We start from the raw sequence: 53,351 nt of genomic DNA, 5'->3' as shown, positions 1-53,351 counted from the left end.
CTTCGCTCCTTGCTCCCCCTGGGATAACGAAGACCCACTAGTCCGGGAAAAAGAACACCGGCTCCTCGCATCGGTGGACCCGGCATTGACCGTCAAGCGTCCGGACATAGGCGGCGACAGGCACTTCGGGCCAGTCGCATTCATTGCCGAACCGGCGGACATAGCGGTCATAGGTGTTGCGGCCGGTGGTCAGCACCACCGCGCGCCGGCTCTGGATCAGAAGCTGCGTCTGTTCGCATGTCATGGCGCGCGTATCCGGCCGGGCGTGAGCCATGCCTGTGGCGGCGATCAGGATCGCTGCGGCTGTCGCGACGATTGGGCGAGCTGGCATGATAGATCCTCTCAAGGGTCGTGCCCAACGCGCACCTTCGCCCGTGGTTCCGCAACCTTCGGCTTTTAGCGCATCGGCCCACCTTGGTGGTCGGGGCGAAGAGACGTCGCGGGAAAAGACCTTGGATCAGGCGCCGGCTGCTTCTAGCACCAATCTCCAACGCTGGCGATTAGCCATACGCTACTACACCTTCGTCATCCTAGGGCGAAGCAAGGAGCGAAGCGACGCGGCGCAGACCCCTAGGTGTTTGATCCCGGACTTTAATGGCGCATCATCGCAATCCGAGAACCGGTTCCTCGCATCGATGGACCCGACATTGACCGTCAAGCGTCCTGATGTAGGAGGTGACGGGCGCTTCGGGCCAGTCGCACTCATTGCCGTATTGGCGGACATATCGATCATAGGTGTTGCGGCCGGTGGACAGGACGACGGCGCGCCGGCTCTGGATCAGCTGCTGCGTCTGTTCGCATGTCATGGTGCGCGCATCCGGCCGGCCGTAAGCCATGCTTGTGGCGGCGATCAGGATCGCTGCGGCTGTCGGGACGATTGAGCGAGCTGGCATGCTGCATCCTCGCAAAGGTCGTGCCTAACGCGCAGCTTCGCCCGTGGTTCCGCACCCTGCGCAACGGCACGAGGGCGCAACAACACAACCCGCGATCTCACTCCTCCTTCTCGGGCTTAAACCGCCTGACCACCACTTCGAAGACGATGTCCGAGATCCACATCGCCGAGACGCCGATGAGGAACGCCGCGGCCAGCGTCGTGGTGTCGTCGTTGGCCGGAGTCGCCAGGCCGGTGGCGCGGAAATAATGCACCACCGGCAAGGTCAGGTAGGCCGCCGCCAGCGCGCCGCAGATCGGCGACGCCACCATCTCGCGAACCTTGTAGCGGTGGCGCGACAGGGCTCGCAAAATCCCGCCGGAAAGGCCGGCGACCACCACCGGCGCCTTGATGCCGAGCGCGTCGAGAAGTTCCTGTATCATGGCTTCCACCCGCACCATCTGGCGCCCTTGCCGTTGTAAGCATTGATTTCGTCGAGCTCCGGCCGCGTCATGGCGGCGACGACGGCGGCGGACGCACGGCGCGGCTGGTTGTGGTCGCACCAAACCTGGCGCGCCGGCGAAACCGGCGTTGCGCACCCAGCGAGCAGCAGGCCGCCAAACAGCAGGCACTTGGGCAACAGGCACCCGAGCAGCAGCATCAGCGCTTTGACCATCGCATCGCCTCCCGCCGTGCGGCTTCGTCCGGCAGGTCGCGCGCCACGCGTTCGGCATCGGTCGCCTCGCGGTCCATTTCGAGGCGCTCCTCGACGGCAACGAGTTTTTCTGCCGCTCGCCTGGCCGCATCCTTGTTGGCCCGACCGCCGGCGACAAACAGGCCGATGCCGCCGACGAGCGCGGCAAAAATCGCCAAGATCGTCGTGTTGCCGGCGAGCGCTCCCAGCATGGAAAGCACCCACATCTCAATTGCCCTCCACGGCAGGCTGGTTTCTGACGAGCCGGCGACGCCGTCGCGCACGACATTGATCAGGATCTTGAGCAGGGCCAGCACCCCGGTGATTTTTAGCGCCAGGGCGGCGTCGATGCCGAACAGCGTCCAGTCGAAGCCCACCAGGCCGGTGAGCAGCAGGATCAGCACATTGATCAGATTGTGCGCGGCGTTGGTATTGAACCAGTTCATGGCTTTACCTTTCGAAACAAGGAGGGGGCCTTTCGAAACAGGGAGAGGATTGCGGCGACCAACGGAGCCAGCACTGCGGCCCGCAATCCGGACAACGGTCCGGAAAACGGTCCGCGCCGCACTCCGGCTTTGCCCGGCTCTGCCTTGGCGGGCGTGAAGCCCTTCGGTTGCGGCGGCTGCGGGATCGGAACCGGCGTCGGAGGGGGCGGCGTGTCCCTGATCCCGGACCATTTGCGGAATGCCTCGGCAAGCCGGATATCGTAGGCGTTCTTCCCATAGGATGCGCCATTGTAGCCCTTGGCGAAGCCGGCCCAGTCATGCTTGCGCAATTTGCCGTCGAGCCGGTTGGCGGCGATGAAATTGACCGCCGCCGCCAGCTGCGGCGCCTCGTCCGCCATCATGGCTTCGACCATGGCCTGCACGGTCAGAAAGCCGGCCGCCCTGAAATTCTCGCCAAGCACCTGGCCGAGCCCCCATGACGCCGATCTGAGCGCCGCCGTCTCGTCGATGGCGCAGGCGGCTTTCAGGCGCGGATAGCTGTCGCGGGGATAAGGCTTTTCGCCCCATTTGGCATAGGCAAGGCCGGCCGCTACCGCCTTTGCCCGAGCCGCGCCCGCCAGATTGCGATAAAACACATGCGGCTCGAACAGGATTGACCGGCCGGCCCTGGGCGTCGAAGCCATGCCCGCTGGTTTCGACATCGAGAAAGGCGTGGATCTCGTCTTCGCCGACGCCGATGCTGGCGCCGAGTCTTGGCAGATCGAGATCGTCGAGGCGCCTGGCGGCGCCCTTGAACGTCATGTCCATGGTCTTGTCCTTTCCCAGGTTGATGTTTGCAGGCGCCAGCTTGATGTTTGCAGGCGCCCGGTTGATGTTTGCAGGCGCCCGGTTGATGTTTGCAGGCGATTGTGTGAAATGGCCCCAGGCTGAGGGGATTTGCCGATGTCGCAACACGAAGGAACGGCGCGCTGGACGGTGAAGGCCGAGCTCTGCGCGGTCGGCCGCGACAAGCCGCTGCTTGTCGCGCTGGCGGGGATCCTGTGCCTCTATTGCGGGCTGATAGCCGGGCCGATCGTCTATGCGTTCCTGGCCTTCCAGGGCATGGCGAATTTCTTCAACTGACAGCATTGACCAGTTGAGAACAGCTCGATCCGTATTGCCATCGGGATGGAAACCGCTTAGCCGGAATAAACTGCTCCCATGAACCGTTCATACCCCATGGGAACAGGTGCGGGAGGGCGCGTGACAATCAGGATCAGGCTTCCGGGCGGGACACTGAAGATCAAGAAAAAGGACGAGCTGCGCCGCCGCGAGCAGAAGCGCCAAGTCCCGGTCTGGCGGCTTGGAGACTATTTCATCGTCTGGTGGCCGAGCAGCATTTCGGATCGTCCGTCCGGACGCCCGCCAAATTGATGATCCCGAGCCTGCACCCGGACCGTGATGGAACCGGTCCCGGAAAACAGCCGCAGAAAGAATCAACGATCAGCCCTTGACTCTTCCGCCACGGAAGCTTCTCTAAGTCGCTGCATTGCACAACGGGGGTGTTGCGCGAGCGTGAGCGCGCCCGCCGCATCCCGGTTCTGAAGCTGGGCTCGCTGTATTTCAGCTGGTGGTCGAACCAGCCGCGTCCGTTGAACGACCAGCCCGACGACGATCCAAACCGATCTCAGGCAGCGCCTTGACGGCCCGAAAAAAGCCGTCCTCGGGCGGCTGCGCTTGAACCCTTCCGGTCAAGCCAGCAAACGCGCGCATCGGCGGTTGACTCTTCGGCTGGGGAAGTTCTCTAATTGCTGCATCGCACATCATTATTGAATTGCACAGCGGAGTTGAACCGATGGCCGTGCGCATCAAACTGCCGGGCGGCACCTTGAAGGTAAAAGTCTATCGCGAATTGCGGGGGCGCGAACGCGAGCGCCGCGTACCAGTCATGAAGGTGGGTTCGCTGTATTTTGTCTGGTGGTCGAACAGCCAGCCTCACAACAAGCCGCAAGACAGCCGTCATTAGCCCGTTGCCATTCGCCCGCGCCTTGGCGCAAGCGAATGGTTGGCGCTCTATGATGGGACGACGCTCATTGATGAGCGAAGGCATCATTTCATTTCACCAGGTCGCGGTCCGGCCGCACCAAAGCGTCGGCCGGAACGTCCGACCGTACGATTGAGCCGGCTGAAATTATCGCCCGGTCGCCGATCGTGACACCCTTCATTATCATGGCACTGTTGCCGATCCAGACATCATCTCCGATTGTGATCGGTGCTGAGCGGATGCCTGGGTCGACGCGCGGGTGGCCTTCGCGAAAGATGGCCTGCATCTGCGCAAAACGCTTCTGCGGGTCCATGGGATGCGAGTTGGTATCGTGGATCGCCACCCCCCACGAGACGTGGACATGTTTGCCGATCTTGATCCCCACCGGATCCGATGACCAAATCGTCGAGCCTGGACCAAAATAGAACCAGTCATCGATATTGATCCGACCCTCATGGGCAAAGACCTGCAGATGTCCGTCCAGATGGCTGTCCGCGCCGATTGAGACCCGGGACCTGTCGCCATGAATATTGAAGATCTCCGCCCCGGCACCGAACTTCGTGCGCGGCCCGATGACGGCATTCTCCCTTGCGGCGCCTGTGGCGATCCAAGACGAAAAGCGGCGGCGACCAGCGAGAATAGTGGAGAAGATACGCATCAGCGAACATCTGCCACACGCCACCATTTCAGTCTAGGCATCGAAGAGACCCCGACGCACCATTTGACGCAGGCATTCGGCGTCATAGGTGGCATGGCGCAGGCTGCCGGTTGCATTCGGATGCAGCTCGTCCGACATGTACAGTGCCGACGTGATGTAGCCCATGCCGCTCTGGGAAATGTCGATGAACGGGATTCCGAGCGCATGTGCCACATAGCGCTCCGCCTCGAAGAACTGATCGATCGTGTTGCCCTGACCGTTGACACGTCCGATTCGGTGGGTCGCGTGGCTGGGACCGCCGCTGTACGTTCCGATCATGACGATTTTAGCGCTCGGTGCCTGCAAGCGGATAGCGACGCAGGCCGCCCACAGCGACCCATAGTGAGTGGCATAGGTCGTGTCGCCGAAGGCACCCAGAGGCGTCTCTTGCGCGCCGAAGGCGTTCGGGCCGGGCTCCAGAGTGACGATCTCCGTATCGGCCGGAATTTCGACGATTCTGTTGGACATTCCGTAGCTCGGGTAACCAGTCGTGCTCAGCCCCAGCGCAGAGCCGCTGACGCCAAGATTGGTAAGTATCATCCCCGTCTGTCCGGCGAGTAAAGGCGCATAGTAGGCGCCGATCGTGATGCTTGAGCCAAGCGCTGCCGATTTTTTGTCGACAAGAGCAGCCGAGCCGTCATCATACGGGCCGCCGCCGAGACTGGTCGGGTCGGACAGGACACCCAAGTATAGGCCGTCACTACGGATAGCAGTTACGCCTGCGCTGTGCGCCCACGGCAAAACCGAAAGGTCTTCCGAAAATAAATTGAGGTTCGGGCCGTCGTTGATCCTTATAGTCGAGGATTGCACGTGCAGGCCGGACACCCCGTCACCAACGTAGGGGTGGGCCCCTGTGGCAGAGAATATCCGGTGCTGCGGGTTCATGCCGCCCGCAACATCTGCCTCTTGATTTATCTTGATCTTGTACCAGCCGCCACCTAGCGGAGCGATCGAGGCCGTAGCCGGAAACGGAAACGTCGAGTTGATTGCGACGGACCCCACTTCGATATTGGCCGTAACGTCGTAGCGAGCGCCTGAGTTGGAGAACAGGTTGAGCCGGAGGCGTTCATCACGCTTCGCGATAACCTCGATCTCGACGTCATCGCCGATAACAAGTCCGGTACGGGGTTGCCAGAAGGCCGGGCTTCCCGAACCCACTGGTTCCACTAGCTTGGTGGCCGTAAGCCTGCCGTTGATTAGTACGTCCAGCCGGTTCACGGTATCTTCAAGTGCCGGGACAACAAGCGCCTCCGGCGTGGCCGTATTGATCACGTCAGCAAGGTTCTGCCGAGTGAACGTCAGGCTCGTCGGGTCGCTGCTCGGGAACAGGTTGACGGTCGTTCCCTGCTTCTGCATGACATGCTTCCGGACGTATATCCCGAACACGCAATCGCCTGTATAGGCGGTGGGAGATATGCGGCACTGTGCATTGCCCGGCCCAGTTGCGGTTATCTGGGCAGTCACCTTGAACTTATACCACCCGACGCCCAAGGCCGTCGCGACGGCGCTGATTAGATTAGCCCCACCAGAAGCAATGATGGTCCCTTCCAATAGATTGAGCGTAGCATTGTACGCCGCCCCCACTGAGGTGCTGATAAGCTGGACAGTCCCGCGTTCATCCGCCTTAGCTTCAACAATGTGCTCAAGAGTATCGCCTCTGACATATGGGAAGGCGGCTCTGTAGAGGGACGGGTTGATGCCCGCCCCGGCTGCCTCAATGAGCTTTGCAGTTGGGACACTGGCACCCTCGATCATGAGGATACGGTCCACGTCAGACAACAGCGAGGAAGTTGCCGCCCGAACGCCCGTGTCGGTCGCCGCCGGCCCCAACGTCACATTGTAGAGGCCCAGAACGCCGGCTGAAACCTCGGTCCAAAAGTACTCACCAACCTCGACATTCCGGCCCAAAACCGCCGCCGCACTTGCGCCAGCAAGCCCAGCAGAGGCCGCGAAGCTGAAAGCTGGCGCCGCCGTGTAGGAACCGGGTGCCGTGATCAGGATCATCGTCACAGCACCGCCAGCGACCACGAACGGGCCGCTGCGCCAGAACCGGCGCCGCCGGCAAACGCCAGATCGAAAGTGCCGTCCATGCCGCCGGCGCCGCCGACCAGGGTACTAAAGCCAGCCACGCCAAAGCCGACTGCGGCGGCCGTCGTCGGGAAGATGCCCTTGCCATACAGCGACGCGTCGCGTGCCGCCTGGGCGCCGTCCAGGTTGGCCGCCGTGGAGCGACATCGGCGGCGGTCTGTCCGGTATTGGCAGCGGACGTGGACGCGCTGGCGGCGGCTTGGCCGGCGCTGGCCTCGGTGGCATGCTTCAGCGCCTGCGTTCCATCGCGCAGCGTCACACCGCACCGACCACCTCCGCAATGTCGGGCGGCACGAACGGCGCAATGGCGATGGCATCGCTGCCCACCACAGGCTCGTCAGCGCTGAATTCAAACACCCAGCCGGCATTGATTGTCCCAACCTGGGTGTGGACCGTCGTTCCCTTCTGCAGGGTGCGGGCGGTGCGGGCGTCGGCGGCGCGGAACCATTCGCCTTCGCTCACCGTGTAGATGCCGTTCTGCGTCGGGTCGGCCTGGTCCTTGACCAGCACGCGGTCGCCGACCTCGGCCGGCACGCCGTCGATGGTCTGCAGGCGATGCAGCAGGATGCTGGCCGTGGTCGCCAGGCGCACGGGTTCGCGTTCGCCGGTCGGAAGTCGAACGGCGGCAGTTGCGGGTCGGGCCATCAGGCTTAGCTCCATGAAAAAGCCCCGCGAAGCGAGGCTTGAAAGTGATTTCAGCGGGCGCGGGACGGGCGGTCCATGGCACCTCGGCGATGGCCGAACCCCCGCGCCTTCGTCATCCCAGTGCGGAGCAAGGAGCGAAGCGACGCAGCGCAGACCCTGGGATCCGTTCCGTTACCTTGGAGCGTTGCTGCGGTGCAGTACCTTTGATCGCCGAGGGACAGCGCCCGGACAGCGCCCCCTCTGTCCTGCCGGACATCTCCCCCACACAGGGGGAGATTGGCAGCTTCGCCGACACCTCACCCCTTACCCCTACCTCCCCTCCAGCCGCGCCGCCTTCTCCAGCGCCGCCAGTTGCGCTTCGTCCAGTGTCAAAAACCCCATGATGTGCTGCACCACTTCGGCGCGCGCGTTGCTCAGCGCGCTGTGCAGCTCGAAGCCGTTCGGCGTCCTGGTCTTGGCCAGCCACTCGCCGTAGGACGGGCGGCGGTAATAGCCGGTCGCCGCCGTCAGGTCCGCCAGCACCATCTCGCCGTCCTGGCCCGAGAACACCCTGAGATAGGCCCTGGTCAGCGCATCCTGCGCCCTGGCCGGGCCGCCGGCCTGGCGCGAATGGGCGAAGCGCTTGCCGCTCATGCGCCGCCCTCGCCGCCCTGCGGCATCAGCCCGCTGAGACTGTCGAGCAGGCCGCTGTCGCGCGCCTGGACCGCCGCCGGCACGGCATCCCTGGCAACCTTGCCGGCGGCGGCGATCGCCGCCATGCCGGCCTGCGCTTGTTGCGCCCTGGCTCGGGCATCGCGAATATCAGCCACCTCGTCCTGGCGGCGAAAGATGCGCTGCGGGCTGCGGCCGGCGCTCTGCACGATCTTCAGCGCCTCGTCGCCGTCGATATTGTCCATGACGCCGGGGTCGAACTGCGCCATCTGCATGGCCGTGGTCACCACCTGGATGGTGTCGCGCGCCTCGGCCGAGCGGCGCAGCACGTCGAGCGGACCGGTGAAGGTCGGCCGCACCGCCTTGCCGGCGAGGCTCGCCGGCGGCAGGAACCGGCTGTCTTCCTCATACAATCCCTTGTCCTCGAGGATACCGAGCTCGCGGTCGAGATTCGAGGCAAAGCCGGCCTGGATGATCGAGCCGGAGGGCCCGAGCAGCGCGCCCTTCTCCTCCTGCCGGATCAAGGCTTCGGTGGCCGTCATCTGCGGGTTCTGCACAAGCGTCTGGAACAGGTTGACGAACATCATGTCGCGGATCTCCTCGGCCCGGCTTTCCGCGTAGTCGAATGCATGGGTCGGGTTCTGGCCCACAGCGATCGGCGCAATCAGCGGCCGGCCATTGTCGTCGATGAGGCCGGGATAATTCTCGCCGGGATTGAGCACCGGCACATAGTCGAGCCGCGCCTTCGACGCGGTCGCCGGGTCGGTGATCTGCTGCAGCGCCCTGAGGCCCGAGCGGCGCACGGCATTTTCCTCGCGCACCGTGGTCAGCGCCTCGATGGTCGGCGAGATGCCATAAGGGTCGCCCTCATGGCGGCGCCAGTTGAAGCAGGAGACCGGGAAAGAGCGGAAACCGCTCTCCCTGACGATGACCTCCTCGTCCTCGACGACGTGATAGGACGCGAAGGCCGTGTCGAGATACTGGTAGGTGCCGGAGAGCCGGTACATCTTGCGCTCGTCGCGCGGCTGGATGCACTGGATCAGCGAGATCCTGGTCTCGCATTTGGCCGGGTCGTCGACCAGCATCTTGATCCGCGCCGGCAGCTTGTCATAACCGAGCAGCTGCGCCGCCTGCCGTGCCGTGCGCTCATAGCGGCGGTGGAAAATGTCGACCTGGCCCCAGCGGTTGCGGCAGAGATAGCCCTCGACCACCGGGATCGAGGCATAGCGGATCAGCGTGCCGCCAAAGCCCTCCTCGGCGTAGAGATAGGCCGGGCCATAGCGCACGACGTTGCGCAGGCAGGCCTGCGTCGCCGGCACGAAATTCGAATTGGCGGAATAGCGCAGCGCAAACAGGAAATCGCGAAGCGCCTCCGCCCATTCCTTCTCCTCCTCGCTCTCCTCGTCATTCACGGCGGCGGTCGACAGCCCGTGCCATTTCTCCGACTGCGGAATGACCAGGCTTTCCAGCCCCGCAGCCAGCCGGTTGGCGGCCGAGTTGATGGTGTTGGCGTAGACTCGGGCGCCGCGCCGCTGCTGCCGCTCGGCCTGCGGTTCCGCGCCCCGGCGCCCACTCCAGACATCGGGCGCGTCGGGGTCGCAGAATTCCGACACCGCCTCCCAGACAGCCTCATACTGGCTGCGCTCGCTCTCCAGTTCCGCCTGTCGCGACAGGATGTCGTGGGCACGGGAATCGCTCGCCATAGCATTTCCTTGTTCTGATGTATCAGCTTGTTCGAAGCCCAGATATTGCCAAGGCCAGGTCGAATTTTGTTCGCTTTTGCGATGTTCAAGGGGCGCGGGGCGGCGACTCAAGGAGATCGATTTGACAATGACGGAAAGCCTACCTGGCGCCCTGAAGCGGCGAAGCAAGCAGGTTGCAAAGCGGCTGATCGGCTACGATTCCCGCAACTGGCTGCGCATCAGGCAGATCGAGGCGTTCACCGCGTTTCTTGAGGCCGACGGCCGCAAATCCTCAGACGTGATCGAGATCTCGCCCGGCTGGAACCGCCACTGGAAGACGATATGCTCGAACTACACCTCCGTCGATTTTCCTGATTTCGACATCTGCAAGGACCGCACCGACCGGCAATATTCCGTCGTCATCGCCGACCAGGTGCTGGAGCATGTGCAGCGCCCGTTTGCCGCGGCACAGAATATCCACGCCATGACCCGGCCGGGCGGCTGGGCGATGGTGGCGACGCCGTTCCTGTTCAGGGTGCATGCCAGGCCGCACGACTACAACCGCTGGACCGCCGCCGGCCTCAAGCAGGTCCTGGTCGAGGGCGGCTTCCCCCAGGCAAACATTGAAGTGTTCAGCTGGGGCAACAAAGCCTGCGCAAAGGCCCATATCGGCGGCCCGGTGCGCGCCTACGGCCTATGGCGCGACCTCAGCAACGACGAGGAATATCCGCTGATGGTCTGGGCCTTCGCGCGCAAGCCGGGGTGAGGGCTGAAGAGCCTTGCCTTCTCCCCTTGTGGGAGAAGGTGGCCTCGCGAAGCGAGGTCGGATGAGGGGTGTTCCAGCTTGGCAATAGCGCAAAAATCCACTGCCTCATTTCTTCCAGCACCCCTCATCCGTCTCGGCGCTAAAGCGCCGATCCACCTTCTCCCACAAGGGGCGAAGGGGTGCTCTTCACCCTTGCCGCGTCACCAATTTCGCATGCCGGCGCCAATACCACCGGCCAGCACGCGCCTACGAAACGAGCGTCTCCTCCCACCCACATCAAATCCCCAGCAGCACGCGGCGCTGGCCGCTGAGTTCGCTCGGCGACAAATCGGTCTTGACCGTGCCGGCGGTTCCCTGGCGCTGCTCGAGCTCAGCCCGGAGCGCTGCTTCGCGCGCCTGCACGTCCTTGTCGGCAATGGTCGGTGCCGGTCGCAACGGCTTCAGCGCCGGCGGCTTTTGAAAAAGGCACATGGTTCCAGCTTTCTCCAAAGTCAGACGACCCAAAGTCAGACGACCTTGTCCAGTCGTAGAGCAAAAAATCTTCGCCGTTCTTGCCATAGCCCGGCAGGCGGCAGCGTTGCGTGGCGCCCAGCCGGGCCAGCCAGCGCAGCGCCAGTTCATTGGTGGCCAGCGCCCGGGCCTCGACCCGCCAGGCGCCGTGCGCGGCAACCTGCGGACCCAGCACCGCGTGAAAGAACGCCGTGATCCCAGGCACGCAGCGCCTCATGCGGCGCGTGCCCCAGCTCCAGGCGATCCATAGGCCGCCGCGCTGCTCGGCGGCGCCAAAGCCGGCCTCCGGATTGCCGTTCAGCTCGGCGACATAGGCAAACCCCTGCAGCGCCGTCAGCGCCAGCAGCGCCGGCGACCATTCGTCGAACTGGCAGTCGATCTCCGTCCGGTCCTCGGGCCGCAGGTTGGCGGCGATGTAGGAGAGGTCGCGCAGCGTAGCGCTGACAATGCGAACGGTCATCGGCGGGGTCCCCTCACCGGAACGCCCCCAGCGGATCGCTCTGCTCTGGCTTCGCCGTGCCGTCTTGAACTCGGCCGGGTCGACCACCGCTTCCCTCAGCATCATCACACCATAGCGTGTCGCCGCCATCAGGTCGTCGCGCAGCTTCACCACCTGGCCGTCTTTGCGATGGTAGAGCCGAAACTCCTCGAACCAGGGCAGAAGCGTCGAGAACACCTTGAAGCGGCCGCTCTGCATGCGGTCGAGCATCTCCATCAGCCCGGCCTCGACCGACACCGAACCGTCGGCGAACTGCGCATGGCTGGAAAGCATGTTCAGACCATGCGCGCCATATTGCCGGGCAAGTGCTACGCCCGCACCTTCCAGCGTCTCGCGGCGGCCGTCGCGCGGCCACCAGGGCAGCCATTCGCCCCACGGATTCAGGGTCAGCGCCTGCATGGCCGGCGTTTGCTGCCAGGCGCGGCAGGCTTTTGCGACATAGACGACGTCGGCCTCCGTATCCCAGGCGAGCTCGACAGCAGCGGAAGGGTGATCCCAGCCGAAATCCAGCGCCCCGAGCCGCGGCCAGTAGCGCGGCAGCCGGAACGGCTCGCAGGCAATCAGTTCCTCCGCCACCGGAAAGATGCAGCCGGAGCCCAGCACCGGAATGCCCCTCGCCCGCGCCTCGCGCTCATGCGCCGGATAGGCCGATACGATCGCGGCGCGCTGCTGCGGCGTGTAATGCTCGGCATCATCGATGGTCATGAAGGTGACGTGGCGGGTCATTTCTTCGCCCTCGCACTTGAATCATGTTGGCAGGCGCCGGCCGTATGGTGTTGTTTGGCCAAGATTTTTCTGGCCAAGGCGGCCGCTCTCCCTTCTCCCCTTGTTGTGGGAGAAGGTGGCCCCGCCCACGGGTCTTGCCTCCGGCAAGCCCGAGGACAGGCTCCGCGAGGTCGGATGAGAGGTGTTAAAGCTTGGCAAAAACCGCACTCCGTCCAGCACCCCTCTTCCGTCTCGGCGCTGCGCGCCGATCCACCTTCGCCCACAAGGGGAGAAGGCAAGGCCGCCGCCCCCTCACCCCATCCCCTCCACCTCTTCCGCCGACAGAAACAACAGCACCACTTCCGACATGCCGAGCAACGGCGTGAAGGTGACTATGGTGATGCCGCCTGTGGCGTTGGTGCGGGTCAGGCCTTCGGAATAGATGTCGAGCGGTGGTTCCTCGTCGAACCAGACGCCGTGCAGCGTTTCGCCCTGCCACTTTTCGCGGCCCTTCTCAAAACTCTTGAACGACAGCACCGATTCATCGGCCTGCACATCACCGCCGCCGCCATGGCGCACGACGACGCTGTCCAGCCCATGCGGCGCGCCGCGCCCCATGATGGTGCTGACAATGGCGTCGGCCGGGATCATGCCGGTGCCCCACGCCGCCGGCTGCTGCGGCGGGCCGATCAAAATGCGCTGCGGGTTGTCGCGCGTGCCCTCGGCGGTGACGCCCGCCGCCCACAGCCGCACGGCCGTGTCAAAAACCTTGCCTTGCCACCACTCGGGATAGCGGCCGGTGAGATGCATCGCCCATTCGGCGCCGCCGGCCCTTGTCTTGCCGAGCTGGTTGCCGGCCATGAACAGGCGTTCTCGGTTGGCAGCACCGGCCGCATGGAACTCGGCCTGTCGCGGGTAAGGCCGGTAGGCGGCAAGCTGGTTAGTGCGCCGCCTCCGGTCCAATTCCCTGAGCAGGCTCAGATACTCGGTCTTCGCTGTCGCGGTCCGGCTTTGCGAGTCCTGCGACGCCAGACTTTTCGAGAAACGGCCGCAGGACGGCTTCGAGGCCGCGGATGCGCTGCCTGATTTCGTCATCGCTCAGTGCTTCCAGACTGTTGATGTTGAGATGCAGATCCTTGGGCAGCACCGACAGCACGATCTTCAGATACTGATCGGGCTTTTCGGTGCGAACCTCGGCGATGACGCCGGCGCCATGCGCCCGGAAATCGGCGCGGATGGCGTCCAGAAAACCATCGGCCAGCGTTTTTTTCGCTCGCTTCGGCCGGCCGGACGGCTTGGGTTCGGCCACATCAGCCGGTTCGTCGTCGAAAGGTTTCTCGGCCATGGCCTACCGCGATGCTGGTGATTGGCGAAAGCCGGGGTGACATCCGATCTCCCCCCAAGTGGGGGAGATGCCAAATTTTGGCAAAGAGAGGGCAGGAAAGAGGGGGGGCGCTGTCCCGCCGACATTTGATATCGGCAACACAGGCACAAACGTTCGAGAAGGCTTGATATAAAAAAACCCGCCTCGGTGGGCGGGTCGTTGGCGCAAATCAGCACCATGACTATATTCCTAGCATAGCTGCCGTCACAAAGCAAGCGAAATCTCGCGGGCCGGCCTAAAATTCGGCCGCCCGCCGCGCTATGGTGCAGGGATCGGAACCGGTGTTCGCGCGTTTGCAATTTGCCAATGGGAGCAAAGCCATGAATGTCGCCAATCTGCAACTCGAGGGCCTGCTGATGGCCGTCGCATCGATCAATCAGGTCCTTGTCCGCAAGGGCGTACTGACGGTCGAAGAGATAGACATCGCCTTGCGCAAGGCCGAAGCCAGCGAGACCAGCGAGGAGCGCTCCGAAGGCATGTCGGCCTCGAGCCGCGATGCCGTCAACTTCCCGATCCGGCTGCTGGAGCTGGCGAACCAGTGTCAGCCGGAGGCGGACATGCCGTCCTTCTCCAAGCTGGCGCGCATGGTCGGCCAGATGAAGGAACCCTACAACGACCAGATGTGACGTCGCGATCGCCTCGCCGTATCGGAAGGCCGCTTGCCAGCCGAGTTACGATCACCTGGCCAGTGCAGCCTTCCAGGACAGCACACGGCCCGGCCCATGCACGGCGGCAAACAGCAGCCCGGCCAGGAAGGTAAAATGATCGACGAAAAAGCCGAACTCGGCCTGGTTTCCGGCCCAGTGCGACGGCCCGTGGAAGGCAAAGGCGAGGAACAGCACATAGGCGCCGGCGACAAGAGCGGCCTGCGAGAACAAGGCGCCGGTCAGGAAGCACAGGACGAGGACGACTTCGAGCACGGCCGCGCACCAGGCCAGAAACAGCGGGAACGGAAATCCGGCGGCGGCGATGTAGCCCGCGGTGGCGCCCATGTCGATGAATTTGAAGGTCACCGCCATGAGGAAGACGGCTGCGAAGATCAAGCGGCCAGTCAGGATTGCCGCGGTCTGCCACGGCGGTTGAGCCGGTGATTGGGTGGTTTCCGATGACATGCCGTCCTCCAGGGTTGCGATTTCGCCCCAAGGACGTTGCACCAGCCGCAAACCCGACATCATCCCCCGAGAATACTGGCTGAGACAGCGCAAGCAGCCAGGCCGCTGCAGGACTGGGTTCCTCGCCCCCACCAAAGTGGGGGAGAGGTGGCGCGGCGAAGCCGCGACGGAGAGGGGGACAGCGCCTGCAAAGAAAAGGCCCCTCTCCGGCCGCTTCGCGGCCACCTCTCCCCCCGCTTCGCGCGGGGCGAGGAACCCAAGCCTGGATCTACTCGGCCGCGTGGTGGCTGATCGGTGCCCGTACAGTTCCATACTGGCCGCTCCAGCGGTCGGTCATGTCGCAGCGTATGTCCCACAGCTCCGGGAAGAAGCGATGCAGGGCGCCGGCCTGCAGCAGTTCGACCGGTCGGCCTTTGAGCGATTTCGAGCCGAGCCCGATCGAGCGGTGGATGAGGTAGAGATGATTGGCGCGGAATTTCTGGAACAGCTCGTCGAATTCCATCAGCGCCTCGGCGACGACATAGCTGTCGCCGTGGTCATAGCTGACATCGTAGACATCCTCGACCGAGAGCCCGCGACCATCGAGATAGGACGCCTTGAACGCCCGCCACAGGTCCGGCGGCATGCGCAGCAAGAGCTTGAAGCCCGGCGATTCCTGGCCGCTGCCGTTGCCGAGCTGCAGCCGAATCTCCTGGTATTCCTTGGGCGACATGGTTTCGAGCAGGTCGAGCTGCGCCGTCATCAGGCGCATCAGCCGATGCACCCGCCCCATCAGCGCGACGATGCGATGGGTGTTCTGCTGCTCGAGGAAGTCGACGACATCGACCAGCGTGTAGGCGATGAGCTTCATCCACAGCTCCTCGACCTGGTGGACGATCTGGAACTGCAGCTCGTCGGCATTGACCATCTCGGCCAGCGGCTTCTGGCAGGCGAGTAGTTTGTCGCAGCTGAGGTAGACGCCATAGTCGCGCATCTCGGGCGCTTCGATACGGGCGTAATAATCCGGCTTGTGCATGGCAGCTGCTCCTTTGCCCGGCCCATAGGGCTCCCTGTTCGGTCCGAGCCCGCAGTTTAGTCGCTTTTCACTTGAACATTGTTCCTTGTGTTATCCAAATGCCAGAAAATGGAGGACGAATGTTCATCTATTGCGAATGTTTCGAGAACGTGTGATGCTGGATGCGGTCGACTGGAAGATCGTCGCGGCGCTGGAACGCGATGCGCGCACCTCCTTCGCAGTGCTCGCCGACGAGGTTGGTTTAAGCAAGACGCCGTGCTGGAAGCGGGTCAAGGCGCTGGAGGACGCCGGCATCATCCGCGGCTACTCGACGCGGGTCGACCCGGCCAAGCTCGGCTTCGGCATCGAAGCCTTCATCCAGGTGTCGATCGATTTCGAGCCCTCCGAAGCCTTCGAGGCTGCCGTCCAGGCGCATCCGCTTATCCGGCGCTGCCACGCCACCACAGGCGAGGCCGACTATCTCCTGCAGATCGTGACCGTCGACATGATGGCGCTGGACAGGATGCTGCGCGTCGAGCTCAGCCGCCTGCCCGGCGTGCGCCGCACGATCACCTCGATGGCGATGCGTGAGATCAAGGATGACATTTCTTTCGCCAATGCCGTGGGGCATGCGCAGCAGAGCGCTAAATCCGAGGCTTAAGAGACTGTTTCGAAATTCGCTCTGGCGAGTCATATGGTGGTGGTTTCGAGAACCGGCGCGCAGCGGACGTTTTGGTCCGTGAGCACCGGAAGCGCAGAAAACGCCATCAGATGGCCGCCAGAGTAGAGTTTCCAAACAGTCTCTAAGGCGTGTAGCCCAGCGCGACCAGCACGGACAGCCCTGCAGCCAGGCCAATTGCGATAACAATGCCGAAATGCCGTTCGAGGAATTTGCGCCCCTGCCAGTCGTATCGCATTTCTAAAAACTCCGCCGCGTAATCTGGGGCAGCGTGTTCAGGCGTCAAGGCCGGGTCCTTGACAGGCGGTAGACAGGCAGCTGCCATTGTTCATATCGTGGTTCATATCGGAACGTGGAACGACGGCCGAGCATTCCTGCGCTAAAGCTGGGCTTCGATGGCAGCCTTGTCTATGACAGACCATACTTCTACAATCTTTTTGTCCCCAAATTCATAGATAACATTCTCGGAAAAGGAAACTCTCCTCCCATTTACAGGGAGGCCGAGGAAGCTTTCTTTCGGCGTGCAGTCGAACCCGAGCCGGCTCGCTATGTAGGGCGGATCGGAAATCAGCATCTGGACGTTGAAATAAAGGTCCGGAATTTCAGCAAAGTCTCGCTCCAACATTTTGCGATAGCCTGATAGACCGAGCCGCCGGCCGTTGTGGATCACCTCATCATCAACGAACTGCCCCAGCTTCGGCCAGTCCTGCTTGTTCAGGCAGGCAATGTAGTCTCGGTAGAAGTCGGAGAGGTCGGTTCTGGTCACGGCGATTGCTCCCGTCTCTAGAAGGCCCGGCTGAAAGCTCATGCTCAAGCCGATGATGACATGAAGCAGCTTCATGCGCGGATGAGAAAGTGCTAGACAGCGTCACTTCCTCTATTCCCGCTTCGTCTAATGGTAGGACAGCGCCCTTTGAAGGCGTGAATCGTGGTTCGAGCCCATGAGCGGGAACCAGCATCGCCCCGCCGGGCAACCGGTCAGACCGGCGTGCCTCCTTTCCCAAACTGGCAAGGATGGTCGGGCCGATCAAGCAACCCTATAACCACCAGATATGACGGAGGACGACATGGCCGACGACAAATCCAGGAGCAAGCAGGACCGCAAACCGGCCGCCGGCGAGGAGCCTTACGACGTAGCGGCGTTTGCGAAAAAATATGGCATACCGCCGAGCGAGGCGGCGACCATCATCAAGCGGTACGGGCCTTCGAGAAAGAAGCTCGACGCGCATATGGCGAGCCGCAACGCCTGATCCGCATCGGCGGCGCCTGCAGGATAGGTGTTGCGATTATATTAGCCTGAGCGCATATTTTGTCAGCCGGTGAACAAACCAAGCCGGTCAGGCTCGGCGCCAGCCCCTCCCTCGATCCCCTCGACGCCGAGCCGCTGGGGATCGGCGGCCCTGGAGGCGAACCATGCCCATGTATCTCTCACGATTCAGCTATACGCCCGAGACCTGGGCGCGCCTGATCGAAAACCCCGAGGATAGACGCGAGGCAGCCCGCACCTACATCGAATCGGTAGGCGGAAAGCTGCACGGGTTCTGGTACGGCTTCGGAGAGCACGATGGCTGGAACCTGTGGGAAGCGCCCGACAACGTTTCGATGGCATCGGTCATGCTTGCCATTGGTGCGGGAGGAGCGCTCAGTTCGTACGAGACCACCGTTCTCCTGAGCGTCGAAGAGACGATGCAAGCGCTTGGCAAGGCGAAGTCGGTCCGCTATCGCCCGCCGGGAAAGTCCTGACCAGTCGCGCATCACGGCGCCGGACCGGTTTCGCGGACTTTTCGCCCGGCTAGCCCGGAGAGATCCGGGCTAGGCTCGCCGTCCGGCTGGTGCCGGCGCGCTCGCCCGTGTCTTGCGCGCCCGTGCCACGCTCGCTTGTGTCGCGCTCGCCCGGGTCGCGCACGCCCGCGCCACGATCGCTTGCAGCGGCTCCGGCCGGTGCAGCAGAAATCCCTGGCCGAAGTCAATGCCCATATCCGCGAGGATGTCGAGCGCATCCTGCGCTTCGATCTTCTCCGCCACCACGGAGCAGCCGAGGCTCCTGGCGATGCCGGATATCGCCGAGACGATTTCGCGGTCGAAGCGGCTATCGGCAATATGCTCGATGAACGCACCGTCGATCTTGATCGTGTCGACGGGAAAGCGCCGGAGATATTCGAACGAGCTCATGCCCGCCCCGAAATCGTCGAGGCTGACGCGGCAGCGCCGCTCGCGCGCCTTGCCGACGAACTGCTCGGCAGCTGCGAAATTGGTGACCGCGGCGGTTTCGGTGATCTCGAAGCCGATGCCGGAATGCGGCGCCCCGGTCTCGGCGATGACGGCGTCGACGAAATCCCAAAGCTGCGGGTCGCTCAGCGTCTGCGCCGACAGGTTGAAGCCGAGCGTGAGCGCCCCTGACTTCAGCGCCGGACCATGAAGCGACAGCGCCGTCCTGATGATCCAGCGGTCGAGCCGCGAGGCGACGCCGAACCGCTCCGCCGCCGGGATGAACTCGCCCGGCGGGATCAGCCGCCCGTTGCGCCCGGCGAGCCGCGCCAGGACCTCGACATGGCGGCTTTCTTGCCAGGGTTTTCCGAGCTGGTGGATTTCCTGGCCGAACAGTTTCAGCCTTCCGTCCGCCATGGCGTCGACGGTGTCGGCCGCCAGCCGCGCCGCATTGAGCCCGCTGGAACCGGACGTCGTCTCGGGCGAGAACACCGCGAAGCGATTGCGCCCGGCAGCCTTGGCCGCATAGCAGGCGTCGTCGGCGCAGGCGAGCGCGTCGGCCACTGCGGTATTCGCATCGGCGACAAAGGCGATGCCGATGCTGGCCGCGAGCTTGCGCGACGCCGCCGTCGAGCCGAGGTCGGCATCGCGAACCGCCGCGAGTACGGCGCCGGCGAGACGCTCGGCTTGCGCTGCGTCGCAATCAGGCACCAGCAGCGCGAACTCGTCGCCGCCGAGGCGCGCGGCGTGCACCGACGGCGGCAGACAGCCCAGAATGCGCTCGGCGACGCTCTTCAGGGCAAGGTCGCCGGCGGCGTGGCCGGCGAAGTCGTTCAGTGCCTTGAAGTAGTCGAGATCGACGTAGAACACCGCGAGCCGGCGCGCCGTTGCGATGTGCTCGGCCAGCAGCCGGTCGAAAGCGGCGCGGTTCAAAAGGCCGGTCAGCGCGTCATGGCGGGCCGCATGGGCAAGCTCCTGCTCGCGTTGCTTCGCCTCGGTGATGTCGCGCACCGTGCCCAGGATCTGGCCCGATGACTGGGCGTCGGCGAACCGTATCAGCGATTCGAGATGTCGGATTTCGCCGTCCCGCTTGATGATGCGGTATTGCACGGCGACGACCTTTTGGGTTTGCAGCGGCGCCAAATGGGCCCGCTCGGCGTCGGCCCGGTCGTCCGGATGCAGATAGCTGTGCCAGAGGTCTTGCGACACTTCGTCGGTGTCGGCGACAAGCCCGTAGATGTCCCGCGTCCGCTTGTCCCAGTAGCTTTTGCGTGCGGCGAGATCGTGGTGCCAGATGCCGGTGCCGCTGGCCGCCAATGCCAGGCGAAAGCGGACGTTGACCTGTTCAAGCTCTGCTTCCGCTTGCTTCTGCTTGGTGATGTCAGTTTGGACGCCCATCAGTCTGACCGGCCGGCCTTCGGCGTCGCGTTCGACCACTCCGCCGCGATCGAGAACCCATACCCAGTGACCGGATTTGTGCTTCAGCCTGAGCTCGGTCTCGATCGAATCGGTCAGGCCGGCAATGTGGCGTTCGCCGCTGGCCACCGCCCGCTCGCGATCGTCGGGATGCGTCAGCTGCAACCAGAGATCGCTTGTCTCCGCAAGCTCACCCTCGCCATAGCCGAGCATCTGCAACCACATCGCCGAGTAAAAACAGTCGCCGCTCGCGAGATCCCAGTCCCAGACGCCAAGATGCGCGCGTTCGAGCGCCAGTTCCCAGAACTCCCCGTCGCGATTTTTCTTTTCGGCCATGCTCTGGACGTCGCCCGCCTCGTCGCCGCCATTGTGTGGCAAAAGCAAAGAAGAAACCGTTACTGCGCAGCGGCCGGGGTGGACGGCCAATTTCTCTCACCCTGACACCCACGAGGCGGGAATTTTGCGGCAAGCGCAGCCACAGCCGGGTCGGCGCCAGCCTCACTTCTTCCCTTGCGGGTAGATCGCCTCACCGCGCTTCAGCATCTCGACGAAGGCGGCGATCTTCTTCTCGCGGCCAGCCTCGGTCTTCATGTTGTGGATGCGGAAGGCGAGCGCGAAGCGGTTCTGCGCGCTGAGCCCTGCCAGCATCGCCTTGGCCTTGGGCTCGGCGTCTATTGCGGCCTGCAGATCCGCGGGGATTTTCATGTTCTTGCCGCTTGCATAGGCGCGCCCCCAGCGCCCGTCGGTCTTCGCCGCATCGACCTGTTTGAGCCCATGCTCGGTCATCCGGCCCGCCTCGATCAACCGGGCGACGTTGTCGACGTTGATCTGGCTCCACATGCTCTTCCTGCCGCGCGGTGTGTAGCGCTGCAAATAGCTCTTGTTGTCGAGCCCCTTGCGCACGGCATCGATCCAGCCCCAGCACAGCACGACGTCGATGGCCTCCTTGGGCGTGATCGAAGGCAGTCCCGAACCGACCTTGTGGATCTTGATCCAGATTTCTGTCTCGGTGCCGTGATGCTTGCCGAGCCAGGTGTAGAAGCTCTCGGCATCGCTGAATTCGCGCACCTTGGCGGGGTCGACCTCGACCGGCGCCATCAGCGGGTCTGCCTTTCTGTGGTCGTCATCGGTTCTCCTTTGTCGCTGCTTGGCTCCGATCGAATGGAGCAACAGTGGCCTTGTTGCAAGGCCGGCGCGAAGCATTGCTTCGCGCCGCCCATGGCGGTCCTTCAAATCGTGATGTAATAACCTGCGGCCTTCCGGCTCGGCGCTGCGCGCCGATCCACCTTCTCCCACAAGGCCCACAAGGGGGGAAGGAAAGGAGCTTCACTGCAGCTGCGGTTTCTTGAGAAAGCTGTTGCGGTCGGCCGACTTGACGCGCAGCCAGGTTTCGCGGCCGTCGCGCACAACACGCAACGGGATTTCGGCGCCCGCCGGGTTCTGCCACAACTTGCGGTAGAAATCGGCGAGCCCGTCGACTTCGCCGTCGCGCACATCCGAGATGATGTCACCCTGGCGCAGGCCGGCTTCGGCGGCCGGGCTGCCTTCGGCGACGCTCATCACCACGACCTCGCCATTGCTTTCGGCGGAGAAGGCGCCGAGCCATGGGCGCGGTGGCTTGGCAACCTGGCCGCGTGTCAGCAGATCGTCGAGGATGGGCGGCAGCAGGTCGATCGGCACCACCATGTTGATATCGGCGATCTCGCCGGCGCGGCTCATCTGCAGGCGCAGCGAACCGATGCCGAGCAGCCTGCCGTCCTGCCCGATGAGGGCCGCACCTCCCCATGACGGATGAGCCGGCGCGGTGAAGATCGCCTCGTCCAGCAGATATTCCCAATAGCCGGCGAATTCCTGCTTGGTGACGATGTACGCGCTGACCGCCTGGCCGATGCCGTCGGCGAGCACCACCGGGTCGCCGGCCATCGCCCTGGCCGCGTCGCCGAAAGCCACCGCGGGCAGGCCGAGCGGGGCCAGCGCCTGCACCAGGCCGAAGCCCGTTTCCTGGTCGTAGGCGAGCGCGTGCGCGGGAATCACGCGCCCGCTGTGGTCGGTCAGCCAGACTTCTTCCGCCTCGGTGATCAGATAGCCGATGGTGAGCACCAGGCCGTTGTCGCGAATGACCACGCCGCTGCCTTCCCGGCTGGTGCCTAGCGCATTCGCGGTGAAGGCATCATCCGGGATCGAAGCGCGCACCGTCACGATGGACCGCAAAATCGTATCGATGGTCATGCTCTCAATCCTGGCCATATTCACGACGACCGTTCAGAGGGCCGGCATCTTCTATAGCTATGGCGCATATGACGAGGCGCAAGGGCCGGATGCAATCGCGCAGGCTTGCGCTGCCGACATCGACAATAGTTCAACACAAGTTGAACTTCCGTCAGCCCGCACTACCTGTATCTATGCAAGCTGATCCTCCCCAAGACCCTCTCCGCTCACATCAAAGGCCTCCGAAATGAACCAATACACACCGCCGAAAGTATGGACCTGGAACAAGGAGAATGGCGGCGCCTTCGCCAGCATCAACCGGCCGATCGCCGGCCCGACGCATGACAAGCAGTTGCCGGTCGGCAAGCATCCGCTGCAGCTTTACTCGCAGGCGACACCAAACGGCGTGAAGGTGACGATCATGCTGGAGGAACTGTTGGCGCGCGGCCACAAAGGCGCCGAATATGACGCCTGGCTGATCAGGATCAATGACGGCGACCAGTTCGGCAGCGGCTTCGTCGAGGTCAATCCCAACTCCAAGATCCCGGCGCTGATGGACCGCAGCGGGCCAAACCCGATCCGCGTCTTCGAATCCGGCTCGATCCTGCTGCATCTGGCCGAGAAATTCGGCGAGTTTCTGCCGACCGAGCAGCCGGCGCGCGCAGAAACCCTGTCGTGGCTGTTCTGGCAGATGGGCTCGGCGCCCTATCTCGGCGGCGGCTTCGGCCATTTCTACGCCTACGCACCGGAAAAATTCGAATATGCCATCGACCGCTTCGCCATGGAGGTGAAGCGCCAGATGGACGTGCTCGACCGGCGGCTGGCTGAAAGCGAATATCTCGGCGGCGACGCCTACACGATTGCCGACATCGCCGTGTGGCCCTGGTATGGCGGGCTGGCCAAGGGCCGCATGTACAACGACGCCGGCGCGTTCCTGTCGGTGCAGGAATACAAGCACGTGCAGCGCTGGGCCGACGCGATCGACGCACGGCCGGCGGTGCAGCGCGGCCGCATGGTCAACCGCGCCTTCGGCGAGCCGGCGATGCAATTGCACGAGCGCCACGACGCCAGCGACTTCGACACCAAAACGCAGGACAGACTGGCGGCGGAGTGAGCAGAGCGACGGAGCTGGAGCGGATGACGCGCTGCGCAGTATCGGGCATATGCACCCGGAGATATATACTGGTTGACTAAAGTAACGGAACGTCCAAGGCACATTCCCAGAACCGAACATGTCCGCTTTCAAGCGGTTTAGACCATACTGTCTATCTGATGAACATCATGGTCTAGGCATGTTTATATTTGTGGTGGCCGACCTGAATCTCGAAACCGCATGCAGTCTCGACGGTCCAGTACTCGCGGGTCGCGGTCACTGTGTGTCTTTCGTTCGGCCCTATAGATCAGCCGGACGACGGACAAAAAATATCCAAGCTGCAGAACGATCAAGGTGAGGACCGTCCAGCCGAGCGCCTTCCAGATTGAACCCGTTGCCAAAAAAGTCGAGAGCGCCGCGACGAATGCCGCGGCGGTCATCCCCACCAGGAACTGTGGAAAATTCATCGCTCTTCAAGGCCGCCCCGGAGCTTCTAACAGCCGCGACGACCACCCTTGCCCATTTACCCCGGACCAACGTTTTCACCCTTTTGTTGGTTGCGCAAGTGGCAAATGGATGGGAAGCGTGCGCATGGTTGATGCAGAGGCGAGCGGCCCCGAAGCTGCCAATCTCCCCCCCTTGAGGGGGAGATGCCAAGTGGGGGCAAAGAGGACAGGCCAGAGGGGTGCGCTGTCCCGCCGGCGTCAAAAACTACTACAGGCGCAACGCTCAGGCCGACATGGCCAGCGGCCTTGCGCTCTTGTTGGGGATCTGAATGTCGATCTCCAGCGTCGACATCGTCTCGCCGCGATCCATGGAGACCTGCAGATAATCCTGGTCGATCTGCACGTGCCTGGCGATCACGGCCATGATCTCCTCGCGCAGTACCGAGACGAGATCGGGCTGGCTGCGGTTGCGGCGCTCATATGCGAGCAGCACCTGCAGCCGCTCGCGCGCCACCGGCGCGCTGCCGCGCCGCTTGAAGAGGTCTAACAGGCTCATGCTGCCCTCCTTCCAAAAAGCCGATCGAGAAAGCCCTTGCGCTCGAACGGCACGACGACCGGCAGGTCCTCGCCCTCGAGCCGTTTGGCCGCCTCGATATAGGCGCGGGCGGCGGAGTTGGTCGGATCGCTGAGTGTCACCGGCGACCCGAGGTTGGAGGCCTTGAGCACGTCCTGGCTCTCGGGAATGATGCCCAGCAGCGGCGTCGACAGGATTTCCAGCACGTCGTCGATCGAGAGCATTTCGCCGCGCGCCGCGCGCGCCGCATCGTACCGCGTCACCAGCACATGCTTGGCGATCTGCTCGCCCCGCTCGGCCTTGACGGTCCTGGCGTCGAGCAGGCCGATGATGCGATCGGAATCGCGCACCGAGCTGACTTCCGGATTGGTGACGATGACCGCCTCGTCGGCAAAGCGCATGGCAAGCTGCGCGCCGCGCTCGATGCCGGCCGGGCTGTCGCAGAAGACGTAGTCGAACACCGAGCTCAGCTTTTCGATCACCTCGCCGACGCCCTCCTCGGTCAACGCATCCTTGTCGCGCGTCTGCGAGGCCGGCAGCAGGAACAGTGTCTCGACCCGCTTGTCGCGGATCAGCGCCTGCGACAGCTTGGCCGTTCCCTGGATGACGTTGACCAGGTCGAACACCACCCGCCGCTCGGCGCCCATGATCAGGTCGAGATTCCTCAAACCCACGTCGAAGTCGACCAGCGCCACCCTCTTGCCGGTTCTCGCGACGGCGGCGCCAAGGGCGGCCGTCGAGGTCGTCTTGCCGACGCCCCCCTTGCCCGAGGTGACCACCACAACTTTGCCCATCTATGCCTCCTTATTGTTGTTTGTATTGTTAAGCGTTTGATTTATGCGATGCGCTTAAGTCTTTGTTTTAATTCTAAAACTGCTGCATACTTTCGGGCGACTGCATTAGCTGAACGGCGCGATGCGCAGCGTGTCTTTTTCCAGAAACGCCTGCACCGCTTTTCCACGCAAGGCCGGCTCCATCTCCTCTGCGGTGCAATACCAGCCGTCGACCGACAGCAGTTCGGCCTCGTTTTTGCGGCAGAAGATGCGCGCCGCCGAATGGCCGAGCACACCGGCCGACGCCCGCCCGCGCAACGTGCCGTAGACGTGGATCGAGCCGGCAGCGACGATCTCGGAACCGGAGGCGACCGAGCCCAGCACGATGACATCGCCATGCGCGTGGAAGATCGACTGGCCCGAGCGAATCGGCGTCTTGACCATCAGCGTGGCCGGCGCGTCCGGCAGCCTGTCTTCTGGTTGCCTGTCTTCTGACTGCTTGCCCGGTTCCGCCCTGCCTTCTTCCGCCCTGCCCGCCTCTTCCGGCCCGCCGGCAGCCTTTTGGTCGGCCTGCATGAGCAGCCCGGCTGTGGCCTCTTTGGCGCCGATCAGCAAAGGCGGCAGACTGGGCTCAAGCACCGTGTTGCCTTCGAGCTCGATGGCATAGATGCGGATGCCGCGCAGGCCAAGCTCGGCAACCAGCGCTTCGATCTGGCTGACCGCGGGCTTCAACGTGTTGAGGTTGAGCACCACCGGGCGGCCGGCAAAATAGCCGGGAGAATTGCCGATCCAGCGGTCGAGGCTTTCCAGCCACTCCGAAAGCGGCGTCTCCGGGGTGAGCGTGAAGGCGACGAAGGAGCGGGCGCGAAAGCGAATGGATTTGGTCTCGACGGGGGCGGCGAAGGTCACGGACAGCGATTCCTTACTGATAGGTAAACGCTAGCCAGCCATGGTTAACGAAAGGTTAACGGAGGGCTGTTTGCGGCGTCCGGAAAGCTGTTACTGACAGGCTCGGCGTGTCAGCAGCCGCAGACAACGCTGGAAATCGCCGGCCCCTCCTCGACACCTTGCTGGCTAAGTGCCCTTCGCTGCGTCCTCGATCAGTTCCGCCAGCAAGCTAGAGAACCGCTCGTCAGCCCTATCCCCGATGTTTCCCACTTCTCTTGCCACCATCCCCGGCGAAGAGACCGACACTTGTCCACTCAGCTGGACGTTGACCGTGAACGTTCTTCCGACCACCTCCTTTTCCGTTCCCCGCTTCCTGTAGATTCTGAACCGAATAGATGGTGTTGATGCTTTGGCTTGGCGGCGTGGCGCGGTGTCCATCTCGACGGCCACCTCGCCTGCTACGTCAGCCCTGGCCGTTTCCAGCGACGCAACCACGACGTCGTTTAGCCAGGCCCTTGCTTGCGCGCCGAAGTCCACCCCCTCGGCCTTCTCATTGCCGACCTTCTCCTCTTGCTCACGGCGAGCTTCCTTGCCGCGGTCAAGGGCATCTTTGAACTTGGACATGGTGGTTTGCCTCCAATTGTGAGCGCATGAGACCAGCTGTCACATCGCCATGCTCCTCCTAATGGGTAGAACGCGCGCGAGCGGTGTGCGTTGCGTAGGCGGAGCCCGCGGTTCGCCGTGCTGCGCGCGGCGGTATCCTTCTGCCGCGGTCGATCGCCGGGATGGCGGCGGTGATCGTGGCGCTGTGGGCTGGGGTAGCGTGTCAGCAGCCGGCCGGAGAGCGCTGGAAATTACCTGCCCTTTCCCGCAAGATGCCTGAACATCCCTGGGCTCGACATGTGCAACCTCTACAACATCACCACCAGCCAGGAGGCGATCCGCCAGTGGACCCGCGCCTTGCGCGACAGTCTCGGCAATCTCGAGCCCTCCATCGACATCTACCCCAACCAGCCCGGCCCGGTAGTTCGCAACGCGCCGGACGGTGAGCGGGAACTGGCCAACCTGCTGTGGGGCATGCCGACGCCGGTCGAGCGCGTGAAGGGCAAGGCCGACTACGGCACCACCAACATCCGCAACCCGCAATACGGCCACTGGCAGCAATATCTCGGCGTCGAGAACCGCTGCGTGGTGCCGCTGACCAGTTTTGCCGAACCGAGCCCAACGCCGGGCGACAAGGACCCGGATACCGGTATCCAGAAAAACCACTGGTTCGCGCTGAACGAGGCGCGGCCGCTGTTCTTCTTCGCCGGCCTGTGGACGCCCTGGCAAGGCGTGCGCAAGGTCAAGGATGGCCCCGGCGAGTTCGAGCTCTACGGTTTTCTGACCACCAGGCCCAACGCCCTGATCGCGCCGATCCACGAGAAGGCGATGCCCGTGATCCTGACCACGCAGGAGGAAACCGAGACCTGGCTGACCGCACCGTGGTCGCAGGCCAGGCACCTGCAGCGCACGGCACCCGACGACGCGCTGGTGATCGTCGACAAGCCGGCGACACAGATAAAATTTCCGCCGCAGGCCCCACAGGCGCCGGTACAGGGTTCGCTGTTCTAAAGCTTGAATTTTTGCAGCACCCAGATGTAGCCCTTCGGCGGATGGTCCTGGTCGACGAACTGGGTCTTCACCGTCGTGTCCGTTCGGTTGCACCGCTTGCATCTGAATCGGATGGTCTCCAGCGGCTTGTTCCAGCCCACCACCTTGGCCACGTCGTTGGCCCGAAAACGCCCGACATGGTAGCAGTGGCCGCACTCGACGATCAGCAGCATGTTGGCTTCGCGGCACGTCCAACGCTGTCCATCGGCCCGGCCATGGCCTCATTTCCGAGTCAAATAGCCCTCGGGAAGCGGAAGCAGGCCAAGATCCGGCATCCGGAAATCGGGCTCCTTCTCCGCTACGCTGGCCATCACCTCATGCAATTTTTCGACAAGCCCGCAAAGCTGCCAAAACAGCTCGCCATGCGCCTTCAGATGCAGTTGCGACGAAAGCACCGTCCTGCGCAGGCTGAGAGCGTCGCTGATGATCGCCTCGGCATGCCTCGCCGACAGCCTGTCAAACCGGCTTTTTCGTCTGCCCATCGCGGCTCTCCCCAGTTTGTGAGCAACCGCCCCACCACTGACAAATAAGCATTCCTCGCCAAGTCAATTCACACTTGACATTTTTGTTCCCGTTTTGTTCAATTTAAACAGAAACTGTCGGAGGCATCGTCACCACATCGTGACGCTGGACAGACGCCAGGAGGCCGCTCTTCAGGCGATCGCCCAAAAGTTCATCGCCCAGCACAAGGGCGACGCGGTGAAGGCGCTCAAGGAGATGATCGTGCTCAATGGGCACCTGCAGGAGCGGCTTGACGCCGTGGAGGGACGGCGCCGGGCGACGCGGTAAGCGCTTAGAGATGACGGTAGCAGGACGCGTGTTCAATCGTGCCGTTCGAAGGTCGGCTTAGCGCCTATCTTGGTCATTCGAAGCAATTTCGCTGTTACTCGAAAGCGGACATCGGGAGCGCGAAGCTATTGGTCCTGGTTGCGCCAATTCCGGCCATTCGGCGGGCTTCTCCATTGCCGACATTCGCTCAACCGCAGGATTCGACCCGATCCAGTCATTCCCGACGACATCAGAACGTCGGGACTGAGAAGCCAAACCTACCTTTCGTCCTCCGCCAATCATTCAATGCCCCTGTCCGCGATCTCTACCGGTATTTTGGAACGCGGTCGTTGACCCGGCCTGATGTTCTGGTTGACGTGGAGGAAGTTGGTCGGGTCGTATTTGCCCTTCAAGGAGACCAGACGGTCGTAGTTACTGCCATAGATGGCCCTATTATAGAGGTTTCGGGCTTCGTCGCATTCGGAGCTCTCTCGCTCAATAACCGGGCCGCGCATCTCGTGGCAAGAGTTTCGGCTGCTGCAATCTGCGTTATTGCCCCCTCAGAGGCAAAAAGTTCGGTAGAAAAAAGAACTAATGCACTTCATGATTGAAGAACATTTCCGGCCTTTTAAGAAGACAAATTAGTCTGACGTGGGATATCGTTTGGACTATCAATTCGTGTTGGAGATTGAATTATGCCCCTGTTTCTAATCGAGCGAAATTTCGCGGAGCAACTGGAATTCACACGGGAGGGTGTCGAAGGCGTGACCCTGATCAACGACGAAATGGGCGTGCACTGGCTTTATTCCTTCCTCAGCGCGGACAAGAGAAAGACCTACTGCCTTTATGAGGCCGACAGCGCGGAACTGATCCGCGAGGCAGCGCGGCGGGCAAATGTTCCAGCCGACGCGGTCGTGGAGGTCAGCGAGTTTCATCCGGAAGTATTCGCGGCGTGATGTCCGTATCCGCTGAGCCAGGGCTACCCTGGCGAAGCCGGATTCGGAAACAACCCCTCGCGAATGCGACAATGGGATCGCCACAAGGACTTGACGGGATCAAGCGACAACGGTCGCGGTGACCCCAATTAATTAGATGAGGCGCTCTACGGTCGGTAGCCGTGCTTGACATTTCCATTTCATCACTCGCCACTTCGGATGGGTTCCTTGCCACCGTGCGATTGATTGCTGCGCTGTGACCATGCACATGACGGGGCCGACCGGTTCGTAAGCCACTATCACGCGCTCATTTCGGCATTGCGTCGGGGCAGCGATAAGACAAATGGACATCAAGAGCTGCATAACGGTTCCTCTGCACAAATTATCCTTGCGTGGATCAAAGATGCCGCGCCGGGTCCCATCCGCCGCATTTTTGGTTCTGGATTTCTGCCAAGGAAAGGGCGAGAGTTGCGCTGCGTCGGTTGCCATTCACGCCGTTGTCGAAAATTACTCAGCTATGGCATGCGTGCTGGCGTTACCGAATTCTTCCACGGCGCGTTCCGCTTTGGCGAGGAAGAGTTTGTTACCCACACGTGAGATTTCGAGCCTCAGGCTCGGCTCGTCCAATTCGCCGGGCACGGAGATCGTGAGCGACTGGCCTTCAGCGAGGGTTGCCATGAAGCGCACGGGCAAGCCAGCCTCGCCATCCGCGATTGTTGTGACGACCCGATAACCGTCACCTTCACTGGTGTAATAGACGACGCCATGAAAGCCGCCGAGGTCGAGGCTTTCGCCTGCCATGACTGAAAGTTCGCCGGCATGCAGGGGAGTCGTCGTCAGGCAAAATGCCACAAGACCGATATACCTGCGCATCGTTTTTGCTCCGTTTTGGATTGTCCGCCCTAAGCTGATCCTTAGGGGCATGATGCGCCGATCGAGCGAGCAAAAAAATCCACCGGACTGATCAATTTGGGAGCATTTCCGGGCGGTGGTCATATAGTCAACTTTGACTATTTCTTGGCCCCCTTCCGCTCGACGGTATAGGTCGCAACCGCGGTTCGATTTGGCATCCCGGTCTTCTCGAGAATATGACGGACGTGATTGGCGACGGTGTGCGGGCTAATGAAAAGCCGATCGCCGATCGCCCGGTTGCTGTTGCCGGTCGCAAGCAGTTCCATGATCTGCAGCTCGCGCTTGGTCAGCCCGTCCTGATCATCGATAGAAGTCACCATTCGTTCACGGAGCTCTTTGCAGCGCCTTTGCAGAGCGGGCATGCCCACTTCGGTGGCAGTCGAGCGGGCCTGCTCAAGCAGGTCCGCCGCTTGCCCAACATTCCCCCCATTATCCATGATGGCTTCGGCATAACAGAAACATGTGTGCGCAAGCCAAATGACGCTGCCACAGCGTTCGTCGAACGCCAGTGCTACCTGGAAATGACGCTCCGCTAACGGCCAATTCCCCATGAGATTAGCCAACATGGCGAGATAGCGGTCGGCGCATCCGACGCATACGGTGACGCTGGCAGGCACGTTGCGTCCCGAATACGGCGCGAGCTGTTGGTAGATTGGAAAGGCGTGATCTCGGTCCCGCAAATAAACGCAGGTCTCAGCGGAATAGGTGAGACTGAGAAGCCACATCGCGTCACGGGGGATCGCCGCAAAATTGTTCGCAACTATGTGTCTATGAAGTTCTCGCGCTCTCTCCGTCAGTCCAAGTTCGGCGCAGATGACGGCAAGACCGGGAAGCCATGCCGATCTCGGGCCGACATTCAGGAATTCTTCCAAGACCGGCCGCAATTCCTCCAACCGGCCCTGTTCGCGGCGGAGCGTGAACATTTGAGTTCCGAAAGCGCCCTCGGCTCTATCTGGGGAGAAACGCCTGCCAATTAGAAAGGACTGCCGGATTGCTTCTTCCGCCCGCTCCCCGACGTCCTCCTGCATCGTGAGCACGACCTGCATATTCTGGCCGACGGCGCGCAGGAACGGATCACGCATGGCGTCGGCGACTCGGTTGTGCATTTCCGTGATCGTCCGTGCAGTTCTTATGTCGCCGACCTCCATGAGGTCTTCGAAGAAGAAGCCCGTCATCAGGCTGACAGGCCAACTCTGGTGTCCGCGCCTCTCGGCTAGTTCTATCGCCTCTTTCGCTGCATCGAGCCGCAGAGGCAAAAGCTCCGGCCACGTCTGCGCGGAAGCAATGGCGCACAAGGCAACGATAAGCGCCTGTGGGTCTCCGAGCCGGCGAGCAAGAGTGACGGCTTTATTATAGGCGTCCAGCGCTTCCTGTTTTCGCGACGCATAACCGCAGGCGCGGCAGAGTGCGGCATACAGGCAGACCTGTTGCTTCCAGTCGATCACAGTGCCCGAGTTCAGGACCTTCTCCAGAAGCTCGACGGCTTCTCCGCCTTTTTTCCCTTCACGCCACCGGGCGTCTTCGAATCCCAGGGCGGCACTCGCCAGCAAATCATCGCGCCTCCGATCTCGCGCTGCTGCTGCGGCCCGAAGAAATGTCTTGGCAGCGGCGTCCAGCGATCCGCCGTGGACCAAAGCCCACCCAAGCGCGAGGAGCAGTTCAATGCGGGTGTCGGTCTGCACATGCGGCAGCCGCAAGGCTTCCCGATAGTAATGAATTGCCTCTGAATGGGCGTAGAACGCGTCCGCCCACCTGCCCGCGCGCTGCAAATACTCCAGTGCCTTCTCATTCGCTTCGCTGGCGGCCTCCGTGAAGTGATGCGCCAAGAGCGGAAGGAACTGATCAAGGTTGCCGGCGTATGCATGTTCGATCAACTCGCCGGCCTCCCGATGTAGTCGCGTGCGCCGAGGCGGCGACATCGCATCGTAAAGGGTTTCCCGGACCAGAGCGTGTGTGAACTGGCAATAACCGCGTTGCGGCGCTTCCTCGATGATCCGGGCCTTGAAGGCTTCGTCCAGCGCCTCGCCGACGATGGATTTGTCTACATCGCAAAGCGATGCAACCAGCGAGTAGTCGAAAGTGCGGCCGAAAACGGCCGCCATCTCCAGAACGCTGCGACATGACACCGAAAGCCGGTCAATCCGCTCGCCTATGAGTGTGCGAATGCTGTCGGGTAGTGGTAAAGTCGAACCGGCGCTAAGCGCTGCGGGATTTGCCACGTATGCCCGGTCTATTTCGCGCGCAATCTCATGTATGAAGAGGGGATTGCCCTCGGTCTCCCGGTACACGGTTGCGCGGATAGCAGGTGACAGATCTGCCGTTATCATCGCTGCGAGAAGGGCGTGCGTCGCATCCTCGCCAAGACCGGCAAGCTTGTGACGCTGCACCGAGGGACGCCCGACGACGCGAGAGAGCAACGCATTTACGGGATGGTCAGGCGCAATCTCGCTGTCGCGGAACGCTGCTACAATGACCAAAGAGCAATCCTGAGAAGCTTCGGCCACAAATTCGAGGAGTTTGATGGATGCACTCGAATCCTGATGCAGGTCATCAAGAAGTAGCAGGAACGATTCCTGCCGGGTCGCACGATGCCAAAATCGCGCATAGGCGTCGAAAAGGCGGAAGCGCGCTTGGTTTGCATCATCGATTGATGGCTGATGCTTCGGTTCCGATGATTGTCTGGTGAGGTCAGGGAAGAGGTCGGCGAGGATGTCCAGATCGGGCCCGACGATGGCGTTCCGATCCTCTTCCTCGTGGCAGAGCAGCCAGGCACGCCCGATCTGCAGCCATGGCCAGTAGATCGGCGTTCCCGGCTCCTCAAGGCACCGGCCCCAGAGGGGTCGGAACCCTTCGGCTTCAGCACGCGCCGCGAATTCGCGCATGAGGGCCGATTTTCCGATCCCGGGATCGCCGCAGACGAGGGCCATTTGGCCGCGACAACCCTTCGCCGACATCAACGCCGACGACAACGCTGCAAGCTCTCGTTCGCGACCGACGAACGTCAAAGCCGACCTCTATCCTCTTCAATTTCGGCAATCCAATACTCGCACAAACGTGCTGGATTGTCACAGAGCACGAGCGTGCCGATCGACGCTTCGCGATCTTTGCAGTGACTGGAGGAACCCGATTGAGACCTAGAACGCTCCGTAGCGGTAAAATCCGAGCCCGGCTCGGTTGTACCACAACCAGTCATTCAAGGGTTTCTCAATAGCGGCCGTTCACGCTGCGACTGGAGGCGACGCAAGGCGGACGTTCAACCTCATTCGGGAAGACCTGCCTTCAGCAAGCCTTCGCGCAGGTGCTCCGCATCGGCCGGATATCTGTAGTGCGGCATCTCCGCCCGCACGCTGAAACCCGGCTTGCGTCGGAGCACTTTGGCAGCCTTGGCGCGAGCTTCGTCGAGACGTCCAAGCTGTGCCAGGCAGGCTGCTTCGCGCGCCATCTGCCACGGAGACTTGGTGGGCCCGATCTTCTGGCTTGCCACCAAGGCCTCTTCGTAACGCCTTAACGGATACAGGCATAGGGCAAGAGTGCCCCAAAAAAAGTTCAAATAGGGATCGAGCCTGATGGCCCGGTGGAGGAGTTCGATGCCTTCTTCGGCACGACCGGAGACGCCGAGCACTCCGGCCAAATGAACAATGCCGATGGCGTCGTTGGGGTTGAGCGCCACACCGCGCTCGAGATGCGATATTGCCAGATCGTACTCGTCACGAAATCGGTAGACCTGTCCGAGGAACGTGTGACATCGGCTGTCGCGCGGGTCCAATCGGACTGCAGCCGTGGCAATGTCCAATGCACGTTGTTTGATGGAATCGGACGCACCGCCATAATGGTTCTCGACCAGCAGCGCTAGGGCCAAGTAGGCATGGGCCAGCGCATATCGCGGATCGAGAGCAACGGCCTGCTCGAACAATTCGCGAGCGAGACGGTTATCGTCCGAACCATAGCCGCGCAAATGCTGGATACCGCGCAGCAGACAATCATAAGCCGGTAGGCTGTCGGTCCGCTTGTTTGCGGCCATCCTGATTTCGGCGTCCTCCAGACGGCCAGCCACAGTGGCGACGATGGTCTGTGTCAACTCGTCCTGAACGTCGAAAAGCTCTTTGATGCCGCGATCGAAACGCTCGCTCCACAGATGGTTGCCTGGAACGGCGTCGATCAGCTGCGCCGTAATGCGAATCCGGCTGCCCATCTTGCGGACGCTGCCCTCGACGACGTAGCGAACGCCAAGGTCGCGCGCGACCCGGCGCACATCGACGCCTTTGTCGCGATATTGAAACGACGAGTTCCGGGCAATGACGAACAGCGAACGCGAGCGCGACAGTTCGGTGATGATATCCTCGGTGATGCCGTCGGAAAAATACTGCTGTTCAGGATCGCCGCTCATGTTGGTGAACGGCAGGACGGCAATGGAAGGTTTGTCGGGAAGGGACAACGAGGGACCGACGGCTGCTGAAGCCGCGACCCTAAATACACGCACAGGATTGGCGATGTTCTTCAGCTGTTGCTCACCAATGTCTTCGAAAGCAAGCTCGAGTCGGCCATGGGTCTCATCGCGCACTTTTGCCGAAACGCAGATCCCGCCCGGCTCCGCTAGCGTCTCCAGCCGCGCGGCTATGTTGACGCCGTCGCCATAGACGTCCGATCCCTCGCCAATGATGTCGCCAAGATTGATGCCGATACGCAGAACGATGCGTCGATCCTCACTCAAAAGCGTGTTGGCCTCGGCCATTTTCTCCTGCAATTCCAGCGCCGCCTTAACTGCATTGACCGCACTGGCGAACTCCACCAGCACGCCGTCGCCCATGACCTTGACAATGCGCCCCTCATGGTCCCGCACAATCGGCTCCAGGACGGTCTTCCGCCGTTCCCTCAGCGCCGCCAGCGTTCCCGTCTCGTCGGCCTCCATGAGGCGCGAGTAGCCGACGACGTCTGCGACGGCGATGGCGGCAAGGCGGCGTTTGGCGCGTTCGTCGGCCATTTAGATGATGCCTTAGGGCAGTCTCCGTCGATGGTATTTGTGCTGTGCCACGATGTCCATTGGCTGCTATGGGCATCATTCCGAACATTGCTCAGGGGCCGACGACATAGGTCTGCGATGGGTCGAGCCCGCCATTCGTGCCGGTTTCGGCGAAGGTCTGCTTTCGGGAAGGCAGACGGTTCCAGGAAGTCTGCTCAGGGTCATGAGTGCTGATTGCGCCCGAAGTCCGCTTTCGGGAAGGGAATCCGGCGCGGCAAGGTCCGGATTGGGTCAGGTTTTACCGTTCGAGCTGGCCACCGGAATGGGCAACTAGCGCCAATTCCAGTCAGCCAGATGCATACTCGCGGATGACCGCAATGGCGCCGTTTGCCGACCGGCAGTTTCTGGCGTCCAAAAAAGCGATAGCGGACATTCGATCCGGTAGGTCCGAGGCCCCTGACTGACCCGATTGAGACGTAGAACGCTCCATCGCGGTATCGAGCCGATGCCCGGCCGGCTCGGTCGCGCCACTTCCGGTCACGACATTTCTCCAATCCGGACGATCGCGCTGAGCCCGGATCCACTCTCAAGGAGGTGGATACGGCGCAGATCAAGAGCGATCTCGGCGCCCTTCCGGAGGTCCGGCCGCCTGCAAGGACAGACTGCTGTATTTGAGTGGGCTTGAGGAAAGCTGCTGGATACACTGGGCACGAGTCGTCGCAGGCTCCCGTAGATGTGACCAAATGAGGGCTGGCACAAATTCACGTCGCTTCGCTTCAACCCAATGCGATTTAACTCGTAAGTCGGAACGATAAATAATGAACCAATGCGGCGACGGACATTATCCTCCATCCAGACGCGCCGTCGTGATGCAATTGCTCGGCCTTGGCGCAGCAGCCATGTTCCCCAATGCCTCGTTGGGCCAGGCTGCGCCACAACGGCCCCGAACCGACGCAACATTCATCTTTACCAGTGACGTGCATGCCTGCCGCATGGCCAGCGGCCTGAACCCCAATTGCGCGAATGAGGGCAAGACCGACGCAAGCCTCCTCCGTCACATCGCTGTCATCAATCGCATTTCCGGCGAGAGTTGGCCAAGCCCGAATTGACGGGGCCGCGACGCGACTTGCGGGTGCGGGGCACAAGATCGCGGAGCCGCTCGGCGTGATCATCGGCGGCGACATGACCGATGACGGGGGCGGTCAGGTCGCGACGCCCGGCGAGGGATTACAGCTTCGCCAGTTCCGCCAGCGCTACCAGCAGGGTATCGGTCCCGATCCGGTTTACACCGGTCTTGGAAATCACGACCTAGATTAAGACGGTCCACCGCCTCATGTCGATTGGTATCGGCGAGAACTGCGGGATTATGTCGAACTCAATCACCGCACGACGGTATTTTTCAAGCCGCCAGTACCGGTGTTAAATTACGATGTAGCGTCCGACAGTTACTCGTGGGACTGGGGCGGACTCCATCTTGTCCAGGCGCACCGCTTCGCGGGTGACACCACGAAAGGCGCAATCAGCGGGCTGCCCTGGCTCAAGAACGACCTCGCCATCTACGCTGCCGATGGCAGGCCAGTCGTGCTGTTCCAACATTACGGCTGGGACCAATTCTCGACGGAACGATGGGGTCCCGTCAGGCGGACTTTCGACGACGACGGGTCCGGCGCGCCGCACTGGTGGAGCGATGCAGAGCGCCAGGCGCTGCAGTCGCTTCTCGCGCAATACAATGTCATCGGCATTTTTCCACGGCCATCAGCACGAAACCGCCATGGTCTATCAGCACAGCGGATTGGATCTCTTCAAGCCGAAAGCCGCGTTCATGGGCGGCTTTGCCGTGGTGCATGTCACGGACGACTATTTGGACGTGGTATTCGCCGAAGCGGTCGGCGGCGATGGCGAGGTGAAGTTTACTAACGCCTTCAGCAAACGCCCCGGTTAGCCCTGTCCTAACGCGCTGTTCTGCTTGCAGACTGTCGTCTTGCGAGGGCGCCGTGCCTTGGGACCGATCACGCCGGCCAACCCGCCGAGATCAGCGTGTTCGAGGCCGACTAGCTGCACGACCGGGCGAGAGCTAGAATATCCTCCCACGAAGCGCTCGACCCCTTCGAAACACAGGATGCAAATTGCTCTTCACCAAGTGTTTCGCGGGTCACCGATATAATCTTCTGAAAATCGGCGTTGTCGGTCGGCTCGAACCGGGCTCCAAATCGCGTTAAACGCGCCTGGATGGCACCGATGATCCAGGCAGCTTCCTTGGCGGCTCCCTTTGCCAGGAATACCCCGCTGACAGCGGCAGTCGCCAGGTTGACAACCACCGGGTAGTCGTACCTCTCGCTGATGGCCAAGGCGTCGCGGGCCAACCTGGCTGCCTCTTTCCAGTCTCCTTGGTGCAGCCTGAAATGAGCCAGGTTCTGCAACAAATGACCTGGCCAGTAGGTATCCCCGAGACCTTCCAGCAGGGAAAGAGCTTCCTGATAGTATTTCTCGGCCGTCTTCTCGTCGCCTTCTGAACGGGCCCCTTCGCCGAAAGCGATCAACGCCACCACGGCCCCGTAGTCGTCGCCCAAGGCCCTGAAGAGTTCCAGCGACCCGCTTATCAGTTCGAGACCGGTTTCCAGATCTTCTCCCAACGTCACCTTGGCAATGCCCAAAATAATGCCGGAACTCGCTGCACCGGCTTGATTGCCAAGCTCCAGACAGAGCCTATGGCTTTCATTGGACAATTCGTGAGCCCTTGCAGGATCGCCCGACATGTAGCTGATCCAACCTGCTGCATCCAATATCTCGGCGAGCGGACCTGCCTCTCCTACGTGCCGAGCCTGCGCCACAGCTACTTTCGACCACCGCTTCGCTTCAGAGAATTGGCCACGGGAGATCCAGAACCACTTCAGCGCGCAAAATAGCTTGGCCGTCCCGTCCGCGTCTGACTGCTTCATCAGCCATTCAAGAGCAGCTCTTATGTTGCCGGTCTCCTGGAAAAGCCGTTCGACGCAATCCCGTTGATTGTGCCGCATCACGTTCGGAGCATCGTCCGCGACGAGGGCGGCAAAGTAGCGGGCATGCTGCGCCTGACAATCCTGCAACGAACCCGACTGGCTCAGGCCTTGGCTGGCGTACTCTCGAATGGTGTCGAGCAAGTGGAGCCTTGGCTTCCCGAGCGTCACATTCTGATACACCAGGTTCTTTGCTAGAAGAGACTCCAAGTGTTCGACGGCCTCATCACCGTTGCACCATGGAGCCATCACATATTCTGCCGCCGCCACGTCAAACCCACCCACAAAGACAGACAGCTTCCGGAACGCCTCGCGCTCGTCCTTCGTCAGAAGATCCTCACTCCATTGAATGGCCGCCCGCAAGGTGCGGTGGCGTGGGTCGACATCTCTCACCTTGTGCTTGAGGCTGTGCAGACCTCTGACAAGCCGCCGCGAGAGTGCGGCCGGATCCAGCACGCGTATGTGCGAAGCAGCGAGCTCGATCGCCAAGGGCAAACCGTCGAGGCGCCGACAGATTTGAACAATCTCACGGGCAACGTCGGGCGTTAGCCTAAACTCTGGACGTTCTCGCTGGGCCAGGTCGACGAAGAGCCGTACACAGGGGTTCTGCGAAACCTCGTCGAAAGGGGCCCTTTCATCGGGGAGAGGCAGCGGTCCCACGACAACTTCCGTCTCACCTCGAACGCCCAAGGTCTCCCGGCTGGTGACAATGAAAGCAAGATGGGGACATTCCTTCATCAACGACGTCACGGTCGGGGCACCGGCAATGACCTGCTCGAACGTGTCAAGAATCAACAACAAGTGCGCATCGCCGATCGAGTTGCGCAGGGACTCGATCGCAGAAAGTCCAGCTACTTCCTGTATGCCTAACGTCTGGCATATCGCAGACGGAATCAAATCTGCACTGTGGATGTTGCCGAGCTGGGCAAAGAATACGCCACGAGCGAAGGATTGTATCAGTGACCTGCCAACCACGAGCGAAAGAGACGTCTTTCCAGAACCGCCCGTGCCGGTGAGTGTGACCAATCTGCGCCCGCTTTCGAGGATAAGTCGCCGGACCTTCTCGACGTCCGCGTCCCTTCCGAAGAATGCCTCCGGCTCGAGAGCGAGATTCGTCCTGTTTGCACCCATCGACGAGATGGGCGCAAAATCGCTGGGCAGTCCTGGAACCACCAGGTCGAACAGCGCTTCCGGATAGCGCAGATCTTTCAGGCGGTGGAAGCCAAGGTCGCGGATGTGCATGCCCGGCTGAATTGCACTTTGAGAGATATCATCACGGACGGCATGCGAAATCACAATCTGCCCACCGTGCGCAACTGCACTTATTCGAGCCGCGCGATGTACTTCTATGCCCACGATCGCGGATTCATGCCGCTGCACCGTGCCAGCGTGCAAACCCATTCGCACTTTGGGCTCGCACCCCTTAGCCCATTTTTCCTTGCTGATTGCAATTTGGGCGTCGATCGCTGCCCGAACCCCCAGGTCCGCGCCGGGGAACAGCGCGAAGATGGAATCTCCGGCAACCCCGACTTCCTCTCCTCCATGCGACTCGATGGCGTTTCGGAGCAGCTCATGGTGCCGCGACAACATCAATGGATAGACATCGGCATATCTGTCAACGAGCCCTGTCGACCCCTCGATGTCCGTGAACAGCATGCAGACGCTTTCACTCTGCAAGCCGTCGTTGCTGGTTAGTTGCGTTCCCATTGTGGTTGGTGTTCCATAGGTTCCTGAGCACTTGCAGGCGGAAAGAGGATGCGTCTCAAGCTTTTCGTCAGGGCGTGCAGGTCCCGCTGCTTCGCCAAGTCCGGCGTCGACAATCTCCCACTGGTCGCCAGCTCGTTCCAACACGAGACTTGGTGGGCGCACGCAAGTTCCAGCTCGGCGTCTTGAAGGTCGCTCGCCTCAGGTGAAATCCCGAGTCGCCGTGCCTCCCTCACCGCTCGATTGAATACGTTGAATCCTGTAAGAGCGGCGTCGAAGTCGAAGGAAGTGCTGATCGCGGCCCAGAGCGTATTTGCCTGCTCGACCGTCAGCTTGCTGGTGATTTCTTGTGTTGAAAGTCCATGCAGATGCATGCGGTGAATGTATCCGGAAACCACGATCCACGCCACCAGATCATCTCGGATTGCATCTATTTTGGTGCCGTCGAGCGGGTCAGGCCCACGCTCGCGCCCTTCGTCCAACAATCCGAACAGTCCAGGCCCATATTTTGGCGGCTGTGGTCGCAAAGCCCCCGTCCGCAACCATTTTTCGAGCCTGCGAAACGCCAGCTTCGCGTCCTGCCGCTTTGCGTCGGCCCCCTTGAGAAACTCTTGCGTCGCCATGGGAGGTATGACCCCGGCATCCTTGAACGCCGCGCTCCATGTGCGATGAGAGTAATGCGTTGATTTGGCAGCTGCAACGATGGAAACACCGTCGGCTGTCGTCATCACGCCAAGGTTCACGGCTCGGCGCAATGCAACACGGATATTGATGAGCGGGTCTGTCAGCGACGGATAGGGCCTATCCTCCCTGAACGTGACGGCGACTTCATCCTCGGAGGATATCGCGCGCCGCCGGTATAGGCGGTAGACGATGCCAATCCCCAGCGCGCCAGCCGGGTAACAGTCTGCGGAACGCAGCGCGCCCATGCTCGAAGCTCCGATGACGACAGCTCCGTCTTTGATGACATCAATGACCTCGCGCGGGGGAACAGCGAGTGAGCCGCCAAAGACACCATCGATTATGAGAAAAATGGAATGCTTGAGGATACGGTAGCGATAGAGGTCACCGCGCCGGCAGGGCCGCGCCACCAGGGCGTCGGGCAGAACCGAGAGAACATCCTCTCGCGGCGCCGTTGGCCCAATGAAAACGATCGGCGGCAGCTCATGCATCACAAGAGGTGTCTCGCACATCTCCAGCCGACGCGATGGCGGTCCGCGACGAAGGCGGAGAGGCCAGGCACCCTGACCCTCACGACTGCAATGCCTAGATCGTCGCGTTTCATGTCCACGGCGATTGCTTGCCGGATGCCCACCGATCCCAGCCGATCGAGAATATAGTCAGTTTCGGATTCCAGATCGTCGAACGCCCTGCTTCGAAGCGCAGAGAACGGGACCATCGGCGCCTTGCAGAGCAGATGCCGTCTTGCCGAGAGCGTGAACGGCCGAGCCGTTGCGGACAGGCCGTTGAAAGTGTCTCTTGCGCCCTGAATGACGCCAACACGCGACTGGAATGCTTCGGTAACCGCTCGCCGAAGGGCCGTTTCTGTAACTGGGTCGGCTCCCCAGCCACCGAAGACATGCGTGATCGGGCCATGCTCGGTCAGGAAGGCGCGATCGACCAGCATGCAGCCGACGACCGGGATTTCCAGATCGCTGGTCAGGTCCTCAAGAACGACATCCATGCCGGCTTCGGTCGCGGACAAGACGAAGCGCTTACAGGACTCTGGAATCGAGTCCGGATCGATCCTCGCCTTGTGGGGTGGCACGCGCCCGTCATCCCCGAACAGATCGAAGAACTGATGCTGGCTCACAGCGTCTCGCTCTATCACTTCCAGGAGCGCATGGCGCAGCGCCTCCGCATAGGTAGCGGCTGCGGCCAGTCCGTTCGTATCGACATGATCCAATATTCCCTGCTTGGGCGGCGTCCTAGCGAGGTCGGCCGCGATCCAGATCGGCCGGGAACCGTATAGATCCCAGGCCTCGACCCATTCGAACTCCAGGTTCGCTTGGTAAGCGGTCCGCGGCGGCAAATCGAAATCCAGAGGATCAGCGACGTTGACACCGGATGCGCGAAGCTGCTCGAAGCTCGCACAGCGGGAGGGAGCAGCAATCCGCTCGGCCGCGACCCTTTCTACCGCCTCCATGATCGCGCTGATCCGCGCCGATCGCCGGTCCGGCCCCTTCCCCAAATGGGTCGTCAAGTCGCTTGCGAGCGGCGAAATCGCCGCGAACACCGGCGCGCCCACGCAGTCAAGGGGCGTGATATCCGCCAAGCGTGTTATTGGCAATCGGTCCGGTATCCCTTCAACCAACTCTTCGACGAAGCCAAGGTCGCAAACTCTTCCGCTTTGTGGCGAGAGTTTCCCGAAAGTCTCTGCCTTCGCGGCGGGCCAGGTGCTAAGCCGGGACGTCAGTGCCTCAGCCTTCTTACAAGCCGCAAACTGCGAAATGGTAATCTTTGTTGTGTAAGGTGAGATGAGACCCGGTGCTTTCCGCGATCTTTTTAAGAACCGTTATTTCATCAGGACTCAAGTTCGAAATCACATCGTGAACATTCGGCGGCAACATGTTCTCTTGGATGTCGGGGATTACCCCGCTGTCTTTTAAGCTTTGGAAATTCTTTGCAAAATCCGGCATCGGTTCCCCCTGAATCTCGCGATCTGGAAACAGTCTGTGAAGCAGCAATGCGAAGATATCGAGCGCTATTGTAATTGGTCTCCTGGAACTGTCCAGTCATTATTAGCAGGTCATAATACATCGGAATTGCCTGAGCGCTGCGGAGGATTCTCGTTCAGGGGCAGGTGTCGTCGTGGCCGACAGTAGTGACGCTGATAACGTCCGAAGTGACGAGTTGAATGTGCACGCGAGTTCCAGCAGAATGGGTCACATCTCAGAACGCCAAGGCGAATCGGAGGGAGTTTGCCGGGAGTTCGACGGCTTGGCCCCCTCGGCTCATGAGCGCTCAGTTCGTTATGTCCTCTCATGAAGGTTGTAAGTATGTCCATCGCCAACAGTGAAAGCGTCAGGACCAAAGTCGCTCTCTGTATCGGCCCGCTCGAGGCTGCGTTCGAGAAGCTGTGGAGCCACGATCCGCTGGAACAGGTCGTCCCACCCTACCTTGTCTTGCTTCACCAGCTGATGCGGGCCTCAGTGCCGTTGATGGGCCGTGGGGCTGAAGTCTGTGAAAAGCTGGCGGCAACGGATCCTTTGGCGAGAAGGTTGGGTGCTTATTATCTCGGCCATATCGAAGATGAGCGGGACCACGATGCTTGGGCGCTCGAGGATCTTGCATCAGCAGGTTACGATGTGGACTGTGCGCTTTCGATTGTGCCCTCGCCCCAGTTGGCCAATCTCGTTGGCTCGCAATATTACTGGCTGAACCATCACCACCCGATCATGCTGATGGGATACATCACAGTTCTCGAAGCATTTCCTCCTTCCAAGCAGCGTGTCGATGAAATCCGAGATCGGTCGGGCGTTCCTGAAGCGGCATTCAGGACATTGAGAATTCATGGAGAGCTTGATCCGACACATAGTGCCGAGATCGACGACACATTGAATGAACTCCCGCTGGGCAAAATCCATCTCGAAATGATTGGCGTGAGCGTCCTTCATACTTGCGAGTGGCTCTCCAGGAGCGTCCAATCCTTGAGACCCGTCGAGTCTTTGGCGAGAAGGGTTCGCTGACATACAGCAACCGCGTACGACAGGTCGCATAGCCGACCTGCTCGTTCGCTGTGTGCAAGGTGTAGCCAGCACCGTCTGCACAATTTGGTGATGTAGAGGTGACAATTGTGCGCCGCATCGAGCAGGATCTCTCCGGGCGCACAAAGATGCTCCACGCCAGACCGGGCGAAGCGGACGCGCGTTGGGCCAGCGACAGCCGATTGCGGAGGCATGGAATTGCCCACCGCGCCCCCGAAACTTTCCTCGTGATACTGCGAGAACGCGATGCCGATCTCCGCGAGACAGGCCCGAACCGTTCGCATAAAGGGCTCGGGGCCGCAGAGATATAACGTGCGCTAGTGAAGGTCGGGAGCCAGCCGCAGGAGCATGGGGCCGTCGATCCGACCCATAGGGCCTTGCCATGCCGAACCTTCCTGGCTGCAGACGAAGCTTACATCAATATTGGAGAATCGCGCGGCGAGCGCCTCCAATTCGGAGCGGAAGACGATGTCGTCCGCAGTCCGGGCGCAGTGAATGAAACGAATGTCATGGCCAGATGCCCGGTCCGTTAGCGCCCGCAGCATCGACTTGACGGGACTGATGCCGCTGCCGCCCGAAAGAAAGAGCGGCTTCTCACATGGCAGGTCGTCGAAATTGAACCGTCCGACAGGCCCTTCTATTTCAATGTCGTGGCCTGGCCGGAGATTATCGTGGAGCCAGTTTGAAACGAGGCCGCCCTTCACTCGCGTCGACGCGTGGGAGGATCACCCAAACTTGGTAGCAACGGCTGGCTTCGGTAGCTCCAGCCGTAGCTCGAATGTCTGCAACGGAGAAGCCTGATCAACGTCCGGAATTGGCGCAACGACGATGTCCAGAGTAATCGCCGGCAACGTCTGCTATCGGGCAACAGCAAAGATCACCTCAATGGCCGACATTTGGCGCGTTGCTGCCATTCGCAACGCCGAGAATGAAGGTCTCGAACGGGTCAGGTTTTGCCGCTTGAGCCGGCGGCCCGAACCGGTAACTAGCGCCATGTTCAGACATTCGCGGTGCTTCTCCAGAGCGGACGTTAGCTCATCGGTAGGAGTCGACCTGCGGACCATGCCTGATGGTAGATGTAGGGAACGACGTGACCCCCATGCGATGAAGCGGCGGTAGGCCGCCGCTCCGAATTTGAGCGGCCCGTCCGGCAACGCTATAATTGACCGGCAGGGGACGTTATCGATGACGCAAATCAGAGCCATGACTGAGCAGGACGTGCCGTCGGTATCGCTGCTCATTGGAGAGTCTTGGCGCAGAACGTACTCGCCAATCATGGGTGCCGAGACCGCGGCCCTGATTTCGGATGAAGATCACACGCTGCAGCGGATTGCGGCGGAACTGACAGACACCAACAAAATGTCGTTCGTGGCAGAACGGCCAGACGGCTCGATTGCCGGCTACGCGATGGCTAAGATGAATGAAGCCGGCGACGTCATGCTTGACCGGCTCCATATCGATGAAAGCGAGTACGGCACCGGGCTAGCCGCTAATATATTGCACGCTGTCTTTGCCGCCCATTCCGGCATCCTGAGCATCGCACTCGAAGTGCTCGAGGGAAACGACCGGGCAATGGCCTTTTACCGCAAACATGGTTCGAAGTGGCCGCGTTGCACGGTGCAGAAGGCCATGCATCGTTGATTATGCGCAAACTGCTATCGCGCGCCTAGTCGGAACTCGCGCATCGAACAGCACATCACGTCTTCCGTCCCCAGCGCACCGGCGGCCTCCCCGTTCGCAATCCAAATAGACGTCTTTCAGCTGTTTGATTGGCATGTCAGCGTGAGCGAGCGCGAGGGACTTAACAACTGACATGATCATTTTGAGATCCTCCCCAGTTCCCGTCGGTCAACATTCAGTCCTTGGGGTCGCAGGTGTAGTGCCGTTCGAAGGTCCCGTCCGCGCGCCGCTGCTTGTCGAAGCCGCGATGTAAGGCTCGATCGCGCGCTCGTGGACCAGCCAAAGGGGATCTCGGCCGAGGCGTAGCTACTGCCGGCGGCCAACCGTTTCGGGATCGAGGCCGAAGCGATCCTGGTGCGCTCGATCGTCGTGCCGGCCGCGCCTGCCTCCGCATGACGGATGGCGCGGCTTCGCAAAGCGCACATGATTTCGTCACGTGAGATGCCGATGTCGCCAAGAACGTCATCGGGTAAACGGCTCAACTGGTCCGTTGCCGACAAGAGAGCTTTTCCCTCGGCGCGGAGGCGTAACCACCTGCGAAATGGACCAATGGCGGCAGCATGAATTATAACCATGATCAGATCGTACCTTCATTGATCTGAATTGACCGGTACGGAACGGTGCGAACGGCACTCCGGGCGAGAGCGTCAGCCGTCCGCGAGGCAAGTTAGGCGTAGTGGTCGATGGATTGGTTTTGCCGCCGCGTGCCCATACGGCGGGCGGTGGCTGGCCCCGGGCCACGCATGTAATAAAGCTCCGGGCGGTAGCGCGGCGCGACGAATTTGCGAAACCCGGCAGCAAGTTTTGTGACGGGAGCCAAGAATTTCATGACTGTTCCCTTTCCTTTCGCCGGCTTGCGCACGAGCCGGCGGGCCTGACGTTGCAACAAGGATATGACAGTCGAACCAGGCTCGGCTGTGGGAATTCCCACACCGGGGAAAACATTGGAAAAATCCGCTCCCAGTTTTGCTTTCCGGAAAGCGGGGCCTGCGGCCATCAAATTTCCTTGGATAGGGAGTAAGATGAAGTACACCTGATTGAACAAGAGGCTGTTGTGACAGGCTCTCCGGCCTTCATCTCAAGACTTTGCGATGCCGACCTCGCCGCGCTGACCAAACGGTGGCACGAGCGCAGCTATCGACACAACGAGCTGATCATTTCCCACGGCGACACTGGTCGCGATGTCTTCTTCCTGCTGGAAGGACGGGCTCGCGTGACACTGGTTTCAGCGGACGGCAGGGAGATAGCGTATCGCGATGTCGAACCGGGTGACATTTTCGGGGAGCTCGGAGGCATTGACGGGATTGCACGCTCTGCCAGCGTAGTCGCGCTGGAGGCAACCCGCGCTGCACGGCTGTCCGGCACAGCATTCCGGGATATCGTGATGACCCACCCGACTTTTGCCTGGATGCTGCTTGAGCATCTGTCTGCCCAGCTCCGGCGCATGACCGAGCGGGTATTCGAATACAGCACTCTGGTCGTGCGAAAACGGCTGATCGTCGAGCTCCTGCATCGGGCGGAGAAAGCCGCACTCGTGGACGGCGAGGTGTCCATAAGCCCGGCACCGACGCATTCCGAGCTGGCGGCAACGATGAGCACGCACAGGGAAGCGGTCTCGCGCGAAATGAGCGACCTCGCCAAGAGAGGCCTGATCGAAAAGCGCGGCAGCAGGTTATTGCTGCATGACGTCTCGGCACTACGGGCGCTGGTCGACAAGAAGGAATAGCGAAGGCTGTCGCTGCGGCGGGGGGCACCGCACGTTTCATACTCCTCGGCCGCAAGTGATTATTCCTTCCGGCAAACCGGGCAACCTAGCGTGCCAGCGCGCGGGTCGGGCTTTGATCGCTTCACCCCTTGCAAGAATCATGACTGGGCTTCTTGATGCGGGCACGGAACGCCTGCTTGCAGACTTACAAGGGCGGATCGAAGGGTGAAGCCGCATGGACGTTAAATACCAAATCTTCGTCAGCTCGACCTACGCCGATTTGGTGGACGAAAAACGGTCGGTCATCGAGGCCGTTCTTAACCTCGGGCATATTCCTGTGGGGATGGCGGCATTCCAAGCCAGCGACGACACTCAATGGGATTACATTAAGCGGCGCATCGATGACAGCGACTACTACGTACTCATCGTAGCAGAGCGGTACGGCTCAGAGTTGAAGGGTAAGAGCTACACCCAGATGGAGTACGGGTACGCCGTTGCCCAAGGCGTGCCTACCGTGGCGTTGGGCCGCGGAAAAGGTCGAAGTTCGAGAAAAAGGCCAAACTCGAGAGATTCCGAAAGCTGTATGAAAAGAAGCTCGTCAAATATTGGCGCAACAAGGACGATTTGGCGGGTAATGTTGCGATGGCTATTAGACGTTATGACCGTGGTCTGAGCGGCGGCCCGCCCTTAGTTTTTGCAGCTGTTTAGCAACGGGGTTTGCTCGGGAGTGCCGAGCCGAGCCCCAAGCGAAGAACGCCGGGCCATGGCGCAAGATAACGTTTTTTACGTCGGTGTCGATGTGTCGAAAGCCAAGCATGCTGTCGCGATTGCCGAGGGCGGACGCGGTGGAGAGGTCCGGTATTTCGGCGAGGCGTTCCCCGCGCGTCGTCACCGGAACATCGTAGCCGTGAAGCCGAACCGTGACGGTCCCGTCATCGTGAACAAGCGTCACCTCGCCATCGTGATCGTGTCGCACGGCTTGGCTGAAGACCAAGGCCTGTTCGAGCGACGAATACGAACTTCTTGGCGTCGAGCGCGAGGCAGGCAAGCCGGCTTTCGCGCTCATGGCCGAGCGCGGCACGGACGCTATGTCGGCTCGGCTTTCATTACCTTGAACCGGGAGTTGCGCGAACGGCTCTGGAAACGGGTGCAGGAGCATGCAGGAGCCCGCCAAACGGGATGAAACGGCCGGCGACGCAATGGGTCAAGCCGGTGCTGATCGGCCGCGTGAAGCATCTCCGCGGCGAGGAGAATCTGCGCCATGCCTCGCTGCAGGATTTTCGGGAGGAAGACTAGGGTAAAACTCAGTCATTCTGACTATGCCGCGAATGGCCGAGATGGGTTAGGCCCTGCCGTTTGAATCGGTCGGCCGCAACGAGCACAGAGCGCCAACTGCAGACGCTTGAAGAGATGTGCGCTCCGTTGGCTCAAAGAACGTTCCGCTCCGCCGGGTTTCGCTCTATCAACTCTGCCACAAGGCGTTGAAGTCGCCAGAGGTTGCGGTCGCGTATCCCTTGGCTTCGAGGTGAGAAACCGTGTTGAGCAAGTACTCGGCCCCGGTGCCCCAATGACCGCAGGCCCGGGCCAGGACATCGGCAACTGCTTCAAGTGACTGACGACCGGCATAAAGAGGCGAGGCGCGGTTCATAACAAAGGTCAACGCCGGCGTGGCTCCCGAGGCGGTCTCGACCGTGATCCAGCGGGGCATGCTATTGGCCGGCTTGTAGGTGAACTCGCGTCGAAACAATTTGCCGAATTGGCGTTCGAGGTTGTCCTCTGGTAGGTCGTACAGGACGCCCCGGCATTGCCCTCCACGATCGAGGGCCATCATAAGGCCGGGCTGCTCTGGCGTGCCCCGAAAACGGGTCATGCGGAAGCAAAAAGCACGATGCCAACCCCGAGCAGCGCCTAGTTGCTCACCGATGTGCTCGATCTCCGGCTTCCAGATCAACGAGCCGTAAGCGAATAGGCGGGTCGGTGCCTTCGGGGCCGGATGAGCTCGGATCATTTGCTCGACCCAGCGGTCGTAGTCAGCATCGGTGTGTAGCTCGGCACCTGCCGTCAAACCCTGGTCTTGAACGACCTTGTGGACCCGCGCGACATGGTCCGCAGTCAAAGTCAGCTTTCTCATTTGGCTTGGCATCCCGTGCTCCATCGGATCAGGATCGCGTATCCTTGGCAGATGCTACCGGCGTTGCAAGATACGAACCAACGCACGGCTTGAATGCGCCACAACCCGCCATTCCCTGTTTCGATCGCAAACGGCCGGAGTCGAGCCATTGAGACATCCACTGCGTTGTCGAACGGGTTGTCGTTACCAGCAAACGGTCGCTCAGTGACCTTATGGCGGCAAACTTGCTTTTCTCAGCAAGCGGCCAAGCTCCCGAACTTTCTCAGGATCGCGGTAATACTCGCCGCTGGTGAGGGCGGAGGCCGTAAGATCTGGCTTGCCCCCGACAGCTTCTCTAACGAGCCGACTGGCTTCGTCGACTCGGTTGAGTTCTACGAGTGCAGCCGCCCGATAGAGGCGCGATCTGTTGGTCTGAAACGTTAGCCTACCGAGGGATTCAATTGCTTCGGCATAGCGGCCCAGCGAATGGAGGCCCACGCCCCTTTCCTCGACGCAATACACAGGAAGGAATGGATCAAGCATTTCGGCGTCGTCGAGCAAACGCAAGGAACGCTCTGCTTCGCCCACAAAGGTAAAGATCGCGGCGCATCTTGCCTTGATGTAGGCATCCGTCGGGTTCAATTCCATTGCTCTGCGGCTGTGCGCCAGTGCCTCGTCGAAGTTGCCACCCATAAGTTCAAACGCGCCCATGATCCGGTTTGCCTCGGCATCGCAGGGGTCAAGCTCGAGCGCGCGGCAAATGTCCCGTCGACCTTGCTCGGGGTCGAAACCCGGCAGCCCTGACGCTGCGCAGACCCTCCACGCATAGGCGGCCGCGTAGTGCGGATCGGCCTCGATCGCCTTTGAAAGCCAGCCGACGGCCTGGCGGGCATTGTCGTCGGTGACGCCGCCCAGGCGGTGATGATCGAGCCCGCGCAAGAGGCAGTCGAAGGCGGTCATGTTTTCTGGCGGCTTTCGGCGCGCCGCCACCATGGCTGCGTCCTCCATCCGTCCGGATACCGTCGCGGCGATCCTCGCGATGGTTCCATCAACCAAGGCGAGGATTTCCTCGAACGGACGCTGGATCTTGTCGCTCCAGACCACCGTCCCCTGGTCGGTTTCCGACAGCGTGAGGCTGATCGAAACCCGCTCTCCGATCTTGCGCACCTGCCCCTCAAGCACATATCGAACGCCCAGAGCCTCGCCGACCCCTCACCGGATCCGGGTGGCAGTCCGCAACCGCGAAGCTCGCACTCCGCGAACTGACCGCAAGACGCCGAAACCGCCCCAGTTCGACAATAAGCTCCTCGGTGAGGCCCTCGGCGAGATAGCGCTGGTTCTCGTCGTCGCCCGAAACCCGGAAAGGGAGCACCGCGACCGATGCCGGCCACCGTTCCGTCGTGATGACCAGTTGCGTCGGCGCCGACTGCAGCCGATGCGCTCCGATCTCGCCGCGGACCTGATAGAGGTGCACCGATTCCGTAATGTTCTTGAACGCCCGCTCGCCCATATCGTCGAATATGAACGCAGAATTGCGGCGGACATGATCGAAGAGCGCACCGCTCACATAGATCGAGTCTGGTTCGGCTGCCGCCTGTATGCGCGCCGCGAGGTTGACGCCGTCTCCGACCAGATCATCGCCCTGCACCACGACATCCGCGATATGGAGACCGAACCGCATCCTGAAAGGTCCGGTGTCGGGCTCTTGTGCGCCTGCAAGCGCGCTGCGGATCTCGAATGCACTGCGCACGGCGTTTACGGCGCTCGGAAATTCGGCAAGGGCCCCGTCGCCCGTCGTCTTGAAAACCCGGCCGTCGAGCAGATTGACCTTTTCCGAAATGAGGGCCTGACGGCTAGCCAAGCGTTCCGCGGTTTGCTCCTCGGCTCGCTCCATCATTCCGGAATAGCCGACGATATCGCCGACCATAAGGGCAGCCATTTTGCGTTTCATAGCGAAGCTCCGTGGCGGGCGATCTCCCAATGGCAGCGCCATCGTCTTAGGCGTATCAGGTCAGGCGCTTAGCGCATTGCGAAGCCGGCCGATCGGGAAAGCGCCTTGCGAACGTCTCGAAGAGGTTGCCGAAACGTCTAACACAAAGCGCGCTTGTGCGTAGTCCGGCTTCCATCCCTTTCGCGACCTTCAGAAGAAACGGCGCGACGGCCGGAATGGGTCAGTTCACGTCGATGCATGGGGGGCGCCTGAATGTCCGCTTCTCACATTCCAGGCCTCGAAGCCGCAAGTCCGCTTCCGGCCCCATCGTGTTCTCACCGAGCCACTGGCGCTGGTAGCGAGCCGCGAATGAAGGTATAGTTCAGGTATTGGATTACGGGTGGGCGGTAACCTGGACAATGGCTGGATTGCGTGAACAGATTGCGCGTGAGCAACGCACCATGGGACCGCTCCTGGTTGCGGCAGTGGTCGTCGGCCTTATAGGTCTGCCCGTCGCGGCCTGGCTCGACCTCCGAGATCTGTCGGAACGCATGCTGCGCACGCAAGCCAGCGAAATCAGCCGGATCATCGACGACATGCGCGGATTCTACGGCAGCGACGTCGTGGGACGGGTCCTGAAAGCAGACGGCGCCGTGACCGCGACGCACAATTACAGGGACGTGCCAGGTGCGATCCCTATCCCAGCAACCCTCTCAATCGAACTCGGCAAGCGCATCAGCGCCCACGACGGGTCCGTCAAATATCGCTTCGTCTCGGACCTACCTTTCAAAGGCCGCGAGCCCCACCAGCTAGACACATTCGAGCGCAACGCAATCTCTGCCTTTCGCGCCAATCCAAGTGAGCCCATCATCGAAGCCTCGGGTTCGCTGCTTGACCGGCACGTTCGCGCGGCGGCTCCCGTAGTAATGGGACAAGTCTGCGTCAACTGCCATAACTCGCACCCGGACAGCCCCAAGACAGACTGGAAGGTGGGGGATGTCCGAGGTATCCAGGAGATATCGGTCGCCCAGCCGATCGGGGCCAACGTCCTCTCTTTCAAGTATCTGCTTCTGTATTTCGGCTTCGCAGCTGCGGCGGGTCTAACGTTCATTTTCCTGCAGCGTCGGCAGTCCGCCTTGGTTCACGGCATGAACACGGAACTCGCCGAGGCAAACGACTTTCTCGCCGCAATTTCATTGAAGATCGCCAAATATCTCTCGCCTCAAATTTATAAAAGCATCTTCAGCGGCCAAAAGGACGTGACTATCGCGACCGAGCGCAAGAAGCTCACAATCTTTTTCTCAGATATCAAAGATTTCACCGCGATCGCGGAACGGCTCCAGCCTGAGGACCTCACGGCACTCCTCAACGAGTACTTCACCGAGATGTCAATGATCGCGCTCAAGCACGAGGCTACGGTCGACAAGTTCATCGGCGACGCACTTCTTGTGTTCTTCGGAGACCCCGAGACAAAGGGTGTCGAGGAGGACGCGAGGGCCTGCTTGCGCATGGCTGTCGACATGCAGCGCCGGCTAGAGCAGCTGAACAGGTTGTGGCGTGATCGAGGAATTGAGCAGCCGTTCCGAGCTCGCATGGGCATCAACACGGGCTATTGCAATGTCGGCAACTTCGGCTCCGATGATCGCATGGACTACACGATCATCGGGGCCGAAGCGAACCTAGCGGCCCGCCTGCAATCGATTGCCGAACCTGGCGGCATCTGCCTTAGCTATGAGACCTATGCGCTCGTGCGCGACCTTGTCCGAGCGCGTCCGTTGGCGCCGATCGCCATGAAGGGGATCAGTCGGGAGGTTGTCCCCTATGAAGTCGAGGGCCTCCTTGGTGAACTGGCACAGCGCCCTCAGGTCATCAGCGAGCACGCGACTGGCCTCGACCTGTTCCTCGATGTCGAAGCGATCGACGAGAACGGGGTCGAACGGGCAAAGAAACGTCTTTCGGAGGCGCTCCTGGCCTTAACCGCCCGAAGCAAGCCCGCTACTTTTTAGCAGGGTCCTTGAACGTCCGGTTCTGCCGCTACAGAGCCGTTTCGGAAACGCACCCTCGACCCGAAGCAGACTCCCGTAGTGGAGCCATGGATGACCGCTTCGCGCCCCATGTCGGCCGTAGAGTGCGACCTTGCCACTGCCCATAAGCAGACATCGGGGTCGTGTCCCACCGCGTGGTGTAGGTCGGCGATAGCGAAGCCGCTCGCGAGCGCCCTCAACAGCGCTGTAGCGAG

At 61.4% G+C, this 53,351-nt stretch carries 60 protein-coding genes, 1 tRNA gene and 1 pseudogene; 21 read left to right on the top strand and 41 right to left on the bottom strand.

The window, feature by feature from the left end; translation table 11 throughout:
* Positions 1 to 37: 37 nt before the first annotated feature.
* From AC0L2C_RS11745 to AC0L2C_RS11720, 6 genes are all read right to left on the bottom strand, one after another.
* Entirely contained in the window at positions 38 to 331 is a 294-nt protein-coding gene (locus tag AC0L2C_RS11745) for a hypothetical protein (protein ID WP_128247688.1), read from the bottom strand.
* 271 nt (positions 332 to 602) lie between these two features.
* Entirely contained in the window at positions 603 to 893 is a 291-nt protein-coding gene (locus AC0L2C_RS11740) for a hypothetical protein (protein WP_128170505.1), read from the bottom strand.
* Between the two features lie 97 nt (positions 894 to 990).
* Complete coding sequence (locus tag AC0L2C_RS11735; protein WP_473523415.1) at positions 991 to 1,332, bottom strand: hypothetical protein; 342 nt, start codon at positions 1,330 to 1,332, stop codon at positions 991 to 993.
* Positions 1,311 to 1,547 (bottom strand): hypothetical protein, encoded by a 237-nt coding sequence (locus AC0L2C_RS11730; RefSeq protein WP_051407780.1) that lies wholly within the window; start codon positions 1,545 to 1,547, stop codon positions 1,311 to 1,313. The genes AC0L2C_RS11735 and AC0L2C_RS11730 overlap by 22 nt, the downstream gene beginning before the upstream one ends.
* The gene (locus AC0L2C_RS11725; protein ID WP_473523414.1) at positions 1,532 to 2,011 is read right to left on the bottom strand and encodes a hypothetical protein; all 480 of its coding nucleotides are present in this window, start codon (positions 2,009 to 2,011) and stop codon (positions 1,532 to 1,534) included. Before AC0L2C_RS11725 ends, AC0L2C_RS11730 begins: the two co-directional genes overlap by 16 nt.
* The gene (locus AC0L2C_RS11720) at positions 2,008 to 2,694 is read right to left on the bottom strand and encodes an N-acetylmuramidase domain-containing protein (protein ID WP_473523413.1); all 687 of its coding nucleotides are present in this window, start codon (positions 2,692 to 2,694) and stop codon (positions 2,008 to 2,010) included. Before AC0L2C_RS11720 ends, AC0L2C_RS11725 begins: the two co-directional genes overlap by 4 nt.
* Here AC0L2C_RS11720 and AC0L2C_RS11715 point away from each other — a divergent pair.
* The 4 genes from AC0L2C_RS11715 to AC0L2C_RS11700 all read left to right on the top strand — a co-directional run bounded on the left by AC0L2C_RS11715 (position 2,693) and on the right by AC0L2C_RS11700 (position 4,016).
* The gene (locus AC0L2C_RS11715; protein WP_288142183.1) at positions 2,693 to 2,941 is read left to right on the top strand and encodes a hypothetical protein; all 249 of its coding nucleotides are present in this window, start codon (positions 2,693 to 2,695) and stop codon (positions 2,939 to 2,941) included. The genes AC0L2C_RS11720 and AC0L2C_RS11715 overlap by 2 nt on opposite strands.
* 12 nt (positions 2,942 to 2,953) lie before the next feature.
* Positions 2,954 to 3,133, top strand: a complete 180-nt coding sequence (locus AC0L2C_RS11710; RefSeq protein ID WP_128247687.1) for a hypothetical protein — start codon at positions 2,954 to 2,956, stop codon at positions 3,131 to 3,133.
* 120 nt (positions 3,134 to 3,253) lie between these two features.
* A complete protein-coding gene (locus tag AC0L2C_RS11705; protein WP_198032669.1) occupies positions 3,254 to 3,424 on the top strand; it encodes a hypothetical protein in 171 nt (56 codons plus the stop codon).
* 421 nt (positions 3,425 to 3,845) lie between these two features.
* Positions 3,846 to 4,016 (top strand): hypothetical protein, encoded by a 171-nt coding sequence (locus AC0L2C_RS11700; RefSeq protein ID WP_023798595.1) that lies wholly within the window; start codon positions 3,846 to 3,848, stop codon positions 4,014 to 4,016.
* A gap of 88 nt (positions 4,017 to 4,104) precedes the next feature.
* Here the strand turns inward: AC0L2C_RS11700 and AC0L2C_RS11695 are convergent, their stop codons facing one another.
* The 6 genes from AC0L2C_RS11695 to AC0L2C_RS11670 all read right to left on the bottom strand — a co-directional run bounded on the left by AC0L2C_RS11695 (position 4,105) and on the right by AC0L2C_RS11670 (position 9,818).
* Complete coding sequence (locus tag AC0L2C_RS11695) at positions 4,105 to 4,692, bottom strand: acyltransferase (protein ID WP_473523412.1); 588 nt, start codon at positions 4,690 to 4,692, stop codon at positions 4,105 to 4,107.
* 33 nt (positions 4,693 to 4,725) lie between these two features.
* Complete coding sequence (locus AC0L2C_RS11690) at positions 4,726 to 6,735, bottom strand: SGNH/GDSL hydrolase family protein (RefSeq protein ID WP_473523411.1); 2,010 nt, start codon at positions 6,733 to 6,735, stop codon at positions 4,726 to 4,728.
* 2 nt (positions 6,736 to 6,737) lie between these two features.
* Entirely contained in the window at positions 6,738 to 6,860 is a 123-nt protein-coding gene (locus tag AC0L2C_RS11685) for a hypothetical protein (protein WP_288142182.1), read from the bottom strand.
* A gap of 214 nt (positions 6,861 to 7,074) precedes the next feature.
* On the bottom strand, positions 7,075 to 7,464 hold the full coding sequence (locus AC0L2C_RS11680) for a hypothetical protein (protein ID WP_128247685.1): 390 nt from the start codon (positions 7,462 to 7,464) through the stop codon (positions 7,075 to 7,077).
* 309 nt (positions 7,465 to 7,773) lie between these two features.
* Complete coding sequence (locus tag AC0L2C_RS11675; RefSeq protein ID WP_091599017.1) at positions 7,774 to 8,097, bottom strand: Bbp19 family protein; 324 nt, start codon at positions 8,095 to 8,097, stop codon at positions 7,774 to 7,776.
* Positions 8,094 to 9,818: a portal protein gene (locus AC0L2C_RS11670; RefSeq protein ID WP_473523410.1), complete on the bottom strand. Its 1,725-nt coding sequence runs from the start codon at positions 9,816 to 9,818 to the stop codon at positions 8,094 to 8,096. The genes AC0L2C_RS11675 and AC0L2C_RS11670 overlap by 4 nt, the downstream gene beginning before the upstream one ends.
* A gap of 127 nt (positions 9,819 to 9,945) precedes the next feature.
* Between AC0L2C_RS11670 and AC0L2C_RS11665 the strand changes: the two genes are divergently transcribed.
* Positions 9,946 to 10,563, top strand: a complete 618-nt coding sequence (locus tag AC0L2C_RS11665; protein WP_128175005.1) for a methyltransferase domain-containing protein — start codon at positions 9,946 to 9,948, stop codon at positions 10,561 to 10,563.
* 370 nt (positions 10,564 to 10,933) lie between these two features.
* Here the strand turns inward: AC0L2C_RS11665 and AC0L2C_RS11660 are convergent, their stop codons facing one another.
* The 3 genes from AC0L2C_RS11660 to AC0L2C_RS11650 form a co-directional block, all read right to left on the bottom strand.
* Positions 10,934 to 12,298 (bottom strand): phage terminase large subunit family protein, encoded by a 1,365-nt coding sequence (locus tag AC0L2C_RS11660; protein ID WP_473523409.1) that lies wholly within the window; start codon positions 12,296 to 12,298, stop codon positions 10,934 to 10,936.
* 291 nt (positions 12,299 to 12,589) lie between these two features.
* Positions 12,590 to 13,138: a terminase large subunit domain-containing protein gene (locus AC0L2C_RS11655; protein WP_287052791.1), complete on the bottom strand. Its 549-nt coding sequence runs from the start codon at positions 13,136 to 13,138 to the stop codon at positions 12,590 to 12,592.
* A 79-nt stretch (positions 13,139 to 13,217) separates the two neighbouring features.
* Positions 13,218 to 13,622 (bottom strand): hypothetical protein, encoded by a 405-nt coding sequence (locus tag AC0L2C_RS11650; protein ID WP_288142180.1) that lies wholly within the window; start codon positions 13,620 to 13,622, stop codon positions 13,218 to 13,220.
* Between the two features lie 359 nt (positions 13,623 to 13,981).
* Here AC0L2C_RS11650 and AC0L2C_RS11645 point away from each other — a divergent pair, with 359 nt between their 5' ends.
* Positions 13,982 to 14,287 (top strand): hypothetical protein, encoded by a 306-nt coding sequence (locus tag AC0L2C_RS11645; protein WP_023803842.1) that lies wholly within the window; start codon positions 13,982 to 13,984, stop codon positions 14,285 to 14,287.
* Between the two features lie 51 nt (positions 14,288 to 14,338).
* On the opposite strand, the gene AC0L2C_RS11640 is transcribed toward AC0L2C_RS11645, so the two are convergent.
* Positions 14,339 to 14,773, bottom strand: a complete 435-nt coding sequence (locus tag AC0L2C_RS11640) for a DoxX family protein (protein ID WP_473523408.1) — start codon at positions 14,771 to 14,773, stop codon at positions 14,339 to 14,341.
* 268 nt (positions 14,774 to 15,041) lie between these two features.
* Positions 15,042 to 15,788: a tryptophan 2,3-dioxygenase family protein gene (locus AC0L2C_RS11635; RefSeq protein WP_128247680.1), complete on the bottom strand. Its 747-nt coding sequence runs from the start codon at positions 15,786 to 15,788 to the stop codon at positions 15,042 to 15,044.
* A gap of 154 nt (positions 15,789 to 15,942) precedes the next feature.
* Here AC0L2C_RS11635 and AC0L2C_RS11630 point away from each other — a divergent pair, with 154 nt between their 5' ends.
* Positions 15,943 to 16,428, top strand: a complete 486-nt coding sequence (locus AC0L2C_RS11630; RefSeq protein WP_473523407.1) for an Lrp/AsnC family transcriptional regulator — start codon at positions 15,943 to 15,945, stop codon at positions 16,426 to 16,428.
* Positions 16,429 to 16,825: 397 nt separating this feature from the next.
* Here AC0L2C_RS11630 and AC0L2C_RS11625 read toward each other — a convergent pair whose 3' ends face one another.
* On the bottom strand, positions 16,826 to 17,212 hold the full coding sequence (locus AC0L2C_RS11625) for an ester cyclase (RefSeq protein WP_473523486.1): 387 nt from the start codon (positions 17,210 to 17,212) through the stop codon (positions 16,826 to 16,828).
* 115 nt (positions 17,213 to 17,327) lie between these two features.
* Here AC0L2C_RS11625 and AC0L2C_RS11620 point away from each other — a divergent pair.
* The 3 genes from AC0L2C_RS11620 to AC0L2C_RS11610 all read left to right on the top strand — a co-directional run bounded on the left by AC0L2C_RS11620 (position 17,328) and on the right by AC0L2C_RS11610 (position 18,189).
* Positions 17,328 to 17,401, top strand: a tRNA-Gln gene (locus AC0L2C_RS11620).
* Between the two features lie 112 nt (positions 17,402 to 17,513).
* On the top strand, positions 17,514 to 17,696 hold the full coding sequence (locus AC0L2C_RS11615; RefSeq protein WP_027155385.1) for a DUF3606 domain-containing protein: 183 nt from the start codon (positions 17,514 to 17,516) through the stop codon (positions 17,694 to 17,696).
* 163 nt (positions 17,697 to 17,859) lie between these two features.
* On the top strand, positions 17,860 to 18,189 hold the full coding sequence (locus AC0L2C_RS11610; protein WP_027155386.1) for a GYD domain-containing protein: 330 nt from the start codon (positions 17,860 to 17,862) through the stop codon (positions 18,187 to 18,189).
* 69 nt (positions 18,190 to 18,258) lie between these two features.
* Here AC0L2C_RS11610 and AC0L2C_RS11605 read toward each other — a convergent pair whose 3' ends face one another.
* From AC0L2C_RS11605 to AC0L2C_RS11595, 3 genes are all read right to left on the bottom strand, one after another.
* Positions 18,259 to 20,406, bottom strand: coding sequence for an EAL domain-containing protein (locus AC0L2C_RS11605; RefSeq protein WP_473523406.1), 2,148 nt, complete (start codon positions 20,404 to 20,406; stop codon positions 18,259 to 18,261).
* A 162-nt stretch (positions 20,407 to 20,568) separates the two neighbouring features.
* Positions 20,569 to 21,168 (bottom strand): YdeI/OmpD-associated family protein, encoded by a 600-nt coding sequence (locus AC0L2C_RS11600; RefSeq protein WP_128174983.1) that lies wholly within the window; start codon positions 21,166 to 21,168, stop codon positions 20,569 to 20,571.
* Positions 21,169 to 21,396: 228 nt separating this feature from the next.
* Positions 21,397 to 22,299, bottom strand: coding sequence for a S1C family serine protease (locus AC0L2C_RS11595; protein WP_128174981.1), 903 nt, complete (start codon positions 22,297 to 22,299; stop codon positions 21,397 to 21,399).
* A 226-nt stretch (positions 22,300 to 22,525) separates the two neighbouring features.
* On the opposite strand from AC0L2C_RS11595, the gene yghU reads away from it, so the two are divergent.
* Positions 22,526 to 23,392, top strand: coding sequence for a glutathione-dependent disulfide-bond oxidoreductase (yghU, locus tag AC0L2C_RS11590; RefSeq protein WP_128170520.1), 867 nt, complete (start codon positions 22,526 to 22,528; stop codon positions 23,390 to 23,392).
* A 708-nt stretch (positions 23,393 to 24,100) separates the two neighbouring features.
* Here the strand turns inward: yghU and minE are convergent.
* The 4 genes from minE to AC0L2C_RS11570 all read right to left on the bottom strand — a co-directional run bounded on the left by minE (position 24,101) and on the right by AC0L2C_RS11570 (position 26,676).
* Entirely contained in the window at positions 24,101 to 24,373 is a 273-nt protein-coding gene (gene minE / locus AC0L2C_RS11585; RefSeq protein WP_023803855.1) for a cell division topological specificity factor MinE, read from the bottom strand.
* Entirely contained in the window at positions 24,370 to 25,185 is an 816-nt protein-coding gene (minD, locus tag AC0L2C_RS11580) for a septum site-determining protein MinD (RefSeq protein WP_023803856.1), read from the bottom strand. Before minD ends, minE begins: the two co-directional genes overlap by 4 nt.
* 105 nt (positions 25,186 to 25,290) lie before the next feature.
* The gene (minC, locus tag AC0L2C_RS11575) at positions 25,291 to 26,073 is read right to left on the bottom strand and encodes a septum site-determining protein MinC (RefSeq protein WP_023803857.1); all 783 of its coding nucleotides are present in this window, start codon (positions 26,071 to 26,073) and stop codon (positions 25,291 to 25,293) included.
* 165 nt (positions 26,074 to 26,238) lie between these two features.
* The gene (locus tag AC0L2C_RS11570) at positions 26,239 to 26,676 is read right to left on the bottom strand and encodes a hypothetical protein (RefSeq protein WP_023803858.1); all 438 of its coding nucleotides are present in this window, start codon (positions 26,674 to 26,676) and stop codon (positions 26,239 to 26,241) included.
* Positions 26,677 to 26,952: 276 nt separating this feature from the next.
* Here AC0L2C_RS11570 and AC0L2C_RS11565 point away from each other — a divergent pair, with 276 nt between their 5' ends.
* Entirely contained in the window at positions 26,953 to 27,666 is a 714-nt protein-coding gene (locus AC0L2C_RS11565; RefSeq protein ID WP_128175135.1) for an SOS response-associated peptidase, read from the top strand.
* Here the strand turns inward: AC0L2C_RS11565 and AC0L2C_RS11560 are convergent.
* Together AC0L2C_RS11560 and AC0L2C_RS11555 are read right to left on the bottom strand one after the other, a co-directional pair.
* The gene (locus AC0L2C_RS11560) at positions 27,663 to 27,878 is read right to left on the bottom strand and encodes a hypothetical protein (RefSeq protein ID WP_473523405.1); all 216 of its coding nucleotides are present in this window, start codon (positions 27,876 to 27,878) and stop codon (positions 27,663 to 27,665) included. The two genes, AC0L2C_RS11565 and AC0L2C_RS11560, sit on opposite strands and share 4 nt — an antisense overlap.
* Before the next feature lie 48 nt (positions 27,879 to 27,926).
* Entirely contained in the window at positions 27,927 to 28,187 is a 261-nt protein-coding gene (locus AC0L2C_RS11555; RefSeq protein ID WP_091598970.1) for a hypothetical protein, read from the bottom strand.
* A gap of 139 nt (positions 28,188 to 28,326) precedes the next feature.
* Here AC0L2C_RS11555 and AC0L2C_RS11550 point away from each other — a divergent pair, with 139 nt between their 5' ends.
* On the top strand, positions 28,327 to 28,494 hold the full coding sequence (locus AC0L2C_RS11550) for a hypothetical protein (RefSeq protein WP_287240931.1): 168 nt from the start codon (positions 28,327 to 28,329) through the stop codon (positions 28,492 to 28,494).
* A 278-nt stretch (positions 28,495 to 28,772) separates the two neighbouring features.
* Here AC0L2C_RS11550 and AC0L2C_RS11545 read toward each other — a convergent pair whose 3' ends face one another.
* Positions 28,773 to 28,988, bottom strand: coding sequence for a BBE domain-containing protein (locus AC0L2C_RS11545; protein ID WP_287240930.1), 216 nt, complete (start codon positions 28,986 to 28,988; stop codon positions 28,773 to 28,775).
* A gap of 180 nt (positions 28,989 to 29,168) precedes the next feature.
* On the opposite strand from AC0L2C_RS11545, the gene AC0L2C_RS11540 reads away from it, so the two are divergent.
* A complete protein-coding gene (locus tag AC0L2C_RS11540) occupies positions 29,169 to 29,429 on the top strand; it encodes a DUF4242 domain-containing protein (protein ID WP_128247672.1) in 261 nt (86 codons plus the stop codon).
* A gap of 486 nt (positions 29,430 to 29,915) precedes the next feature.
* On the opposite strand, the gene AC0L2C_RS11535 is transcribed toward AC0L2C_RS11540, so the two are convergent.
* From AC0L2C_RS11535 to AC0L2C_RS11525, 3 genes are all read right to left on the bottom strand, one after another.
* Positions 29,916 to 30,281, bottom strand: a complete 366-nt coding sequence (locus AC0L2C_RS11535; protein WP_128247671.1) for a hypothetical protein — start codon at positions 30,279 to 30,281, stop codon at positions 29,916 to 29,918.
* Positions 30,282 to 30,418: 137 nt separating this feature from the next.
* Positions 30,419 to 33,325, bottom strand: a complete 2,907-nt coding sequence (locus tag AC0L2C_RS11530; protein ID WP_128247670.1) for a helix-turn-helix transcriptional regulator — start codon at positions 33,323 to 33,325, stop codon at positions 30,419 to 30,421.
* A 254-nt stretch (positions 33,326 to 33,579) separates the two neighbouring features.
* On the bottom strand, positions 33,580 to 35,301 hold the full coding sequence (locus AC0L2C_RS11525; RefSeq protein WP_287364040.1) for an adenylate/guanylate cyclase domain-containing protein: 1,722 nt from the start codon (positions 35,299 to 35,301) through the stop codon (positions 33,580 to 33,582).
* Between the two features lie 848 nt (positions 35,302 to 36,149).
* On the opposite strand from AC0L2C_RS11525, the pseudogene AC0L2C_RS11520 reads away from it, so the two are divergent.
* A pseudogene (locus AC0L2C_RS11520) lies at positions 36,150 to 37,222 on the top strand (metallophosphoesterase).
* 109 nt (positions 37,223 to 37,331) lie between these two features.
* Here AC0L2C_RS11520 and AC0L2C_RS11515 read toward each other — a convergent pair.
* The 4 genes from AC0L2C_RS11515 to AC0L2C_RS11500 form a co-directional block, all read right to left on the bottom strand.
* Positions 37,332 to 39,983 carry an adenylate/guanylate cyclase domain-containing protein gene (locus AC0L2C_RS11515; protein WP_473523404.1) on the bottom strand — a complete coding sequence of 884 codons (2,652 nt, stop codon included), beginning with the start codon at positions 39,981 to 39,983 and terminating at the stop codon, positions 37,332 to 37,334.
* Positions 39,968 to 41,152: a TfuA-like protein gene (locus tag AC0L2C_RS11510; protein WP_287225847.1), complete on the bottom strand. Its 1,185-nt coding sequence runs from the start codon at positions 41,150 to 41,152 to the stop codon at positions 39,968 to 39,970. The genes AC0L2C_RS11515 and AC0L2C_RS11510 overlap by 16 nt, the downstream gene beginning before the upstream one ends.
* A complete protein-coding gene (locus tag AC0L2C_RS11505; protein WP_287137047.1) occupies positions 41,152 to 42,270 on the bottom strand; it encodes a YcaO-like family protein in 1,119 nt (372 codons plus the stop codon). The genes AC0L2C_RS11510 and AC0L2C_RS11505 overlap by 1 nt, the downstream gene beginning before the upstream one ends.
* Positions 42,271 to 42,409: 139 nt before the next feature.
* Positions 42,410 to 42,619, bottom strand: coding sequence for a hypothetical protein (locus AC0L2C_RS11500; protein WP_031255812.1), 210 nt, complete (start codon positions 42,617 to 42,619; stop codon positions 42,410 to 42,412).
* Between the two features lie 360 nt (positions 42,620 to 42,979).
* Here AC0L2C_RS11500 and AC0L2C_RS11495 point away from each other — a divergent pair, with 360 nt between their 5' ends.
* Complete coding sequence (locus AC0L2C_RS11495) at positions 42,980 to 43,669, top strand: iron-containing redox enzyme family protein (RefSeq protein ID WP_023801609.1); 690 nt, start codon at positions 42,980 to 42,982, stop codon at positions 43,667 to 43,669.
* Between the two features lie 335 nt (positions 43,670 to 44,004).
* On the opposite strand, the gene AC0L2C_RS11490 is transcribed toward AC0L2C_RS11495, so the two are convergent.
* Positions 44,005 to 44,391 carry a ferredoxin reductase domain-containing protein gene (locus AC0L2C_RS11490; RefSeq protein WP_473523403.1) on the bottom strand — a complete coding sequence of 129 codons (387 nt, stop codon included), beginning with the start codon at positions 44,389 to 44,391 and terminating at the stop codon, positions 44,005 to 44,007.
* A 178-nt stretch (positions 44,392 to 44,569) separates the two neighbouring features.
* Complete coding sequence (locus AC0L2C_RS11485) at positions 44,570 to 44,692, bottom strand: hypothetical protein (protein ID WP_287240925.1); 123 nt, start codon at positions 44,690 to 44,692, stop codon at positions 44,570 to 44,572.
* Positions 44,693 to 44,872: 180 nt separating this feature from the next.
* On the opposite strand from AC0L2C_RS11485, the gene AC0L2C_RS11480 reads away from it, so the two are divergent.
* The gene (locus AC0L2C_RS11480) at positions 44,873 to 45,328 is read left to right on the top strand and encodes a GNAT family N-acetyltransferase (protein WP_287240924.1); all 456 of its coding nucleotides are present in this window, start codon (positions 44,873 to 44,875) and stop codon (positions 45,326 to 45,328) included.
* Positions 45,329 to 46,034: 706 nt separating this feature from the next.
* Here AC0L2C_RS11480 and AC0L2C_RS11475 read toward each other — a convergent pair.
* Positions 46,035 to 46,364, bottom strand: coding sequence for a hypothetical protein (locus AC0L2C_RS11475; RefSeq protein WP_287176254.1), 330 nt, complete (start codon positions 46,362 to 46,364; stop codon positions 46,035 to 46,037).
* Positions 46,365 to 46,421: 57 nt separating this feature from the next.
* On the opposite strand from AC0L2C_RS11475, the gene AC0L2C_RS11470 reads away from it, so the two are divergent.
* From AC0L2C_RS11470 to AC0L2C_RS11460, 3 genes are all read left to right on the top strand, one after another.
* Positions 46,422 to 47,093, top strand: a complete 672-nt coding sequence (locus AC0L2C_RS11470) for a Crp/Fnr family transcriptional regulator (protein ID WP_091600388.1) — start codon at positions 46,422 to 46,424, stop codon at positions 47,091 to 47,093.
* 214 nt (positions 47,094 to 47,307) lie between these two features.
* Positions 47,308 to 47,745, top strand: coding sequence for a DUF4062 domain-containing protein (locus tag AC0L2C_RS11465; RefSeq protein WP_473523402.1), 438 nt, complete (start codon positions 47,308 to 47,310; stop codon positions 47,743 to 47,745).
* A 90-nt stretch (positions 47,746 to 47,835) separates the two neighbouring features.
* Positions 47,836 to 48,255 carry a hypothetical protein gene (locus AC0L2C_RS11460; RefSeq protein ID WP_287241048.1) on the top strand — a complete coding sequence of 140 codons (420 nt, stop codon included), beginning with the start codon at positions 47,836 to 47,838 and terminating at the stop codon, positions 48,253 to 48,255.
* A 279-nt stretch (positions 48,256 to 48,534) separates the two neighbouring features.
* On the opposite strand, the gene AC0L2C_RS11455 is transcribed toward AC0L2C_RS11460, so the two are convergent.
* The 3 genes from AC0L2C_RS11455 to AC0L2C_RS11445 all read right to left on the bottom strand — a co-directional run bounded on the left by AC0L2C_RS11455 (position 48,535) and on the right by AC0L2C_RS11445 (position 51,133).
* Entirely contained in the window at positions 48,535 to 49,203 is a 669-nt protein-coding gene (locus AC0L2C_RS11455) for a gamma-glutamylcyclotransferase (RefSeq protein WP_473523401.1), read from the bottom strand.
* Between the two features lie 210 nt (positions 49,204 to 49,413).
* Positions 49,414 to 50,349, bottom strand: a complete 936-nt coding sequence (locus AC0L2C_RS11450; RefSeq protein WP_128248499.1) for a hypothetical protein — start codon at positions 50,347 to 50,349, stop codon at positions 49,414 to 49,416.
* Between the two features lie 7 nt (positions 50,350 to 50,356).
* Positions 50,357 to 51,133 carry an adenylate/guanylate cyclase domain-containing protein gene (locus AC0L2C_RS11445; RefSeq protein WP_473523400.1) on the bottom strand — a complete coding sequence of 259 codons (777 nt, stop codon included), beginning with the start codon at positions 51,131 to 51,133 and terminating at the stop codon, positions 50,357 to 50,359.
* Between the two features lie 398 nt (positions 51,134 to 51,531).
* Between AC0L2C_RS11445 and AC0L2C_RS11440 the strand changes: the two genes are divergently transcribed.
* Complete coding sequence (locus tag AC0L2C_RS11440; RefSeq protein WP_023798997.1) at positions 51,532 to 53,118, top strand: adenylate/guanylate cyclase domain-containing protein; 1,587 nt, start codon at positions 51,532 to 51,534, stop codon at positions 53,116 to 53,118.
* Positions 53,119 to 53,351 lie beyond the last annotated feature (233 nt).

The organism is Mesorhizobium sp. WSM4845 (assembly GCF_055811455.1).
This window is presented reverse-complemented; position numbering and strand designations above follow the sequence as displayed.

Bases quoted from the DNA above. Each gene is read 5' to 3' on its own strand.
- AC0L2C_RS11745 (WP_128247688.1), bottom strand. From the start codon at position 331: ATGCCAGCTCGCCCAATCGTCGCGACAGCCGCAGCGATCCTGATCGCC.
- AC0L2C_RS11740 (WP_128170505.1), bottom strand. From the start codon at position 893: ATGCCAGCTCGCTCAATCGTCCCGACAGCCGCAGCGATCCTGATCGCC.
- AC0L2C_RS11735 (WP_473523415.1), bottom strand. From the start codon at position 1,332: ATGGTGCGGGTGGAAGCCATGATACAGGAACTTCTCGACGCGCTCGGC.
- AC0L2C_RS11730 (WP_051407780.1), bottom strand. From the start codon at position 1,547: ATGGTCAAAGCGCTGATGCTGCTGCTCGGGTGCCTGTTGCCCAAGTGC.
- AC0L2C_RS11725 (WP_473523414.1), bottom strand. From the start codon at position 2,011: ATGAACTGGTTCAATACCAACGCCGCGCACAATCTGATCAATGTGCTG.
- AC0L2C_RS11715 (WP_288142183.1), top strand. From the start codon at position 2,693: ATGCCCGCTGGTTTCGACATCGAGAAAGGCGTGGATCTCGTCTTCGCC.
- AC0L2C_RS11720 (WP_473523413.1), bottom strand. From the start codon at position 2,694: ATGGCTTCGACGCCCAGGGCCGGCCGGTCAATCCTGTTCGAGCCGCAT.
- AC0L2C_RS11710 (WP_128247687.1), top strand. From the start codon at position 2,954: ATGTCGCAACACGAAGGAACGGCGCGCTGGACGGTGAAGGCCGAGCTC.
- AC0L2C_RS11700 (WP_023798595.1), top strand. From the start codon at position 3,846: ATGGCCGTGCGCATCAAACTGCCGGGCGGCACCTTGAAGGTAAAAGTC.
- AC0L2C_RS11695 (WP_473523412.1), bottom strand. From the start codon at position 4,692: ATGCGTATCTTCTCCACTATTCTCGCTGGTCGCCGCCGCTTTTCGTCT.
- AC0L2C_RS11690 (WP_473523411.1), bottom strand. From the start codon at position 6,735: ATGATCCTGATCACGGCACCCGGTTCCTACACGGCGGCGCCAGCTTTC.
- AC0L2C_RS11680 (WP_128247685.1), bottom strand. From the start codon at position 7,464: ATGGCCCGACCCGCAACTGCCGCCGTTCGACTTCCGACCGGCGAACGC.
- AC0L2C_RS11675 (WP_091599017.1), bottom strand. From the start codon at position 8,097: ATGAGCGGCAAGCGCTTCGCCCATTCGCGCCAGGCCGGCGGCCCGGCC.
- AC0L2C_RS11670 (WP_473523410.1), bottom strand. From the start codon at position 9,818: ATGGCGAGCGATTCCCGTGCCCACGACATCCTGTCGCGACAGGCGGAA.
- AC0L2C_RS11665 (WP_128175005.1), top strand. From the start codon at position 9,946: ATGACGGAAAGCCTACCTGGCGCCCTGAAGCGGCGAAGCAAGCAGGTT.
- AC0L2C_RS11660 (WP_473523409.1), bottom strand. From the start codon at position 12,298: ATGACCCGCCACGTCACCTTCATGACCATCGATGATGCCGAGCATTAC.
- AC0L2C_RS11655 (WP_287052791.1), bottom strand. From the start codon at position 13,138: ATGGCCGGCAACCAGCTCGGCAAGACAAGGGCCGGCGGCGCCGAATGG.
- AC0L2C_RS11650 (WP_288142180.1), bottom strand. From the start codon at position 13,622: ATGGCCGAGAAACCTTTCGACGACGAACCGGCTGATGTGGCCGAACCC.
- AC0L2C_RS11645 (WP_023803842.1), top strand. From the start codon at position 13,982: ATGAATGTCGCCAATCTGCAACTCGAGGGCCTGCTGATGGCCGTCGCA.
- AC0L2C_RS11640 (WP_473523408.1), bottom strand. From the start codon at position 14,773: ATGTCATCGGAAACCACCCAATCACCGGCTCAACCGCCGTGGCAGACC.
- AC0L2C_RS11635 (WP_128247680.1), bottom strand. From the start codon at position 15,788: ATGCACAAGCCGGATTATTACGCCCGTATCGAAGCGCCCGAGATGCGC.
- AC0L2C_RS11630 (WP_473523407.1), top strand. From the start codon at position 15,943: ATGCTGGATGCGGTCGACTGGAAGATCGTCGCGGCGCTGGAACGCGAT.
- AC0L2C_RS11615 (WP_027155385.1), top strand. From the start codon at position 17,514: ATGGCCGACGACAAATCCAGGAGCAAGCAGGACCGCAAACCGGCCGCC.
- AC0L2C_RS11610 (WP_027155386.1), top strand. From the start codon at position 17,860: ATGCCCATGTATCTCTCACGATTCAGCTATACGCCCGAGACCTGGGCG.
- AC0L2C_RS11605 (WP_473523406.1), bottom strand. From the start codon at position 20,406: ATGGCCGAAAAGAAAAATCGCGACGGGGAGTTCTGGGAACTGGCGCTC.
- AC0L2C_RS11600 (WP_128174983.1), bottom strand. From the start codon at position 21,168: ATGGCGCCGGTCGAGGTCGACCCCGCCAAGGTGCGCGAATTCAGCGAT.
- AC0L2C_RS11595 (WP_128174981.1), bottom strand. From the start codon at position 22,299: ATGACCATCGATACGATTTTGCGGTCCATCGTGACGGTGCGCGCTTCG.
- yghU (WP_128170520.1), top strand. From the start codon at position 22,526: ATGAACCAATACACACCGCCGAAAGTATGGACCTGGAACAAGGAGAAT.
- minE (WP_023803855.1), bottom strand. From the start codon at position 24,373: ATGAGCCTGTTAGACCTCTTCAAGCGGCGCGGCAGCGCGCCGGTGGCG.
- minD (WP_023803856.1), bottom strand. From the start codon at position 25,185: ATGGGCAAAGTTGTGGTGGTCACCTCGGGCAAGGGGGGCGTCGGCAAG.
- AC0L2C_RS11570 (WP_023803858.1), bottom strand. From the start codon at position 26,676: ATGTCCAAGTTCAAAGATGCCCTTGACCGCGGCAAGGAAGCTCGCCGT.
- AC0L2C_RS11565 (WP_128175135.1), top strand. From the start codon at position 26,953: ATGTGCAACCTCTACAACATCACCACCAGCCAGGAGGCGATCCGCCAG.
- AC0L2C_RS11560 (WP_473523405.1), bottom strand. From the start codon at position 27,878: ATGCTGCTGATCGTCGAGTGCGGCCACTGCTACCATGTCGGGCGTTTT.
- AC0L2C_RS11555 (WP_091598970.1), bottom strand. From the start codon at position 28,187: ATGGGCAGACGAAAAAGCCGGTTTGACAGGCTGTCGGCGAGGCATGCC.
- AC0L2C_RS11545 (WP_287240930.1), bottom strand. From the start codon at position 28,988: ATGCGCGGCCCGGTTATTGAGCGAGAGAGCTCCGAATGCGACGAAGCC.
- AC0L2C_RS11540 (WP_128247672.1), top strand. From the start codon at position 29,169: ATGCCCCTGTTTCTAATCGAGCGAAATTTCGCGGAGCAACTGGAATTC.
- AC0L2C_RS11535 (WP_128247671.1), bottom strand. From the start codon at position 30,281: ATGCGCAGGTATATCGGTCTTGTGGCATTTTGCCTGACGACGACTCCC.
- AC0L2C_RS11525 (WP_287364040.1), bottom strand. From the start codon at position 35,301: ATGGCCGACGAACGCGCCAAACGCCGCCTTGCCGCCATCGCCGTCGCA.
- AC0L2C_RS11515 (WP_473523404.1), bottom strand. From the start codon at position 39,983: ATGGGAACGCAACTAACCAGCAACGACGGCTTGCAGAGTGAAAGCGTC.
- AC0L2C_RS11510 (WP_287225847.1), bottom strand. From the start codon at position 41,152: ATGCATGAGCTGCCGCCGATCGTTTTCATTGGGCCAACGGCGCCGCGA.
- AC0L2C_RS11500 (WP_031255812.1), bottom strand. From the start codon at position 42,619: ATGCCGGATTTTGCAAAGAATTTCCAAAGCTTAAAAGACAGCGGGGTA.
- AC0L2C_RS11495 (WP_023801609.1), top strand. From the start codon at position 42,980: ATGTCCATCGCCAACAGTGAAAGCGTCAGGACCAAAGTCGCTCTCTGT.
- AC0L2C_RS11485 (WP_287240925.1), bottom strand. From the start codon at position 44,692: ATGTCTGAACATGGCGCTAGTTACCGGTTCGGGCCGCCGGCTCAAGCG.
- AC0L2C_RS11480 (WP_287240924.1), top strand. From the start codon at position 44,873: ATGACGCAAATCAGAGCCATGACTGAGCAGGACGTGCCGTCGGTATCG.
- AC0L2C_RS11475 (WP_287176254.1), bottom strand. From the start codon at position 46,364: ATGGCCGCAGGCCCCGCTTTCCGGAAAGCAAAACTGGGAGCGGATTTT.
- AC0L2C_RS11465 (WP_473523402.1), top strand. From the start codon at position 47,308: ATGGACGTTAAATACCAAATCTTCGTCAGCTCGACCTACGCCGATTTG.
- AC0L2C_RS11460 (WP_287241048.1), top strand. From the start codon at position 47,836: ATGGCGCAAGATAACGTTTTTTACGTCGGTGTCGATGTGTCGAAAGCC.
- AC0L2C_RS11455 (WP_473523401.1), bottom strand. From the start codon at position 49,203: ATGAGAAAGCTGACTTTGACTGCGGACCATGTCGCGCGGGTCCACAAG.
- AC0L2C_RS11445 (WP_473523400.1), bottom strand. From the start codon at position 51,133: ATGAAACGCAAAATGGCTGCCCTTATGGTCGGCGATATCGTCGGCTAT.
- AC0L2C_RS11440 (WP_023798997.1), top strand. From the start codon at position 51,532: ATGGCTGGATTGCGTGAACAGATTGCGCGTGAGCAACGCACCATGGGA.